The sequence below is a fragment of the Exiguobacterium sp. KRL4 genome (assembly GCF_001870785.1).
Classification (GTDB): Bacteria; Bacillota; Bacilli; order Exiguobacteriales; family Exiguobacteriaceae; genus Exiguobacterium_A.
Map to the genome: position 1 here is coordinate 171,685 of NZ_MOLV01000005.1, position 57,671 is coordinate 229,355.

At 46.7% G+C, this 57,671-nt stretch carries 52 protein-coding genes and 2 riboswitches (1 of these 54 running past the window's edge); of the genes, 22 read left to right on the forward strand and 30 right to left on the reverse strand.

The genetic code is table 11. From position 1 onward, the window contains the following. Positions 1–1,081: the 3' portion of an NAD(P)/FAD-dependent oxidoreductase gene (locus tag BLD48_RS05240; protein WP_071499249.1), read on the forward strand. The gene continues 230 nt to the left of window position 1, outside the view; the window shows 1,081 of its 1,311 coding nt (coding positions 231–1,311); the start codon falls outside the window, past its left edge; it ends in the stop codon at positions 1,079–1,081. Positions 1,082–1,113: 32 nt separating this feature from the next. Here BLD48_RS05240 and BLD48_RS05245 read toward each other — a convergent pair whose 3' ends face one another. The 5 genes from BLD48_RS05245 to BLD48_RS05265 all read right to left on the reverse strand — a co-directional run bounded on the left by BLD48_RS05245 (position 1,114) and on the right by BLD48_RS05265 (position 6,275). Beyond that, positions 1,114–2,559, reverse strand: a complete 1,446-nt coding sequence (locus BLD48_RS05245; protein WP_014971679.1) for a DEAD/DEAH box helicase — start codon at positions 2,557–2,559, stop codon at positions 1,114–1,116. A 140-nt stretch (positions 2,560–2,699) separates the two neighbouring features. Next, positions 2,700–3,773, reverse strand: coding sequence for a dual-specificity RNA methyltransferase RlmN (rlmN, locus tag BLD48_RS05250; RefSeq protein ID WP_014971680.1), 1,074 nt, complete (start codon positions 3,771–3,773; stop codon positions 2,700–2,702). Between the two features lie 144 nt (positions 3,774–3,917). Beyond that, entirely contained in the window at positions 3,918–4,724 is an 807-nt protein-coding gene (locus BLD48_RS05255; protein WP_071499250.1) for an ABC transporter permease subunit, read from the reverse strand. After that, positions 4,721–5,602, reverse strand: coding sequence for an ABC transporter ATP-binding protein (locus tag BLD48_RS05260; protein WP_071499251.1), 882 nt, complete (start codon positions 5,600–5,602; stop codon positions 4,721–4,723). Before BLD48_RS05260 ends, BLD48_RS05255 begins: the two co-directional genes overlap by 4 nt. A gap of 40 nt (positions 5,603–5,642) precedes the next feature. After that, a complete protein-coding gene (locus tag BLD48_RS05265) occupies positions 5,643–6,275 on the reverse strand; it encodes a methyltransferase (protein ID WP_071499252.1) in 633 nt (210 codons plus the stop codon). Positions 6,276–6,360: 85 nt separating this feature from the next. On the opposite strand from BLD48_RS05265, the gene BLD48_RS05270 reads away from it, so the two are divergent. Together BLD48_RS05270 and BLD48_RS05275 are read left to right on the forward strand one after the other, a co-directional pair. Beyond that, a complete protein-coding gene (locus BLD48_RS05270) occupies positions 6,361–6,690 on the forward strand; it encodes a heme oxygenase (protein ID WP_071499253.1) in 330 nt (109 codons plus the stop codon). A gap of 151 nt (positions 6,691–6,841) precedes the next feature. Beyond that, positions 6,842–7,582 carry a uracil-DNA glycosylase family protein gene (locus tag BLD48_RS05275; RefSeq protein WP_071499254.1) on the forward strand — a complete coding sequence of 247 codons (741 nt, stop codon included), beginning with the start codon at positions 6,842–6,844 and terminating at the stop codon, positions 7,580–7,582. Between the two features lie 52 nt (positions 7,583–7,634). Here BLD48_RS05275 and htpG read toward each other — a convergent pair whose 3' ends face one another. The 7 genes from htpG to BLD48_RS05310 all read right to left on the reverse strand — a co-directional run bounded on the left by htpG (position 7,635) and on the right by BLD48_RS05310 (position 19,072). Beyond that, positions 7,635–9,500 (reverse strand): molecular chaperone HtpG, encoded by a 1,866-nt coding sequence (gene htpG / locus BLD48_RS05280; protein WP_071499255.1) that lies wholly within the window; start codon positions 9,498–9,500, stop codon positions 7,635–7,637. 83 nt (positions 9,501–9,583) lie between these two features. Next, entirely contained in the window at positions 9,584–10,456 is an 873-nt protein-coding gene (locus tag BLD48_RS05285; RefSeq protein ID WP_071499315.1) for a hypothetical protein, read from the reverse strand. 213 nt (positions 10,457–10,669) lie between these two features. Next, positions 10,670–11,956 (reverse strand): TIGR02679 family protein, encoded by a 1,287-nt coding sequence (locus BLD48_RS05290; RefSeq protein WP_071499256.1) that lies wholly within the window; start codon positions 11,954–11,956, stop codon positions 10,670–10,672. Beyond that, a complete protein-coding gene (locus BLD48_RS05295) occupies positions 11,953–16,017 on the reverse strand; it encodes a TIGR02680 family protein (RefSeq protein WP_071499257.1) in 4,065 nt (1,354 codons plus the stop codon). The genes BLD48_RS05290 and BLD48_RS05295 overlap by 4 nt, the downstream gene beginning before the upstream one ends. Then, positions 16,010–17,158 carry a TIGR02678 family protein gene (locus tag BLD48_RS05300; RefSeq protein ID WP_071499258.1) on the reverse strand — a complete coding sequence of 383 codons (1,149 nt, stop codon included), beginning with the start codon at positions 17,156–17,158 and terminating at the stop codon, positions 16,010–16,012. The genes BLD48_RS05295 and BLD48_RS05300 overlap by 8 nt, the downstream gene beginning before the upstream one ends. A 4-nt stretch (positions 17,159–17,162) precedes the next feature. After that, a complete protein-coding gene (locus BLD48_RS05305; protein WP_071499259.1) occupies positions 17,163–18,623 on the reverse strand; it encodes a TIGR02677 family protein in 1,461 nt (486 codons plus the stop codon). Between the two features lie 101 nt (positions 18,624–18,724). After that, positions 18,725–19,072 (reverse strand): hypothetical protein, encoded by a 348-nt coding sequence (locus tag BLD48_RS05310; RefSeq protein WP_236629947.1) that lies wholly within the window; start codon positions 19,070–19,072, stop codon positions 18,725–18,727. 110 nt (positions 19,073–19,182) lie between these two features. Here BLD48_RS05310 and BLD48_RS05315 point away from each other — a divergent pair, with 110 nt between their 5' ends. Beyond that, complete coding sequence (locus tag BLD48_RS05315; RefSeq protein ID WP_071499261.1) at positions 19,183–19,605, forward strand: DUF1801 domain-containing protein; 423 nt, start codon at positions 19,183–19,185, stop codon at positions 19,603–19,605. A 61-nt stretch (positions 19,606–19,666) separates the two neighbouring features. Here the strand turns inward: BLD48_RS05315 and BLD48_RS05320 are convergent, their stop codons facing one another. Beyond that, positions 19,667–20,905: an MFS transporter gene (locus tag BLD48_RS05320; RefSeq protein WP_071499262.1), complete on the reverse strand. Its 1,239-nt coding sequence runs from the start codon at positions 20,903–20,905 to the stop codon at positions 19,667–19,669. A 15-nt stretch (positions 20,906–20,920) separates the two neighbouring features. Further along, on the reverse strand, positions 20,921–21,376 hold the full coding sequence (locus BLD48_RS05325; protein WP_071499263.1) for a CBS domain-containing protein: 456 nt from the start codon (positions 21,374–21,376) through the stop codon (positions 20,921–20,923). A gap of 185 nt (positions 21,377–21,561) precedes the next feature. On the opposite strand from BLD48_RS05325, the gene BLD48_RS05330 reads away from it, so the two are divergent. Beyond that, positions 21,562–21,984: a MarR family winged helix-turn-helix transcriptional regulator gene (locus BLD48_RS05330; RefSeq protein ID WP_071499264.1), complete on the forward strand. Its 423-nt coding sequence runs from the start codon at positions 21,562–21,564 to the stop codon at positions 21,982–21,984. 117 nt (positions 21,985–22,101) lie between these two features. Here BLD48_RS05330 and mmuM read toward each other — a convergent pair whose 3' ends face one another. From mmuM to BLD48_RS05350, 4 genes are all read right to left on the reverse strand, one after another. Beyond that, complete coding sequence (gene mmuM / locus BLD48_RS05335) at positions 22,102–23,034, reverse strand: homocysteine S-methyltransferase (protein WP_071499265.1); 933 nt, start codon at positions 23,032–23,034, stop codon at positions 22,102–22,104. After that, entirely contained in the window at positions 23,009–24,409 is a 1,401-nt protein-coding gene (locus BLD48_RS05340) for an amino acid permease (RefSeq protein WP_071499266.1), read from the reverse strand. The genes mmuM and BLD48_RS05340 overlap by 26 nt, the downstream gene beginning before the upstream one ends. A gap of 77 nt (positions 24,410–24,486) precedes the next feature. After that, positions 24,487–24,588, reverse strand: a riboswitch (SAM riboswitch). Positions 24,589–24,695: 107 nt separating this feature from the next. After that, positions 24,696–26,114 (reverse strand): polysaccharide pyruvyl transferase family protein, encoded by a 1,419-nt coding sequence (locus tag BLD48_RS05345; RefSeq protein ID WP_071499267.1) that lies wholly within the window; start codon positions 26,112–26,114, stop codon positions 24,696–24,698. 205 nt (positions 26,115–26,319) lie between these two features. Next, positions 26,320–27,234 carry a ketopantoate reductase family protein gene (locus BLD48_RS05350; protein ID WP_071499268.1) on the reverse strand — a complete coding sequence of 305 codons (915 nt, stop codon included), beginning with the start codon at positions 27,232–27,234 and terminating at the stop codon, positions 26,320–26,322. 150 nt (positions 27,235–27,384) lie between these two features. Here BLD48_RS05350 and BLD48_RS05355 point away from each other — a divergent pair, with 150 nt between their 5' ends. From BLD48_RS05355 to BLD48_RS05385, 7 genes are all read left to right on the forward strand, one after another. Further along, positions 27,385–28,101, forward strand: a complete 717-nt coding sequence (locus BLD48_RS05355; RefSeq protein ID WP_071499269.1) for a GntR family transcriptional regulator — start codon at positions 27,385–27,387, stop codon at positions 28,099–28,101. Next, entirely contained in the window at positions 28,094–29,635 is a 1,542-nt protein-coding gene (gene gntK, locus BLD48_RS05360) for a gluconokinase (protein WP_071499270.1), read from the forward strand. Before BLD48_RS05355 ends, gntK begins: the two co-directional genes overlap by 8 nt. Positions 29,636–29,659: 24 nt before the next feature. After that, positions 29,660–31,006 (forward strand): GntP family permease, encoded by a 1,347-nt coding sequence (locus BLD48_RS05365; protein WP_071499271.1) that lies wholly within the window; start codon positions 29,660–29,662, stop codon positions 31,004–31,006. 18 nt (positions 31,007–31,024) lie between these two features. Further along, on the forward strand, positions 31,025–32,425 hold the full coding sequence (gene gnd / locus BLD48_RS05370) for a decarboxylating NADP(+)-dependent phosphogluconate dehydrogenase (protein ID WP_071499272.1): 1,401 nt from the start codon (positions 31,025–31,027) through the stop codon (positions 32,423–32,425). A gap of 220 nt (positions 32,426–32,645) precedes the next feature. Next, positions 32,646–33,209, forward strand: coding sequence for an alkyl hydroperoxide reductase subunit C (gene ahpC / locus BLD48_RS05375; RefSeq protein WP_014971704.1), 564 nt, complete (start codon positions 32,646–32,648; stop codon positions 33,207–33,209). 14 nt (positions 33,210–33,223) lie between these two features. Beyond that, positions 33,224–34,753 carry an alkyl hydroperoxide reductase subunit F gene (gene ahpF / locus BLD48_RS05380; RefSeq protein ID WP_071499273.1) on the forward strand — a complete coding sequence of 510 codons (1,530 nt, stop codon included), beginning with the start codon at positions 33,224–33,226 and terminating at the stop codon, positions 34,751–34,753. Positions 34,754–35,100: 347 nt separating this feature from the next. Further along, positions 35,101–35,643, forward strand: coding sequence for an ECF transporter S component (locus BLD48_RS05385; RefSeq protein WP_071499274.1), 543 nt, complete (start codon positions 35,101–35,103; stop codon positions 35,641–35,643). Between the two features lie 63 nt (positions 35,644–35,706). Here BLD48_RS05385 and BLD48_RS05390 read toward each other — a convergent pair whose 3' ends face one another. Further along, positions 35,707–37,200 (reverse strand): malate:quinone oxidoreductase, encoded by a 1,494-nt coding sequence (locus tag BLD48_RS05390; RefSeq protein ID WP_071499275.1) that lies wholly within the window; start codon positions 37,198–37,200, stop codon positions 35,707–35,709. A gap of 237 nt (positions 37,201–37,437) precedes the next feature. Here BLD48_RS05390 and BLD48_RS05395 point away from each other — a divergent pair, with 237 nt between their 5' ends. Next, positions 37,438–38,964 carry a cryptochrome/photolyase family protein gene (locus BLD48_RS05395; protein WP_071499276.1) on the forward strand — a complete coding sequence of 509 codons (1,527 nt, stop codon included), beginning with the start codon at positions 37,438–37,440 and terminating at the stop codon, positions 38,962–38,964. A gap of 88 nt (positions 38,965–39,052) precedes the next feature. Here the strand turns inward: BLD48_RS05395 and BLD48_RS05400 are convergent, their stop codons facing one another. Beyond that, positions 39,053–40,420 carry an amino acid permease gene (locus BLD48_RS05400; protein WP_071499277.1) on the reverse strand — a complete coding sequence of 456 codons (1,368 nt, stop codon included), beginning with the start codon at positions 40,418–40,420 and terminating at the stop codon, positions 39,053–39,055. 160 nt (positions 40,421–40,580) lie between these two features. Next, positions 40,581–40,656, reverse strand: a riboswitch (glycine riboswitch). 210 nt (positions 40,657–40,866) lie between these two features. On the opposite strand from BLD48_RS05400, the gene BLD48_RS05405 reads away from it, so the two are divergent. Both BLD48_RS05405 and BLD48_RS05410 read left to right on the forward strand, forming a co-directional pair. Next, positions 40,867–41,421, forward strand: a complete 555-nt coding sequence (locus tag BLD48_RS05405) for a histidine phosphatase family protein (RefSeq protein ID WP_071499278.1) — start codon at positions 40,867–40,869, stop codon at positions 41,419–41,421. A gap of 202 nt (positions 41,422–41,623) precedes the next feature. After that, positions 41,624–42,868, forward strand: coding sequence for an MFS transporter (locus tag BLD48_RS05410; RefSeq protein WP_071499279.1), 1,245 nt, complete (start codon positions 41,624–41,626; stop codon positions 42,866–42,868). Positions 42,869–42,909: 41 nt separating this feature from the next. On the opposite strand, the gene BLD48_RS05415 is transcribed toward BLD48_RS05410, so the two are convergent. The 3 genes from BLD48_RS05415 to BLD48_RS05425 are packed head-to-tail and all read right to left on the reverse strand — an operon-like array spanning position 42,910 to position 44,441. Continuing rightward, on the reverse strand, positions 42,910–43,428 hold the full coding sequence (locus tag BLD48_RS05415; protein ID WP_071499280.1) for an NUDIX hydrolase: 519 nt from the start codon (positions 43,426–43,428) through the stop codon (positions 42,910–42,912). Then, on the reverse strand, positions 43,429–43,938 hold the full coding sequence (locus BLD48_RS05420; protein ID WP_071499281.1) for an LURP-one-related/scramblase family protein: 510 nt from the start codon (positions 43,936–43,938) through the stop codon (positions 43,429–43,431). It abuts the gene before it with no gap. A 17-nt stretch (positions 43,939–43,955) separates the two neighbouring features. Then, positions 43,956–44,441 carry an LURP-one-related/scramblase family protein gene (locus tag BLD48_RS05425; protein WP_071499282.1) on the reverse strand — a complete coding sequence of 162 codons (486 nt, stop codon included), beginning with the start codon at positions 44,439–44,441 and terminating at the stop codon, positions 43,956–43,958. Positions 44,442–44,665: 224 nt separating this feature from the next. On the opposite strand from BLD48_RS05425, the gene BLD48_RS05430 reads away from it, so the two are divergent. Then, on the forward strand, positions 44,666–45,661 hold the full coding sequence (locus BLD48_RS05430; RefSeq protein WP_071499283.1) for a tRNA dihydrouridine synthase: 996 nt from the start codon (positions 44,666–44,668) through the stop codon (positions 45,659–45,661). An 89-nt stretch (positions 45,662–45,750) separates the two neighbouring features. Here the strand turns inward: BLD48_RS05430 and BLD48_RS05435 are convergent, their stop codons facing one another. From BLD48_RS05435 to BLD48_RS05445, 3 genes are all read right to left on the reverse strand, one after another. Then, on the reverse strand, positions 45,751–48,525 hold the full coding sequence (locus BLD48_RS05435; protein WP_071499284.1) for a glycoside hydrolase family 3 protein: 2,775 nt from the start codon (positions 48,523–48,525) through the stop codon (positions 45,751–45,753). Positions 48,526–48,529: 4 nt separating this feature from the next. Continuing rightward, positions 48,530–49,624, reverse strand: a complete 1,095-nt coding sequence (locus tag BLD48_RS05440; protein ID WP_071499285.1) for an alpha/beta hydrolase — start codon at positions 49,622–49,624, stop codon at positions 48,530–48,532. Positions 49,625–49,877: 253 nt separating this feature from the next. Further along, positions 49,878–51,074 carry a DUF4317 domain-containing protein gene (locus tag BLD48_RS05445; RefSeq protein WP_071499286.1) on the reverse strand — a complete coding sequence of 399 codons (1,197 nt, stop codon included), beginning with the start codon at positions 51,072–51,074 and terminating at the stop codon, positions 49,878–49,880. A gap of 344 nt (positions 51,075–51,418) precedes the next feature. Between BLD48_RS05445 and BLD48_RS05450 the strand changes: the two genes are divergently transcribed. The 4 genes from BLD48_RS05450 (at position 51,419) to BLD48_RS05460 (ending at position 53,008) form a co-directional block, all read left to right on the forward strand. Beyond that, on the forward strand, positions 51,419–52,051 hold the full coding sequence (locus tag BLD48_RS05450) for an HNH endonuclease family protein (RefSeq protein WP_071499287.1): 633 nt from the start codon (positions 51,419–51,421) through the stop codon (positions 52,049–52,051). Between the two features lie 15 nt (positions 52,052–52,066). Beyond that, positions 52,067–52,309 carry a hypothetical protein gene (locus tag BLD48_RS05455; RefSeq protein WP_071499288.1) on the forward strand — a complete coding sequence of 81 codons (243 nt, stop codon included), beginning with the start codon at positions 52,067–52,069 and terminating at the stop codon, positions 52,307–52,309. Positions 52,310–52,464: 155 nt separating this feature from the next. After that, on the forward strand, positions 52,465–52,617 hold the full coding sequence (locus tag BLD48_RS16250; protein ID WP_161487693.1) for a hypothetical protein: 153 nt from the start codon (positions 52,465–52,467) through the stop codon (positions 52,615–52,617). 28 nt (positions 52,618–52,645) lie between these two features. Continuing rightward, positions 52,646–53,008 (forward strand): hypothetical protein, encoded by a 363-nt coding sequence (locus BLD48_RS05460; RefSeq protein WP_071499289.1) that lies wholly within the window; start codon positions 52,646–52,648, stop codon positions 53,006–53,008. 5 nt (positions 53,009–53,013) lie between these two features. Here the strand turns inward: BLD48_RS05460 and BLD48_RS05465 are convergent, their stop codons facing one another. Beyond that, complete coding sequence (locus BLD48_RS05465) at positions 53,014–53,613, reverse strand: DUF4230 domain-containing protein (protein WP_071499290.1); 600 nt, start codon at positions 53,611–53,613, stop codon at positions 53,014–53,016. 558 nt (positions 53,614–54,171) lie between these two features. Here BLD48_RS05465 and BLD48_RS16365 point away from each other — a divergent pair. After that, positions 54,172–54,411: a hypothetical protein gene (locus tag BLD48_RS16365; protein ID WP_201723137.1), complete on the forward strand. Its 240-nt coding sequence runs from the start codon at positions 54,172–54,174 to the stop codon at positions 54,409–54,411. Further along, on the forward strand, positions 54,315–54,860 hold the full coding sequence (locus tag BLD48_RS05470; RefSeq protein ID WP_083412247.1) for a class I SAM-dependent methyltransferase: 546 nt from the start codon (positions 54,315–54,317) through the stop codon (positions 54,858–54,860). Before BLD48_RS16365 ends, BLD48_RS05470 begins: the two co-directional genes overlap by 97 nt. A 364-nt stretch (positions 54,861–55,224) precedes the next feature. Here the strand turns inward: BLD48_RS05470 and rlmH are convergent, their stop codons facing one another. The 3 genes from rlmH to BLD48_RS05485 form a co-directional block, all read right to left on the reverse strand. Beyond that, positions 55,225–55,704 carry a 23S rRNA (pseudouridine(1915)-N(3))-methyltransferase RlmH gene (rlmH, locus tag BLD48_RS05475; RefSeq protein WP_071499316.1) on the reverse strand — a complete coding sequence of 160 codons (480 nt, stop codon included), beginning with the start codon at positions 55,702–55,704 and terminating at the stop codon, positions 55,225–55,227. 72 nt (positions 55,705–55,776) lie between these two features. Continuing rightward, a complete protein-coding gene (locus BLD48_RS05480) occupies positions 55,777–55,938 on the reverse strand; it encodes a CxxH/CxxC protein (RefSeq protein ID WP_071499291.1) in 162 nt (53 codons plus the stop codon). A gap of 355 nt (positions 55,939–56,293) precedes the next feature. Further along, positions 56,294–57,583, reverse strand: coding sequence for a trypsin-like peptidase domain-containing protein (locus BLD48_RS05485; protein ID WP_083412248.1), 1,290 nt, complete (start codon positions 57,581–57,583; stop codon positions 56,294–56,296). Between the last annotated feature and the right edge of the window lie 88 nt (positions 57,584–57,671).

Below are 57,671 nucleotides of genomic sequence, written 5' to 3' on the forward strand. Positions count from 1 at the left end.
GCTTCGTCTGATGCAACAGGTCGATGCGCTCCTTTGTCGCTACGGAGCAGATGAAGTCGAGTCCTACTCCACGTCCAATGCCGTTCTAGCTGATCGGGCAAAAGCAGTCGGTCTTGAGACAATCGAAACGACGGTCCGGCACTTAGGGACTGCATTATCGGAACGTATACTGAGACAACTTGAAACTGTGTTGTGGGAATCTGTTACATTCCGCTTTGAGACGTCTGTCGATACGATCAAAAAGCGACCAAACGGGTTTATGCTCACGACTGGAATCGAGACGTTTTCGAGTCAGCGCGTTGTCTTCGCGACCGGACGTTCCGGTACCGAGTGGATGCAGGCGCAACTTCAGACGCTTGGATTGGTTCAAAATAAAACCCGTCTCGACCTCGGCATCCGGATCGAGATGGAAGAAACAGCATTCCGGACATTGTTACAAGACACGTTCGAAACGAAACTGGCCTATGCGTCAGCAGCAGGAACTGCCGTTACATACTGCATGAATCCGAAAGGACGGATCATCCGCAAACATCAGGAAGGTCTTGTCATGCCGGACGGGCAAAACTTCCGGGAACAGGATACCGGGACGACCAACTTGAACTTCACGCTGTTTTTACCCCGTTACTTTGCGACACTCGAAGAAGCCAATCACTATGCCGCTTCCGTCATCGGACAGATCAATCAAGGGACGGACCGGATCGTCGTCCAACGGCTCGGGGATTTACGGGCTGGTCGTTCTACGCTGTCAGATGCTCTCGCTGAAAACAAAGTGCGCCCGACACTTGAAGCGACACCAGGTAATCTGATAAAGGAAGTCCCGGGCACTGACATCTCGGTCTTGCTAGAATTTCTGAAACGACTTGAGTACTTGCTCGAAACACCGCTCTCAAGCGACACACTGCTGTACGGGATGGACGGGAAATTTTATGCTCCGATGCTGTCGACTTCCATTACGTTTGAGACGGACATTCCGGGACTGTATGCAATCGGGGATTGCTCCGGTGTGACCCACTCGCTGTCGCAAGCAGCTGCGAGCGGACTGTATCTCGGACAACACCTGACACAAAAAAACAGCCGTTAAGAGATCAGTTCTCTTTAGACGGCTGCTGCCATTTATTTTTTGAACGCTTCATACACCTTCAGCTGTTTGCCTTTGACTTTTGTCGTCTTCATCGCCCGCAAGACGAGTGGACCTTTGCCATTCAGGATTTCCACGTACGTGACGGTATCCTGGATTGTGATGATCCCGATGTCTTGAGCGGTCATCCCTTCGATTTTGGCAATCGTGCCAACAAAATCAACGGCACGCAGTTTCTTTTTCTTCCCGCCGTTAAAATACAACTTCATGATATCAGCGTTAAGTTGCTCCGTTTTCGAAGCCCGGACGTCTGCTGTCGTGATCTTCTCTTCAAAGGCATCTGCTGTCCGAATCAATTCCCGTTCAGTCGGTGCCTGGCGTTTTTCAATCGCCTCACCGCGGTACTGTTCGACTTCACGCAGACGACGCATATCCGACTCGGTCACTAAACTGATCGCTTTTCCGAGTGCACCGGCACGTCCTGTCCGCCCTGTCCGGTGAACATAACTTTCTTTTTCAACCGGCATATCGTACTGGATGACATGGGTGATGTTTTCGATATCAATCCCGCGTGCTGCGACATCCGTCGCGACGAGATAACGGAATTCACCTGCTCGGAACGCTTTCATGACGGCAAGACGCTCATCCTGTTCCATGCCACCATGAATTTTTTCGACCGGATACTCCATCGCGGTTAATCCTTGTGCCACAAAATCGACATGTTCTTTTGTCCGGCAGAAAATCATGCAACGGTCTGGATTTTCGACGACCGTGACATCTTTCAGGATGGCGAACTTCGTTTTGTCGGTCACAGAAATATAACTGTGTTCGATTTCTGCGATTTCAGTTGCCTTTGTCATAATCTCGACTTCCTTTGGTGCCTGCATGTAGCGATCACTCAACTGATGAATATCTTGCGGGAACGTCGCTGAGAACAACATCGTCGTCCGTTGCTTCGGTAATTGCTTCAAAATCGTATCGACTTGATCGAGGAAGCCCATATTGAGCATCTCGTCTGCTTCATCGAGGACAAGGTATTTGACCTTCTCGAGCGATAATGTCCCCCGCTCTAAATGATCGAGGACACGACCCGGTGTCCCGACGACGATGTGCGTCTTTTGTTTCAGTTCCGCGACTTGACCTCGGAATGGCTGTTTGCCGAATACGGCGGTCGCCTTGATACGTTTGTAACGCCCGATGTTCATGACGTCTTCCGTGACTTGTAACGCAAGTTCACGGGTTGGTGTCAAAATCAACGCCTGTGGTTTGTTTTCTTCCCACTCGATCAGTTCGCAAAGCGGAATCCCGAATGATGCCGTCTTTCCGCTGCCGGTCCGTGATTTGACGATGATATCTTTTTCGGACAAGGCGACCGGAATGACCGCTTGCTGGACATCGGTCGGCGTATGGTAACCGAGTTGTTCAATGGCTTCTAGAATCGGTGCACTGAGTTGAAAATCAGTAAATGGTTTTTTAGACATGTGAGTACCTCATTTATTTTATAGTTTAATTTTGAAATAGGGATTAGCGCGTCATATATTAGACGTGACTTCTCATTATGCGCTACTTTCGACAGGACGTCAAAAGAGCTTCCCATCAACTGACGGGAAGCTCGACTTGCTTATTTTGCTGCGACTGTATCTTTTTTGATCTGTTTACTACGTAATTGACCACAAGCAGCATCAATATCCGTACCGTGCTCAAGACGGACACCACAGTTCAAACCGTTCTTTTTCAACGTATCATAAAACGCTGAGATGTCTTCCGACGTACTCCGTTGGTATTGACCATGCTCATCGACCGGATTGTATGGAATCAAGTTGACGTACGTCAAATGACGTTTGTCTTCGAACAATTTCGCAAGCTCGATCGCTTGGGCTTTTTGGTCGTTGACACCACGTAAAAGAATGTACTCAATCGTGATTTTCCGGTTCGTCGTCTTGACGTAATAATCGATGGCAGGCATCAATTTCTCGAGCGGAATCGCACGGTTGATTTTCATGATTTGTGTCCGGAGTTCGTTGTTTGGCGCGTGAAGTGAAATCGCCAAGTTGACTTGAAGTTTTAAATCTGCGAATTTGTAGATCTTGTCTGCAAGTCCACTTGTCGAGACCGTGATGTGACGCGCACCAATCGCAAGACCGTTATGGTCTTTGATGACGTTCAAGAAATCGACCATATTGTCGAAGTTATCAAACGGCTCACCGATACCCATGACGACGACGTGGCTGACACGTTCTTCTTTACCGACGGCATCGAGGTGATGCTGGACGTTCATGATCTGCTCGACGATTTCTCCAGCCGAAAGATCGCGGCTTTTCTTGATCAGGCCACTGGCACAGAAACTACAGCCGATGTTGCAACCAACTTGTGTCGTGACACAGACAGACAAGCCGTACTTGTGACGCATCAAGACCGTTTCAATCAAACTACCATCGTACAATTTGAAGAGGAACTTGATCGTTCCATCTGCTGATTCTTGTTTGACGGATTCTGTCATCGAATTAATCGCAAAACTCTGATCTAACAACTCAAGGCAATCCTTGTTGACATTCGTCATTTCTGCGAAAGTAGTGACACGTTTACGATACAACCAATCCCATACTTGTTTCGCACGGAACGGTTTGTGACCTTGATGCGATAACCATTCTGTCATCTGCTCAATTGTTAATCCATAAATGGACGGTTTATTCATTAGTGAGACCTCATTTCTTTTTCCAGAACTATAACATTCCTTTATCTTAGTAAAAATCGAGCACTTACGCAACGTTCAAATCCTAAATGTTCACTTTCTGTAAATTTCCGCGTCTTCTTTGGCCTGTTTTCTGATTCGATTGTGTCAGATCGACAAACTTCGTTTCCGAAAACCCCAAAACGCACTTGCGTTAAAAAACAGACTGATTCCCGCAAGAATCGATAGGTGAAGAAATAAATCACTCGTCCCTTCTAATAACTGTTGTGTATTAAAAAGACTGAAAATCGAACCATAACGCATCCAATCCATTTTTTCACTCAACCCCGCCCCAATCGTCAAGACGATCGATAGTACAAGCACACCACCCGCAATCGAAAAGGCACGCCGCTCATCGTCAAACAAGGTCGCGACGAACAGGGTGAAGCCGCCAATCGCATAGAGTACGAACAACGCATTCACTTGAAAGCGGACCAAGGTCATCCCATCAATCGAAACACCGGAAACGAACCAGTCCGCTAGCAACAAGACAAACGTATTGAATAATACAAGGCATGTACTGGCAATCATCATCACGATCATCGCAGACGCGGTGTATTGATGGCGTGTAATCGGCGCCGCGAGGTATAAAATCAGTTCCCCGTTGTCGATCGGTCGGGCCAGCAGTCGTGCTGCAAGCGATAATAAGAACAGGGAGGCGATGATTTGAAAGATCAATCCGTAATAATTACCGCCCAGTAAATCCAGGACGTTATCAAATCCGGTCACCTTGTCGTACTGAAAGGCTTTTAAGACTTCCGGTGGCAACGCTTGAAGCTTCGCTTCGAGCAGACCACTCTTCATCATCGAGGGATACAGCGCCGCAAGCATCAACAAATACAGACTCGTTCCAACGGCATACGCTGTGATCGGTTTTCCGTTGTGCTTCAATAACGACCAAATGATGGTCATCATGGTGATTCCTCCTCACTATAATAATGTAAGAAGACATGTTCCAAGTCATCCGCGGAAGAGTGAATCGTCCGCACATCATACTCCGTCAAGAAACGGATGACTTGATTTAAAGTCAATTGCTTCGTCGTCACAAAAGACACCTGATTCTGCATCCGTTCACTTCCGATTTGTCTAGCGAATTGTTCCGCATGTGCCGCTAACCCAAATTCAATCGTGTATTGTTTTCGACTCGAACGAACCAGCTCATGAATGTCTGCTTCGATGATGATTCGTCCTTCTTTGATGAGGGCGGCCCGGTCACATGATTTTTCCATCTCCGGAAAATGATGTGAACTCATCAAAATCGCTTTCCCCCGTTGTCGTTCTTCATCAATCAAGGCTAAGAAACGCTCCTGCATCAACGGATCGAGCCCACTCGTCGGTTCATCCAACAGATAAACCGGTGCATCTTTCATGAAACAGCCGACTAATGCCAGTTTCTGTTTCATTCCTTTCGACATCTTTCGAATTTTCGTTTTCGTCTCAAACGGAAAACGTTCCAACAATTCCAATTGACGTTCCGGTTTACTATGATGTAGTTTCTGCATCAAGTGTAAAATTTGCTCGCCTGTAAAATCACCAGGTAAATTGATCTCGCCTGGTAAGTAACCGACGATTCGTTTTACCTCTTCTGTTTGGTTCCAACAGTCATAACCACCGATTGTCGCATGACCGGAGTCCGCTCGAATCAAGCCCATTAGTTGCCGGATCGCCGTTGACTTCCCCGCTCCGTTCGGTCCGATGAAACCAAATACCATTCCCGGTTCCACCGAAAAACTGACATCAAACAAACCTCGTTTCGGTGCAAATTCTTTTGTCACATGTTCCAAATGAATCATCCGAATCGCCTCACTTTTTTGGGAGATCGCCGTTAGTACCTTATACCCGTTTTGCTACTTTCCGGGACAGATCCATTCGATAAATGACAAATCGTTCGTCGTGATTTTTTTCAAACAATTCCTTTAAACGAACTTCTTCGACTTGTTCAAATACCGTTTGATGCTCTAAATAATACCGGTACTCATCTGCCGGATAATAAAGGATAAGGTCGACCGCACGTGGATGCCGCTCGACAGACATCAGAATCTGGTCGACGACCTTCATGAAGATTTGAATCGAAAATGGATTAAAAAAATAACATGTCGTGACGTCATCCGGAATCGAATACGCTTCCGCATACGTATGTTCAAAACGAATGCTCCCTCGCCGCTTTTTCATCTTTTTCGTGTACGCTATCTGATTCGCAAGCGCATCCTCGTAAAACTGACCATTCATCTCAATTCCGATGACGGAACAATCAAACCGATCATGCAAGTAAAAATTCAAGCGTCCTTTTCCGCACCCAAAATCAATCACCGTATCGGTCGGGTCAAACGGATAGACGGCACATAATTCCTCGAGTGCCGCGTAAGGAGTCGGCTCGTAACGGTTGTAATGGCTGAAGGCGTTATAGAGATGTTGGACTTCGATCGTCTTGATGTGTAGACGTGCTTCATAATCTTGTTCATTCATAATGATGGATTCCTTCTTTCAAGCATTGTTGTTTCCATCGTACTATACTTAAAAGGTACACAATTCGATAAAAGGGGATGTTTGTATGATCGTCGTGACGAACCGGATCAAAGTCAAAAAAGGAATGGCTCCTGCACTCGCACCACGCTTTACCCGCCCGAGTGGTCTTGACTCGATGAAGGGATTTGTTCGTGTCGAAGTTTTACTGACACAAGGTCTCGAAGAACACGATGAAATGAACGTCAACATGTACTGGGAAGACATGAAGGATTTTGAAGCATGGCGGAACAGTGATGATTTTAAAGAGTCACATAAACGTCCTGCACCGTCAGACGGCAAACAAGAAGAATCTCCAATGCTTGGAAGTGAAATCATCACCTACGACGTCGCTTCCGTCAAAGAACGGACTTCTTGATCATCCACTTGCATAACTGCCTTGCTTCCACTTTGGTCGCAAGGTTTTTTAATCCTTAAGACACCCCTTACTATATTGATATGGGTGTAAATTGTATGTAATGCCATTATTTGTTATCATAAGTCCAATACAGAAAGAGAGAGGACTTATCATGCTGAATTCATTATCGATTTTTGAACAGGCCATCCGTGCCTTACCAATTGATCGGTCCTTGACGCGCCAGGACTTGTTCGTAGACGGTTTCTTATTACAACAGGAGCAGGAATTATCCGTTTACTACTCGCCGATCGGAGAATATATCAATCGCTCTGCCAAAGTGGTCTTCATTGGCATCACGCCAGGATTTGAACAGATGCGGATTGCTTACGAGGAAGCGGTCGATGCCTTTCATCACGGGTCGACGATTGAGGAAACCTCGAAAATCGTCAAGTACAGTGCCAGTTTCGCGGGACCCATGCGTCGTAATTTGACGACGATGTTGGATGAACTCGAATTACATCGTATGCTGGAGATTCCTTCGACGACGACGCTGTTTCATACCCATCAAGAACTGTTGCATACGACTTCGATTTTAAGACATCCTGTCTTTTACCGCGATAAAAATTATACGGGACATCAACCAAAAATCGAACGGACACCCCTGCTGCAACACTATGCGTATGAACATTTCGCAGCAGAATTAAATCAGTTGCCCCATCCCGTCATCCTCGTCCCGTTCGGACGGGTCGTCGAGTCGACTGTCCGGACATTGCTTCATCAAGGACGGATCAAAAAACATACTGTGTTATTTGGTTTCCCACATCCTTCCGGTGCAAATGGACATCGGAAGCGGCAGTTTGAAGAAAATAAAGATTATTTGATGAAGCAGTTGTCCTCCTATTTCAGCAGCTAAAAAAATCCCAGTGCACAATTGATGCACTGGGATTTCTTCATCTCATGAAAGATCAGACCATCAATGCGCAGACTTCGTTCGCAAACGCGACCGGATCTTCAATCGGCAATCCTTCCATCAATAACGCTTGTTGATACATCAACTTCGTGTACCGTTCGAATTTCGGACGGTCTTCGGCATAGGCCGTCTCAATCGCTTTGAAGACGTCATGTGACGTGTTCAGTTCAAGGATTTTCACGGCTGTAACATCTTGGTTATTCGGCATCGCTTTCAGGATTTTCTCCATTTCGATCGAAACCGCACCATCCGTCGCGAAGCAGACCGGATGTGACTTCAAACGTGTTGAAGCTTTGACCTCTTTCACCTGTCCCGCAAGTACGTCCTGCATCGCTGTAAACATCTCGACTTGTGTCTCCGTCGTTTCGGCTTGATCCGTCTGCTCGATGCCAAGATCGCTGCTTGTGACGGACTTAAATTCTTTTCCGTCGTAGTTGAGAAGCATCTGAATCGCAAACTCATCAATTTCTTCCGTGAAGTAAAGGATATCGAATCCTTTGTCCTTGACGAGCTCTGATTGCGGCAACTTATCCAACCGATCCGTGCTCTCACCTGACGCATAATAAATGTACTTCTGCTCTTCCGGCATCGCAGCGACATATTCTGCGAGCGTTACCAGTTTTTTCTCTTTTGCCGAATGGAACAAGACGAGTTCTTTTACGCTGTCCTTGTGCATGCCGTAATCGTTATAGATACCGAACTTCAGCTGACGGCCAAAGGCTTGATAATACGTCTCGTATTTCTCCCGGTCGTCACGAAGTAATGCCTCGAGTTGTGTTTTGATTTTGCTTTGGATGTTCTTCGCAATTAATTTTAACTGACGGTCGTGCTGCAACATTTCGCGCGAGATGTTGAGCGACAAGTCTTCTGAATCGACCATTCCTTTGACGAAACTGAAATGATCCGGCAACAGATCACTGCATTTTTCCATGATCAAGACACCGTTCGCATACAGTTCGAGTCCCTTTTCAAACTCTTTCGAATAGTAATCAAACGACGGCTGCTCGGGAATGAACAAAATTGATTGATACCGGACGGCGCCATCCGCACTAATATGGATATGTTTGACTGGTGTATCGAATCCATACCGTTTTTCTTGATAGAAGTTGACATAGTCCTCATCCGTCAGTTCCCGTTTGTTTTTTCGCCAGATTGGGATCATGCTGTTGACTGTCTTCATGACCGTCACGTCTTCTGTTTCGTCCGATCCTTCGACCGGGCGCTGTTCCGTTTCTTCCATCTCGATCGGATAGCGGATGAAATCCGAGTACTTTTTGATGATACTTCGAAGACGGTACGGCTCTAAGTATTCATCATAGTTCTCTTCTTCTTCGTTTGCTTTGATATGAAGTGTGATGTCCGTTCCGACTGTTTCTTTGTCGACCTCTTCGATCGTGTACCCGTCGATTCCGTGCGACTCCCACTTATAGGCGACGTCACTGCCAAACGGTTTCGTCACGACGGTCACGGTGTCAGCGACCATGAAGGCGGAATAAAAACCGACGCCGAACTGTCCAATGATATCATGGCCATCTTTCGATTCGTTTTCCGCTTTAAAGGCGAGCGAGCCACTTTTGGCAATCGTTCCGAGGTTTTCTTCGAGCTCTTCTTTTGTCATTCCGATTCCTGTATCACGTAAAATCAATTGACGTGTTTCTTTGTTCGGCTCGATCGTAATCTTGTAGGCGTCCTTGTCGAACGTAATCGTCTCGTCCGTCAACGCTTTGTAGTAAATCTTATCCATTGCGTCACTGGCGTTCGAAATCAACTCACGTAAAAAGATTTCCTTGTGTGTGTAGATGGAATGAATCATCATTTCGAGCAATCGCTTGGATTCTGCTTTAAATTGTTTCGTTTCCATTTTCGATACCCCCATATATTTTTTAGCACTCTATAAGATAGAGTGCTAATTCATTTCCATTATTACGGATACCAAAACGGCTGTCAATCCTCTGCCGGATAGAATTCATCGAGTTTTTTCCGGACATGCCGTCCAATCTCCCGTAGTCCATTCGCCGAGCCATACGTGCCATGACTCACTTCATTTTCATCGTTCCGGCTTCCAAGACCGAGGAACTGTTCGCTCGGTTTAAAATGGAGTCCGATAATCGGCAGACCCAGTTCAGCCGAATAACCGAATTCAACGACGGCATCCGGATAATCGGTTAAGGTAATAGGCGCTTTCCACGTAACACTCGAATCAAGTTTCCGAAAACGGTCCGTATGTTCCCGTCCGAGTAAAATAATGCCGTGTAATGAAAACAGCGGCAGTAATCTCAGGAAAAAGGTTTGTCCAAAAACGGTCTCTTCCAGCTCGTGCCGCATCGAAATCGTTCCCATATACCGTTTCGTCGGGAGAGGAAAGAAATCCGTATGGATGACAGACTGCAGAGATGGATCGTACAGGGACGCACCAAATCCGTTTAAAAATCCTTCCAGTTTACCCCCCTGCTCTTTTCCGAACCATGTCTTGTAGACGTCCTTTTGCTGAAAATAACAGTTGTATTTTCTGATACTTTGTTCATAATGTCTGTCGTTTTGGTAAGCACTTAAGGACATTCCCGACTCGCGTAAAAAGAAGGGACCGGTTGCATCGTAACGCATCGTCCCGTCTTTTTTTAAGAACTGTCCCGCCGAGGGATTGGTCGCCACCGTCAACCAGCTTGTTTTCGTCGCATCGCCAAACCATAAGACAGGAGTCGTTCCCTCAATCAATTCGTTTTGCATCGGTCCATTTTCTAACTCCATTTGGTGCTGAACGGCTTCTGCTAAGAGTTTTTTTGCAAATCTCCATTGTTCTGATGTCAGCGTTCTCATCCCTTTCACTTTGCGCTTTTCTGTTTTATCTGTTCCCGTTCCAGAAAAACGTTAGACACTTCGGTGGAGAACAGATGCAGAATATATCTTTAGTTCAAAAAGGATTGACTCAAAAAAATCACTCACTTTACACGTTTTCCTGTAGGAGTCGCGTGAAGCGAGTGATTTCAATTTAGACAAGAATATGGTGGGATTTTTAAAACATGTTTAGAATCACTTATTCTGCATAGTACACATCTTACAATCCTCTATCAAATAGGTAAGTAGTCCTTCTTGATAACCAGCTAACCCCGTATCCGTTATTTGTTTTGCCAAATCAACCAATTGAGTCTGTTGAATACTATTCAACTTGTTTAGACGTTCTTGGTTTAGTTCAACAGAAGGAGCAGACAGAGGGTAGTCTTCAAGTGACATTCTCCATAAAACGGCTTGCTTCGGATAACGATTCAGTACACGTTGCGCCATTTGAAGTCCTTCTGGATCAAAATCTCCACTATAATGAATTCTACATCCTGAAGCAGCAAGCATATCAAGCATTTTCCAACCAGCAATTCGAATTTGACCATGTGTACAAACTAAGCTGATTGTTGGAATATCATCTAAAATAGCTGAAAACACACCTGAGTTCTCGACGACATAAACATCTTTCCCTTGGCTCAAATGACATTCATCAAGTCGTAATATCTCCCGCAGGGGAACATTCAATACACTTTGTTGCTGACTGGCCGCTGCGAATACCGGATGTATGCCCCCCTGATAAGTCGCTTGGATATTCGCGATCGAAATGAAGTTCGAAATATCATCCCGTAAGATGCCGAATGTGAGCAACAACGTATTGATGGCTTCACTTGAAGTCGGATAACTTTCTCGTTGATCAGACATCTGATACAAATAATGAATTAGACATCTGCCTAAAACGGTCGATATATCAAATGCATGAGGATTACCTGCTACTCGTTGTGCATAAATTGAAATACGTTCCAAATCGATTGGTTTTTCGACTACTACACGATTCAGTATCTTTAAAATCGTTTCTTCGTGATCTTCTTCTAAATGTCTAGTGATCCAACGATGTTTTTCACTTTTTTCTTCAAGTAATGACAACCAATCTGATAAATAGCCATATCGTGCCTTCCAATCCTTAAACTTCTGTTGCTTGCGTTCTTGTTTTCCCATTTGAAGTTGATGCTTCGATAAAATCGATTCTTCAAAATACAGTTCTAGTAACTCGTGCAAGTCTGGAAGTTGAAAGCGAGTATCGCGGAGTCGACGTTCAAACAACAGTAACGAAATGTTTGGTTTCTCTTGTAGCAGATGGACTGGAAGTTTTAAAAAACCACTTAGAACATCTAAGTCCTCACTCGTGAAATGTTCAATCTTAACGCTTCCGCCTACCTTTCCGAGTGATTCATACTTTTTTCGAAAGAGTTGAAACAGTTTTTCGTAGACAGAGTGTTGCTTAAAATAAGTAATCGCTTCTTCAGAACGTTCACTCCTCATTGTTCGACCCTCGATATTCCATCCCATTCATAACGCATGACTGTGACGAAGTTAGCATTTTTCGGGCGGAGTAATTCAGCTATCGCAAGTGACGAGACCGTCGCGTAATCTCCCCATAGTACTTGAGAATTCATGATGTAATTGAATCCCAATGCTTCCACCACTTCAAACATCTCACTAATGTTATTCTCATCGACACCGGCAAATGCTTCGTCTAGAGAAATGATATAAGGTGCGTCTTGTTTCGCCTTCTGATACCGCGAGTAACAGGCCGTAAATAATGGAACATACATCGCCATCGCCTTCTCACCACCACTAAACTTGAAAAATGCATCATTTTTCAATTCACGTTTCGGTTCATTTGGTCGAACATACCATAATTCAAATGAAAACCATTTTCGATAATCCAACACATTTTGTAACACTTGAAGTAATGTCTGTCCTTCTCCGGACTCTATCATCATTTGTTTCGCAAACTGTATTCGTGAACGAAAATGTGACGTGATTCGATCAAAGTCCTCATCTTTTAATAACTTCGCATCCTGTTCTAAGAGGCTCACTAAATCTTTTGTATCCATTTCTTGTTCAGAATCTGCTGTTTTCGGAATCCATTTGATTGAAAACTTCAAACCTGATGATGTATCTTGATTTTCCATCAGCTCTTTCATATTTTTGGTCCATTGCTTGGCGTTATGAATTTTCGCTCGTAACATCTTCCCGACGGAGTCCAACAAAATGTCTTCATACAATTGACGATCTAATGCACTTAGACGATCTTGTTGTAACGTATACTCCAGAAAAATTTCTTGGAATAATTCATCTGGTAAGACTTGATTCCCATGGAGTTCAAACTGAAAAAGAATACGACTGAAGGCACGTTGCCACTCATTCAACAGACTCCGGTTTCCGACTTCAATCACTGCTTCTTCCCACTCTGGCAAGCTACGGCGAGGATTAGATTGACGCATCCGGTATTCGATTAGGTCCGATTGAGTTTCATTAAATAATTTTGTCAAACGTTCTTCTAAACGTGAACGTTCCCTCAAAGTAAATGTCTTTACGTGCTCTTTCCATGATGTCAGGTTGCCCTTGTCTGTGGACTGAACATTTTTCCATTCATTTTTCATATTTTCTTGCCAAAGCTGTTCTAACTTCCGAAGAAATTCCAGCTGTTGTTGACGAGTTTTTCTTTGTTCGATGAGGTTTTTTTCTCGTTCTGTATACGTTCCGATTTCCTTCGACAATAGAGCCATCCGTTCTTCCGATTGAGTAATCTCCAAGACAAGTTCTTTAATTTTTTGTTCAATTTCCTCCGCGCCCAGTAATTTTAATTGCTCTTCGAGTGCTTGAATCTCGTATTCAACCTTTGTTCGTTCCTGTGTGACATCCACCCATTCCTCGTGCACAAGCTGGATGACTTGTTCTTGCTCTTCGATTTGTTCTGTCCGCTCAACGATTCGTTCTTCGAGTTGACGAATTTCAGTATGACGTCTCGTGCACGTTTCAACCGCATCAATGTAATCACGTATTAGCTTTTGTGCATGTTGATACGCTTCCATCGTCCTGTCAATCGACATCTCATTTGTTTCTTCTATAATCTTTGCATTTTTTTGACGTAACGATTGATTCAATGCAGTCCGTTCCTTTTCAAGACGTTCCAAAATGTCTTCGTGCCCCGTCAAAAATCGTTTCGTCTCACCTAGTTGATGCGTCGCTTCTAGTAAATCGTCCTCTTTCGGAAACTCGTTCCACCACTGATCGTTTTGAGCGAGTTTCATCTGTAAGTCTTTTAAAGTTTTTTCTTGTTCTTCAAGTTGTTTGGTAAAGGACAGAATATCTGTATTCAAATCATGAACGAGTTGTGCCCGATGTCGTTGTCTAGCTTCTTTTCCGATGTAGCAGACTCGTTCATGGTCATGTGCATGACCATGAAGGGCACCGAATCGATATGTCACTTGATCAAAATCTAATGTGACCTCCGTATTCGTATGGATGGCGATACTTTTTAAAATCTGTTCAATTCTTTCTCGAGGTAATTTGATCTGTTCTGCATCTACTTCTAAGTAGTCAAACAAGGTTTCACCCGTTTGAATGGATTGAGGATACAAGACATCGTCGTGCTCTACAGGTCGATCCGTTTCTAAAATCAATGCATCTAACAAACCACTCGCCATCAAGACTCGCTCAATCCGAAGCGCAGTCTCCGGTGGAACCTGACTCCGAAACGACGTTACTTCATACAAGGGAGCATGTACATGACCTTTTTTCTGTAACGCTGCGCGTGCTGCTTGACGTTGTAAATCCCGAACAGGTTCTGGGTCTTCCTCTTCATTAACTAGACGATCACGTTTTTCCTCAAGGAGTTGTTTTTCTGCAAATAAACTTTCAGACACTTGTACTGCTTGATGATGCTCCGTTTTGAGTTCGAAGTTTTCTTGTTGAATCTGAGTCCAAAAAGGTGCTTTCACTTTCTCATAAGACGTCAGGTGCGGCACGTCTTCCAATACACGAATGAACTGTCGTGTCGAATCCGCTGAGACAGAGAATGCGACTTGATCCGACCAGTTGTACAAGTGTTCGACGATTCGTTGTCGTTCCGTGTGTTGCACCCCACTCCATTTATCCGCATCATTCCTTAATTGATCGACGGTTTCTTCGACTTCAGAGGCCTGTCTTGTCTTTTCTACGTAACGCGACTGAAGTTCAGTCACTTCTCGTAAATGTTCGAACAATGTTCCTAATCGTTCTTCATGTTGACGAGCCATTCCTTTCCATGTTCCAAAAGAGAACCCGTCCTCTTGTCTGAGATAGGCTTTAGCATACGTTTCATGTAATGAAAAAGCACTCTCTTGTGCTTCATAATCAATTTCATCTATTTGATCGTGCTGCTTTTCGATTAATTGTTGCACTAAAAACGATTTTTCATTTTTGTCCTTCATCAATTGACGTCGCTTGTCTTCTTCGCGTTCTTTGTCCCGCTCTCGCCCCGTCTGCTTTTCAATCAGTCGATTGCGCAATGTCGTCTTCGTTAACTTGTCGTTTTGCCAACGGAAAACTTCGTGACGAGATAACTCCATCCGACTGTCTTGTGCCACCTTATACTTGATTGTTAACTCCTCTTGTTCATGTGTATGCGCAATCAACAAGTCAGATAGTTCCTTGATTTCGCGTGACTCGTGCTCCAGTTGTGTTTCTTCTTTTTTACGTTCTTTAACGATTTTTTCCCACTGTTCTACTTGATCCAGCATCAACCGTTCTTCATACTCCTGATAAGCTGTTTTAATCTTTTGAATGGCATTGACTTCTCGTTCCAATTGTTCCATTTGTTGTTCTGTCTGATCCATTTGTTCAAGCGACTCTGAAAGTGAGATGAGATCGTCTTCCGACAACGCGGGCAACGCGGCTTCTAGAATATCGTAAATGACAGTTGGCTTAAAATCCTTTGACAGTTTTGGACTCCTTAATTCGATTAATAATTTGATCAAATCATCATAGGCGACGATGTCGTCAAAACCAAAAACATATCGATTCACAAGCTCCTTATATTCTTTTTGTGTCGTGACGACCACACCACCGTCTCCGATCCGATTTTTCAATTCGATTCTTGATAGTGGTCTCTTCTCGCTTCCATTCGTACTCCGAACCGTTTCGTATAGTTGAAAATCTTCACGAATCCGTCGTCCATCCGTGATGACGAATCCTGTAAAATGAATGTCTTTTCCTCGTTTCGCTTGTAGACGAATACCGGTCGTGATGTACTGTTCCGTATTTTTACGTTTATACTCTAAAAAGAGATAACCCGTTCGCTCTTCAATCTTAGAAACTTCCTTTTCACCTAACAAATAATCAACCATTTTACGTGAATGTGACCCGAACGGATCAAGACGTTTCGCTGTATACCGACCATCTAGAAGAACGGGTAACAAACTTTGCATCGTGACCGACTTTCCCGAACCGTTTGTTCCACGCAATAATAATTTTCCATCTTTAAAATCTAAAATTTCATCGTCGTAATACCAAAAATTGAATAGACCTGCTCGATTCAGTTCCCATTTATTCATCCCGACTCTCCCTTTTTTCTTCATATTCCTTCGGATAACGCGCGATGACACGAGAGATTCCTGGTAATACATCAATCATCTCTTCTATATCGTCGACTAATGCCAACTCCCAGTTCTCCCATAATTTCAATACTTCTTTCATGATATGTGTGATAGATCCTTCTCTGTAGTCTTTAGACCAACCATGTCCATATCTCTCTTTCGTTTGATGTAAGAGACGCTTAAATCGACTGAATGGTAGATAAATATGACCGAGAACTAGTTCTTTTTTTTCCAGCGTTTCGAGCAACATCGACGTGACGTGAAGAGACACATCGTAAATCGATCCTCTTCCTGGATAATAGGTGTACATCGTCTTTGGTTCTGGCAAATTCAAAAAGGCGACGTCACGATACACCTCTAATCGAAAAGGACTTGTTTCGATAAAATCATCCTGTAATCGATCACGATAACGTCTAATGTATTGAAAATCCAAATCGTCTTCACCTTGCCGACGAACAAATGGCGTCATCCGAAGTGCTCGATACACACGTCGACGCGTCATATCTTCAGGACGACGTCTCCACTCTTGTTCTAACAACTCGTGTTCATCACGAAAACGTGTTAAGTCATCTGGATAGGCACGCATAAAGTATTTGGCGTAAACCGTCACTTCGTACAAGACATCTTCAGTCGTATCCGATTGATACCCTTCTAAATGGCCATCGATCGTTCGTATGAGACTGAAGCCAATCACTTCACGCATCGCCCGAATCAATGATTGTCGAATCGTGTAAACGGACCATTCGATTTTTTCAAATCCAGGATATACTTCCGCCACATACTCGGTTAAATCGGATAATAAAAATTGCTCATCGACTCGCTTCCGTTCAAGAAAAGCTAAGATACAGCAAAATAAAACATAATCCGTTGTTTTATCAAATGTTTGAATACCCATCCAAGATTGAGGTTCGACAGGAATTTTTTCTAACTTTGCGAAATGCCGATGAACGATTAGTTCCAACCCATATTTATCTTGTAAGTGTCGCTTTAACACCATTTCACGGTCTCGAATCGTTCGGTACATATCGGGTTCTTGATCTCGAATGATCCAAAACTTCTCGAATAGTACATTCAATGCGTTCGTCGCTATTTCATCCATCCGTTTAGATACGCTCCTTTCTCTCTACAAAATGAATTCTCATGTCCGGCATCCGTAAAGTTCCATCTGTCGAAGTCAAATCAATTTGTTTATTTTCATCAATCTCAACACGAATCACATCACCATATGCTGTTTTGATCGTTCGATTTTCCTGCATCATCGCCTTAGCAATCCAAGTCAAGAATATTTTACGGACAAACGGTTCCACTTCATCTAATTCCGACAGGTGAATCGTATCTTGATCGAGATGACGATGAATGACTTCTTGTTGATGGATTTGTCTTGCGAGATGTTCAGCACGAACTCGCTCTTTTTCTTGTGTATAGTCAATTGCCGTATTTGCTCTTGTCCGTTCCCGGTAATCTCGAACGAGTGGTACACGTTCATGGACGGCTGGTGGTTCATTCCAAAGGTCGGCGTACAGTTGATCGGTCGCGATGGAGTCAGCGTGCAGATGACGCGTTTCGCGAATTCCGAATAAGACGGCCGATAATTGATGTGCTTCGGCTAACGTATCTTTTGATAAAAACCAATTGGCTACATACATATAGTCCGCTTGACGGCTCCGGCGTGATTGATGTCGTTCACCAAAACGTTGAACGATTCTCGTCATGCGACGAATCGCTTCATTGGTCTGTTGCTGAATGAGATCATATTGGCTAATCTCTCCGTCTTTACCAATGAACCAACGTTTGACATTCATGAACGTCATCAATAATTCAGCACTTCCGTCCTCAACGGATTCACCAATCATTTTCTTCGATTGATGTGCTTCGACACGCTGAAGGTACTTTATCAAATAATCTTCTGAGATTTCTTCAAATAAAAATTGAATACTTGCTGATGTCCGTTGCAACGTAATGATAAAGTCACTTAAATACTGAGTGAACCGATCCTTGTAGATCAAGAAGGCTTCTGACTGCATCTGTTCAACGGTCTGTTCACTTCGTAAGTATCCGAAATAATCTGATGTATTTTGTTTGATTGCTTTAAAGTACATAATTAAGTCATCCCACAACTGGGAACAGTCTTCATTTGATAAATTCTCCAATTTTTGAATCTGTTCCAATACATGACGAAATCGCTGAAACTGTGTTTTTTCGAGTGATCCACTAAAATAATCACCCTTTTCTTCGAATTGAATGAGCATTCTTTCGAACTCAACCGTAAACGGAGTAATTTGATAACGAAAACGACGTTTCTTAAATTCTTCAATCGTCCGGACTCGACCTGTCTCTTGTTGGGCCGTTAAGTTTCCCCATTTAACGAGCTGCGATAAATCTGTATGTAAGCGTTCTAGATCATATTCAAAAAAAAGTTCGTCCATTCGTAAGGATTCTAGTATCATTTCTGGTACGAGAAATTCCAGTAAATGTTCGTGTTGCACATAAAAAAAGCGGAGTATCTTCCGGTAATGTGGACTCTTATCTACAGTCAGATACGTTGCTTCTGAAATACGTTCCATTTCCTAATCACTTCCTTTTTACATAATGATATTGGTACATCGTTTTACACATTATCCTTAATAGTTTCTCATAATCTAAAAGCATCTGCTCGATAAAATCGTTAACCGTACACCCCAATCAAAGCGAGTGCTTGTCCGAGATAACTTTGATCGGATGGTAATGTGTGCTTCGCCTCTCCTGCAAGACGCCATTCGATTTGGACATGCCCGATCCTGTCGTATACGAGTTCAAACAAAAAGCCGTTATCTTGAAACGACACGACACCCGGTAACTGTTCATGCACCAGCCGAAATCGGCTTGCAAATTGATCATACTCGGAGAAGGACAGCATCATTTCATGGATAAGCATATCCTGATACAAGACTTCGATCTGCAGTGTCTCTATGATTAGATTGACCTCGACGATTTGCCAGACAAGCGTCTCATCGTATCCTACAAATGAAATCACGTGTTTCAACTCATTCACCTCTTTTCTTTGGAGTGAACATCCCAGAAATCGGGAATCTTCTTACTATAGACATCAGGGTACCGTTATCGACTCACGAAAGGAGTTTTCTTATGACCAATCAGCAAAAGACCTTACCGACGGATCAAAACGTCGATGCCTTTTTGAGTACGATCACGCCACCGATGAAACGGACGGATTGTGAGCAATTACGGCAGATTTTTGAAGAAATGACGGGTTATCCGGCTGTCATATGGGGGGACACGATGATCGGATTTGGTCACTATCATTATCGTTATTCCTCCGGACACGAAGGAGATTCATTTCTTGTAGGATTCTCGCCCCGCAAAGCGAACATCAGTCTGTACTTCGCAACAGGTCCGGAGCGGGAGCAATTCCTGGTACGTCTCGGCAAACACAAGAGTGGAAAGAGTTGTGTCTATATCAATAAACTAGCAGATATCGATCTGCTTGTCTTAAGAGAACTGATTGTCCATTCCGTCGCTTTCCTCGAAAAGACGTATCCAAAATCCTGAGGCCACTAAAAAACGTCCCTTCTTCCGCTGACTGCGAAAGAAGGGACGTTTGCTACTTAAATCAATGTCCACTGTCTGCTGTGTCGATATGACGAATATGTTTGAGATTGACCCCGATGATGACGACAGACAATAGAACGAATGCACTCCCGACATAAAACGGGAGGTTGGCGTTATAGATCTCAGCCAATTTACCGGCCATGAATGGCGCGATGGCTGCCCCGAGAAAACGTAAGAAACTGTATGCAGCGGATGCCGTAGAACGTTCGACCGGTGCTGCATCCATGACAGCCGTCGTAATCAAGGTGTTGTTGTTCCCGAGCACGGCTCCTGCAAGAATGACACAGACGATGACGACAGCCGGTGTTTCTGTAAAGATTCCCATTAACAGTAACAGGACGGCGAATAAGAGAAGCATCAGTACCATCGCTTTGATCGTGCCGAGCCATTGTTTTAATTTTGGTGCTGTCAGGACAGACGTCAAGGCGAGCAACATTCCCCAACCGAGGAAGACAAAACCAAGCCCTTGCGCCGGCAACTTCATGACGAATGGTGCATACGCCATGATGGTGAAGAATCCGACATTATACAAAGCAGCAACGATTCCAAGTGTCAACAGCGAGCGGTGTTTCATCGCCTGGAACGGCGCAATCAGCGAAATCTTTTTCACTGGTGTCGCCGTTGCGACTGGTTTTGGCATCAAGAATAACAAAACGAGGAACGCGATGACCATGATCGTCGCAACACCCACGAACGGGGCACGCCAGGTGATCGAACCAAGTGTTCCACCAAGCAAGGGGCCGATTGAAATACCAAGACCGACTGCCGCTTCATATAAGATGATGGCTTTCGCCGTTCCGCCGGATGACAGTGAGACGATGGCAGCAAGTGCCGTCGCGACGAACAAGGCGTTTCCGAGCCCCCAACCGCCACGCAAGGCGACAAGTGTCCAGATACTGTCTGCTTGTGATGCGAAACCGGCGACGACCGCAATGACCGCAATCCCGAGCATCAGTGTTCCTTTTTGACCGATCCGGGACGAAATCGCACCGGTAATCAGCATCGCAAACGCCATGACGGCATTATAGCTCGTAAATAAGAGTGTTACTTCACTTTTAGAGGCTTCTAGATTGTCGGCAATCGTTGGTAAGACCGGGTTTACAAGCCCCATCCCCATGAATGCCGTGATACTGGCAAAAAACACTGCCCATACAGCAATCGGTTGATGCAGTAAACCATGTTTGCTTTCCTCTAAGACTGTCTCAGGCGCAAGTGTCGTTGTTTTTTCAGCAAAAGCCATATAAATCCTTCTTTCTTAAATAAACTGTTTAAAGGAGTGACGGATGACGTCACCGCGACTGATGATTCCAACTAACTTTCCGTCTTTTAGAATCGGTAATTTTTTGATTCGTTTTGCGCCAAGTGTCGCCGCAATGTCTTCCATCTCGGTCTCAACGTTGGCTGTGACGACTTTCCGGCGCGCCATATCCATGACTTGACGCGTCAAGATGTGACGGACTCGTTCTTCGTAGTTTTTGTCATCGCCTTTGATGACGTCGACGTACAAAAACGTATCGACGATGATATCTTTATGTTTGCCGATTGCTCGCATGATATCCCCATCGCTGATATAGCCGACAACTTCCTGCTGGTCGTTGACGACCGGGACCCCACTGATTCCAAACGTGATAAAACGTTCAACGACCGTCCGGACCGTATCTTGTTCGTTGACAGTAATGACCGTCTCTTTCATCGATTGATAAGCTTTCATCGGAATTCTCCTTCATCAGACGCTGTAATAAAATAAGTTCATAACAACAAGTTTCACGATACAATTAAATAACATTTATGATTGTATAATACAACTATAAACCTGTCAAGAAGCCTGCCTTCGATTGACAGAGGACAGTGTGTGCGTAATGATGAGGGCAATGAATGCAAATAAGAGGTGACAACATGTCGAATCAATCCTTGGAAACGATCGAGCTCGAACTGGCGATTTTAATTCGTCGTTTGACGACGGCGACGGCGGATAACCGGAACTTGGATCGCGCTTCCTACTTACTCTTGCGCCAATTGTCGGATTCCGGTCAAGTCGGTGTCAAGACGCTGGCACGCGAATTGCAACTGGACGTGTCGACCGTCAGCCGGCAAGCTGCTGCGCTCGATCAGAAAAAATTAGTCGAAAAAATAAAAGACCCGACAGATGGCCGGGCTTTCTTCTACAACATCACGCCCTATGGTCAACAGGAACTCGAGATTTACCGGACGGCCCGTCTGACGAGTATCGAACGGTTGCTGACAGACTGGCCGGATGAGGATGCCGAATCATTTGGCCGATTGCTGAAACAGTTTAATCAGGCGTTACGGGAACGGTGAGTTTTTTTTACGACTGTTCCTGAATCATTAGATCGTCACATGAAATGGAGAGGTGGATTTTGACGTCCCCCTCTCTATTTGCGTTTGAAGAAATCATTTGATTCACGGGACTCTTGCCTAGATAAACGTCACCTTCTGTTGAATCCTTTCGATCTGCTCCGGCGTCGTGCGGCAACAACCACCGATCAATCGGGCACCTGCCGCGTACCACTCCGGTGCAATGTCTTCAAACGCGGTACATGCAGTATCACCGGACCATGTTTTACTGACCGGATCATAGTGTTCACCGGAATTTGGATAGACGATGATTGGCACATCCGTCAATCGCTTCAGTCCCGTAATGAATGCTGTTGCAATCGATGCCGGAAAACAATTGGCGCCGATTGCTGCGAGTTGTGGGTGATCGCCTAAGGCGTCGATGCACTCGGCTAACGTTGTTCCTTCACTGATGTGCGTCGCGTCACGCAAAGAAAAGGCCAACCAAGCCGATTGTTCCGGAAATGCTTCGAGCAGTCGGAACAGCACTTCAGCTTCCTGCAAGGACGGAATCGTCTCAAACGCTAAAACGTCTGCCCCTGCCGCAATCAAAGCTTTCAGGCGCGGGCGGTGAAATGCTTCGAGTTGCGCGTCGTCGACTCCGTAATGACCGATATACTCCGATCCGTCCGATAAATAGGCACCATAAGGACCAATTGATCCCGCAATCAAGGCGTGACCTGCTGCCTGTTCGGTTTCCGTACGCGCCTGCTGCGCCAGGTAGACCGTTTGTTTCATCAGTTCAATCGCGTCTTCCTCTTTAATCCCCCGGCTGCTGAATCCGGCGACACTCGCTTGATAACTGGAAGTGATGGCGCAATCTGCTCCAATTTTAAAATAATCCGCATGGACGCGGTGAATCTGCTCCGGTTCTTCGACCAATACCCGCGCCGACCACAGTGGATCGTCGAGATGGCTCCCGTGGCGCTCGAGTTCCGTTGCCAGTGCGCCGTCCAATAAGATATAAGGTTTTTCTTTTAATAATTGTTCAACTGGATTGTTGTTCTTTGACATCTTCCACACTCCGTTTCCATGATGTTTTAGTCAGATAATGGACGACGTAACATAAGGCAATGAAGGGAACACCAAAGTACAGCGCCACCCGTTGTGTTGGATCAAAAGCGATCCCAATCAAAGAGGCAAGACACATTAAAAAGGAGACGATTGGGACAAACGGATACCAGGGCGTTCGGTAGACCAAATCGGTTACATCATTTCCCTCTTGCAGATACCGCTTGCGGAACATGAACTGTGACGCACTGATACTCATCCAGACGACGACAACGGCAAGACCAGAAATCGAGACCAAGGCAATGTAGACGGAACCCGGCGCGTAAACACTTGAAAACAAAGCGAGTAGACCGCCGAGCATACTGAGGAACACTGCACGTGTCGGCACACCACTCGCATTCAACTTGGAAAAGAACGGAGTGATCATCCGTTGATCGGATAAGGACCAGAGCATCCGAGATGAGGCGTACAATCCGGAATTCGCCGCAGACAGAATCGCTGTCAAGATGACGAAGTTCATGATGTCCGCGGCAAACGGCAGACCGATTCGCTCAAACACGGCGACGAATGGACTTTCAAGCACTCCTTTTGAGTCGTTTGGCAAAAGAATCGCGAGAACAACAATCGTCCCGACAAAAAATAAGACAAGCCGGAAGACAGTTGTTCGAATCGCTAGCGGCACCGTCCGTTTCGGATCGACTGCCTCACCTGCCGCAATTCCGATCAATTCCGTCCCGGAGTAAGCAAAGTTGACGGCAAGCATCGTCATCAAAATGGCGAATGCCCCATTCGGGAACAATCCACCTTCTGTCAAAGGAGCAAGCAGCGGCGCCTGTGATCCGTCCGCGAGCGGCAAAAATCCGAAGATTGCTGCTGTTCCTAAGACGATGAAGACTAAAATCGTCAATACTTTGACGGCGGAAAACCAAAACTCGACCTCCGCGAACAAGCGGACCGTCAGGACGTTGATTCCTAAAATCATGACAACAAATATGCCGCTGAACATCCAGACCGGAACGTCCGGAAACCAGCGTTGCATCAATAAACCGGCTGCCGTAAATTCTGAACCGAGCGCAACCGTCCAAGTCAGCCAGTAGAGCCAGGCGACGGTATAGCCCGTTCCGGATCCAATATATTTCGTCGCGTAGCTGTGAAAGGCACCCGTCTCCGGCATATGTACCGCTAGCTCCCCCAAACAGAGCATGACCAGATACACCGCAAGCGCTCCGACCAAGTAAGATAAAATCGTTCCGACCCGCCCTGCTTGCTGGAGCGTATAACCTGTACTTAAAAATAATCCGGTCCCGATGACACCGCCGAGTGACAACATGACGATGTGCCGGAATTCCATCTTCCGTCGAAACGTTTTTTCCTCCATCTGTCCTCCACACTCCTCTTTCTTAAACTAAAAAAACGCACCCACATGCATGGGTGCGTCGGTCGACAATCAAAAGAAGCTTATCGATCGGGTACAACACCCGCAGGAATTAGCACAGTATCTCTCGACCTGTTGCTGAGGCTTCAAAGGGCCAGTCCCTCCACCTCTCTGGATAAGAATGTAATTTTTCATAACAGTACCAACCCTGTTTTAAATTGTCAACACAATTCAGAATTTATCACACAAAAAAACGCCTTACACCAAAGTGGTATAAGACGTCTCTGGCTTATTTTTTCGCAAACAAATCAGCTGTTTTCAATGCCATCCGAACCGCTTTGCGGTTCAATGTGCCTTGTTGATGCTTGATTTCTTTTGTTTGATTGTTCAACTTGCTTTGAAGTGATTTGATTTTTGTATCTTTTTCAGCCATTTTTGCTTTATCACGTTTTTGAGCTGCCACGATTTTTTGTTCTTCTTCCGGGAAGTACGATTCAAAGCGTGACACTGCTTCTTCGATACTGATTCCTGTAATCGGTTTGACGACTGGAAGCAACTCTGCTTTTGCCATTTCACGGTCAAACGGAACGTTCTCCGGATAGTTTGTTTCTTGGTAGATGTGCTCTAAATCATTTGTGTTCAAGAATTCAACGAAGTTATCAAAGTTACGTGCTTGTACACGTACCGGGCTTTGGAAGTCAGCCGACTCAATTACATCTGACAAGCGTGTGCTGTCTGTGATGTCGTTTGCCCAGATGTGTGTCAATTGGTGATAATCCGTTAATTCGCGCATCCGTGCATCTTTCGGAATCAGGATACTTGGTGTTCCGGCAAGTGTTGCCGTGATGTTACCGTGAAGACGGGCTCCAAAGCTGAAGTCTGCTTCTTTCAAGAAGTCGATCCATGTCTGTGCGTTCAAGAAGAAGCGGACACGGTCGTTCATGTAAGTCGGATCCGACATTTTAACCGGATAGTTCGTTACAGATAAGTCAGCAATCGGATGTGTCCCTGTGTACGTCAAACGTAACTCTTTCATCCATTGTGGGATGAAGTAGTGGTTCGGGTACTCTTCCATTCCACGTGTAATGAAGTTGAGGACGTTTTGTGGTGCAAGACGTGACGAGTTAACACCGATCATCGAGTCTTTCGTGATGTTCGTCTCACGGATTTTTAAGTCACGACCAAATGCATACATCGATGGGCAACCGATGACTTTGTGGTCGATTCCTTCGCGGAAACCAAGACGCGTCAAGTATTTTGATGTGATTTCGCCACGAAGTCCAAGCATGCTTGAACGTTCAAGGACTGCGCTGACAAAAGCTTTCACATCTTCATCGAATGAGAAACCTTCTTTTAAATCCGGCTCAAACGGTGCGCGTAAACCAACGCCGACGACGACGACTGGAATCTTGAGTTTTTTGATTAATTTCGTATACTTACGAAGTGTCGGAACGAATTCTTTACGGAATGCGTCCGCGAGCGGAATGACATATAAATCGAAGTTCGCATTGATCTCATCTGCACGCTCTTCTTCGTAGTAGTAGTAATCCGGTGTAATCGTCGTACCTTCTGTCATCAATGTACGGAAGATGCTGTATTGATAAATCAGGTTTCCGACGTTTCCTCCGATTGAATTGTGTTTCATTAGATACTCTGCGTCAAACTGTTCAAACGGTGTCATACCCGCGCGAATAATAATACGTTTCATGTAAAGTAAATCCCCTCTCACATCTGTGTTGTGGCTTTATCGTGAAATTAATACCAAAAAATATATTACGGTTTTTATCAATCTCATTAAGAATAGATGAGTTTGATTCAGAAAGTCAATGTATAGTCCGAACCCGTTCCCTGTTGAAAAGAGGTTCAGATCATGTATCTTCCCCATAATTTTTCCAATATAACAAAAAATAGGCTCAGCCTTTACTTCGACGATTTTGGTAAATCTGAAGGTTGGCATGAATCATACGCAACAGTGGTTGTGACAACGTGTCCTGTTCAGCCAGAAGATGACCAAATAAGTGATCGGCTTCCACCTCTTGTCCCTTTTCCATATCACGTTGTAAAGAAGACTTCATCGTGTCTGCCATCTGCATGATCTGCTTCTCCTGCGTCTTTTCGATACCTGGACTGAAAACAGCGCCTTTAAGTTCCATCGTTTCCTTCGCCTCGACCGTCAGCTGGCGGATGATTTCCATCCCGTCTGTTTGTGCTCGAATCGGACCGATCGGTGCACGGAATAAAGACGTCACACCGGAAAACGTCGTGATGAAGAGATACTTGTTCCACATATCACGAATGATCGTCTCTGAATAGTTGATCGGTGCGTTCGTCCCGGTCAGATGCCGTTCGAGTTCTTCCAAACGTTGTGTCCGTTCTCCTGTCAACGGACCGAACAGCAGATGATGGGAAGGACTCGTCTGAACGATTCGTCCCTGTTCATCAAGAGTCGATTCGATGAAACATAATCCGCCCAGTACACGATTTTCTCCAAACCAGTCCACTAACTTTTTGAGATGGGCCATACCATTTAAAAGTGGCAAGATGTATGTATGTTCCGAGACAAAAGGTTCGATATCTTGCAGTACTTGTTCCAGATGATACGCTTTTGTCGACAGAATAATCACGTCAAAGGTTTCATCCGCCCCTGCTTCAATTAAACGTGGCGTCAGGTGGATATCACCATGTAGACTGCTTATTTTGAGCCCGGATGTTTCCAACGCCTGAAATCGTCGTTCCCGTACTAAAAATGTGACGTCCTCCCCTTTTTCTGCTAGACGTCCTCCGAAATAACCGCCTACTGCACCGGCTCCTACCACTAAAATCTTCATCTTACCGCCTCCATTCTGTACTTATCCTATCACGTACCTGACAGCTTATTCATCACATATGACAATTTAATTAAAGCGCTTGCATTTTGTTTTCCGTCGTTTATACTACTTGTATACAAGTATACTCATTAAACAAAGTAGGTGTTTGGTATGTCGGATCTTTTGTACCCGATTAAGTGGTTGTCCAAAGCTTCCGCTGGCGAACGTGTAGCCCACGAGCTGCGGATGCGCATCATTTCCGGAAAAATCGAAAGCGGAACGATTTTATCGGAAAATAAGTTGGCCGCTGACTTCTCAGTCAGTCGATCGCCAGTCCGCGACGCCTTAAAAGTGTTGGCAAGTGAGCGGATCATTCGTTTGGAACGAATGGGGGCCGTCGTCGTCGGGCTGTCAAAACAAGACATCCAGGAAATTTATGATGTCCGGCTGTTAATCGAAACGTTCGTTTTTGAGCGAATCGTTAAGATGGATCGTCAGGATCTTGTTCGTGAACTGAGCAAGATCCTCGAAATGATGAAAATCGCCATCAAATATAAAGATGCGGATGAATTTTCCTATCAGGACGTTCTGTTCCACGAAACGATCATCCGGTCAATTGATCACGGATATGTCAGCATGATGTGGCAGAATCTCAAACCGGTCATGGAAAGCTTCATCCTATTGTCGATGCACCAACGACTCGAAGAGGATGTCGAGGACTTTGAACGGATCTTAGCGAACCATGCCCTCTACATCGAAGCCATCGAGACCGGTGACCGGAAACGAATGATCGCCTCCTTGCATCAGAACTTTGATGATGTGCAAGAGGTCGAGGATTTATGGAAGTCACAACAACTGATGACGAAGGGAGTCGAGCCACATGACTGAATATATGTTAGGGATTGATATCGGCACGACCAGTACAAAAGCGGTGCTCTTCACGACAAAAGGCGAAGTCGTCGGACAAACGAATGTCGGTTATCCGCTCCATACACCCAATCGTTCAACAGCGGAGCAGGATCCGGAAGAGATTTTTCATGCCGTTTTGGAAAGCATCCGCTTGATGACGAAACAACATCCGACGGAGCAACCGAAGTTCGTCGCCTTCAGCAGCGCGATGCACAGTCTGATTGCGATGGATGAACACGATCAACCGTTGACCGCCTGCATCACGTGGGCAGACAGCAGAAGTGAGGCCTGGTCGAACCGGATCAAGGAACAATATGGTTATTCGATCTATCACCGGACCGGAACACCGGTTCATCCGATGTCTCCGCTCAGCAAGATTTGTTGGCTCGTCGAAGAACACCCGGACATTGCCGCACAGACAAAAAAATACGTCGGCATCAAAGAATTTGTTTTCCAACGCCTGTTCGGAAAATACGTCATCGACCACTCGCTCGCGTCCGCAACCGGCTTGTTTAACATTCATGAACTCGACTGGGACACAGAAGCTTTACAAGTCGCAGGCATTGATCCATCGAAACTCTCGAAGCCTGTTTCAACGACGACTTCGTTTACGAATTTCGCACCGGAATACGCTAAACAAATTGGCCTAGATCCCTCTACACCGTTCCTGATCGGAGCAAGCGACGGCGTCCTGTCGAATCTCGGCGTCAATGCGATCCGTAAAGGCGAAATCGCGATTACGATCGGAACGAGCGGTGCGATCCGGACGATCATCGACCGGCCGCAAACCGACGAAAAAGGCCGGATTTTCTGTTATGCCTTAACCGAAAACCATTGGGTCATCGGTGGTCCGGTCAATAACGGAGGGATGGTCTTACGCTGGATCCGGGATGAGCTCGCATCGTCTGAAGTCGAAACAGCGAAACGACTCGGGATTGATCCGTATGCTGTCTTGACGAAGATTGCCGAACGTGTCCGTCCGGGATCAGACGGTTTACTGTTCCATCCGTATCTGTCCGGCGAACGGGCTCCGCTTTGGAATCCGGACGTCAGCGGTTCGTTCTTCGGATTGACGCTGTCGCACAAAAAGGAACATATGATTCGGGCAGCCCTGGAAGGTGTCATCTATAACTTGTACACCGTTTTCCTTGCGTTAATCGAATGTATGGACGGTCCGGTCACACGGATTCAGGCAACCGGGGGGTTTGCCCGTTCTGAAGTCTGGCGTCAAATGATGGCGGATATTTTCGAGTCGGAAGTCGTCATTCCGGAAAGTTTTGAAAGTTCGTGTCTCGGGGCCTGTATTCTCGGATTGTATGCGACAGGGGAAGTCGATTCATTTGAGGTGGCAGCAGATATGATTGGCGATACACATCGCCATGTGCCGAATGAGGAAGCAATGCACGAATACCGTCAGTTATTACCGATCTTCATCAGTTTGGCGCGCGTTCTCGAAACCGATTACCGGCGCATCGCTACGTATCAACGGGGTTTGATTCAAAAAGAAATTTAATTTAACGTTTTTGGGGGAAGTCACATGCCATTAGTCATTGTTGCCATCGGGATTGTTCTGTTACTCGTTTTAATTATGGGGTTAAAATTAAACACGTTCGTTGCATTAATTATCGTCTCGTTCGTCGTCGCTTTACTTCTCGGAATGCCGCTTGATCAAATCGTTACGACGATTGAAGCCGGTCTCGGCGGAACGCTTGGTCATCTCGCTCTGATTTTCGGGCTCGGTGCGATGCTCGGAAAATTAATTGCCGACGCAGGTGGTGCGCAACGGATCGCGATGACGCTTGTCGCGAAATTTGGGGAAAAGAACATCCAGTGGGCCGTCGTTGTCGCTTCATTCATCATAGGGATTGCCTTATTCTTTGAAGTTGGATTGGTTTTATTGATTCCAATCGTCTTCGCCATCTCACGTCAGTTGCGCGTTTCGATTCTTTATCTCGGGATTCCGATGGTCGCTGCTTTATCGGTCACTCACGGTTTCCTGCCGCCTCATCCGGGCCCAACTGTCATTGCCGGCGAGTACGGGGCCGATCTTGGTCAAGTTCTCTTATACGGCTTTATCGTGGCCGTGCCGACCGTCATCATCGCCGGTCCAATCTTCACGAAAATCGCGAAGCGTATCGTACCGGAATCATTCAAGAAAACAGGCAGCATCGCGTCACTCGGGGAACAGAAGGAATTTGATTTAAATGATACACCAGGGTTCGGCATCAGTGTTTTCACGGCGATGTTACCGGTCCTCCTGATGTCGATTGCAACCGTATTAACGTTATTACAAAAAACACTCGGCTGGGACAGCAATCCCGCTTTAGCTGCCGTTCAGTTTATCGGAAACGCGTCGACGGCGATGCTGATTTCCTTGCTCGTCGCTGTCTATACGATGGGACTGGCCCGCCAGATTCCGATCAAAACGGTCATGGATTCATGTACGACCGCGATCACGCAAATCGGGATGATGCTGCTGATCATCGGTGGTGGTGGTGCCTTCAAACAGGTCTTGATTGATGGAGGTGTCGGTGATTATGTCGCTGAAATCTTTGACGGAACAACCTTATCACCGATCTTACTCGCCTGGATCATCGCCGCCATCTTACGGATTTCACTTGGTTCGGCAACCGTCGCTTCACTGACGACAGCCGGTCTCGTCATTCCGTTGCTCGGTCAATCGGACGTCAACCTGGCACTCGTCGTCTTGGCAACAGGAGCCGGTAGTTTAATCGCTTCACACGTTAACGATGCCGGGTTCTGGATGTTTAAAGAATATTTTGGATTAACAATGAAAGAAACGTTCGCGACGTGGACTTTGCTTGAAACAATCATTTCCGTCTTCGGACTTGGATTCGTCCTCTTACTCAGTCTCGTCGTCTAAAAAAAGGAGTCGATCTATATGCTACATTCAATCGGAGTCATCGGGCTCGGTGTCATGGGGCGCAACATCGCCCTCAACATGGCGAGCCATCAAGAAGACGTCGCCGTCTACAACTACACACGCGATTTAACGGATGACTTAATGGCACATAACGAAGGATTGTCGCTGCATCCCTATTATGAAGTGGTAGATTTCGTTCAATCCCTTGCACGTCCACGGAAAATTTTCGTCATGGTCACGGCAGGAAGTGCGATTGATTCGGTCATCGAATCACTCGTACCGCATCTCGAGACCGGCGACATCATCATGGACGGTGGGAATTCTCACTTCCTCGATACAGAACGTCGTTTTGATCAATTGCAGCAACACAAGATCGAATACATCGGTGTCGGTGTCTCCGGCGGTGAAGTCGGCGCGCGGACCGGTCCTGCCATCATGCCGGGCGGAACAAAAGAAGCGTACGCGCAAGTCGCACCGATTTTGACGAAGATTGCCGCCAAAGTGAACGGCGAGCCATGCTGTGTCTACATCGGACCAAAAGGTGCCGGTCATTTCGTTAAGATGGTCCATAACGGCATTGAATATGCCGACATGCAATTAATTGCGGAAGCGTATAGTTTCCTCCGGGTCCGTCTTGGACTCGATGTCGAAGAAATCGCTGATGTCTTCTCGTCTTGGAATGAAGGCGAGCTGAAAAGTTACCTGATTGAAATCACAGCGGATATTCTCCGGAAAAAAGATGACGAAACCGGTCTTCCGTTGATCGATGTCATCTTGGACCAAGCCGGTCAAAAAGGCACAGGCAAATGGACGAGCATGCAATCGATTGATAACGGAATTGCCTCTTCGATCATTACGGAAGCGCTCTTTGCCCGCTATCTCTCGGCTGTCAAAGAAGAACGTGTCGCGGCGTCAGCCGTCTTGACCGGACCAGACGAGCGTGAAACCCTTGATAAAGACATCTGGATCGAACGAATCCGCCAAGCGCTTTATATGGGGAAAATTGCGGCCTATGCACAAGGCTTCACGCAATACCGGACGTCTTCTGAACTGTATGACTGGAACTTACGCCTCGAAGAAATCGCTTTGATTTTCCGCGGCGGTTGTATCATCCGAGCGGAGTTCCTGAACGTCATCAGTGAGGCTTTCGCGAAGGACGAGTCGCTTGCGAACTTGATGCTCGCGCCGTACTTTGCCGAGAAGGTTCAGGACTATCAAACGTCACTGCGCCAAGTCGTCGCAGAAGATTCCTTATCCGGGCTCGCTGCTCCGTGTCTCAGCACATCGTTGACGTATTACGACAGCTACCGGACGGCTAATTCCAACGCCAACATTCTGCAAGCCCAACGTGATTATTTCGGAGCACATACGTATGCCCGGACCGATCGCAAAGGCACGTTCCACACCGAGTGGCAATAACTCATACAGCTCCTGTTTCCTGTTTCATTTAAGGAAATAGGAGTTCTTTTTCTGTTCACACTTTGTTTATCAGAATAGGAAATTGCAGGTTATCCCTTGACAAAACAAAGCGGTTATATGAAATTAGTATTAGATTAGAATTATTCTAGTGTGATAGATACAGCTTTTTCTTTTCACTAGAACAGATTCTTAAATAGAACCCAACAGGAGGATTTTTATCATGTCTTTAATCGGAAATGAAGTAAAACCATTCAGTGCATCAGCATTCCATAACGGAGAGTTCGTCGATCTTACAGATGCTAACCTTCGTGGAAAATGGAGTGTCGTTTGTTTCTACCCAGCAGACTTTACATTCGTTTGCCCGACTGAGCTCGAAGATCTTCAAAACCAATATGCAACACTCAAAGCGCTTGACGTTGAAGTCTACTCGGTTTCAACAGATACGCACTTTACACATAAAGCATGGCACGAAACTTCAGAAACAATCGGTAAAATCGAGTACGTCATGATTGGTGATCCGTCACACGTCATCTCACGTAACTTTGAAGTATTAAACGAACAAGATGGACTTGCAGACCGCGGAACGTTCATCATCGATCCAGACGGTGTCATCCAGACGGTTGAGATCAACGCAGACGGCATTGGCCGTGACGCAAGCACACTCGTCAACAAAATCAAAGCAGCACAATACGTACGCAACAACCCAGGCGAAGTATGCCCAGCGAAATGGGAAGAAGGTTCTGCAACACTCACACCGAGCCTTGACCTCGTCGGAAAAATTTAAGGAGCGGATTTGAGATGGCTTTAGCAGCAGATATTAAAGCACAACTCGCTCAATACTTGGAGTTATTGGAAGGAGATCTTGTCCTCGCGGTCAGCGCCGGGGCGGACTCCGTTTCTCTTGAGATGAGCGAGCTCGTCGAAGAAATCGCGAGCATGTCACCACGAATCAGTATCGAACAGGCGTCACTGGCCCGGACACCAAGCTTCAGCGTCAATCGTGTCGGTGAAGAAAGTGGCATCACGTTTGCCGGGATTCCACTCGGTCACGAGTTCACGTCCCTCGTCTTGGCGTTACTCCAAGTCAGCGGTCGTGCACCAAAAGTCGATGCCTCACTGATCGATCAGATCAAAGGTATCAAAGAAACGTATCATTTCGAGTCTTACATCAGTCTCAGTTGCCACAACTGTCCGGATGTCGTCCAAGCCTTAAACGTCATGAGTGTCCTGAATCCAAACATCAGCCACACGATGATTGACGGCGGTGCGTTCAAAGAAGAAGTTGAAGCGAAAGAAATCATGGCTGTCCCAACCGTCTTCGTCAACGGCGAAGCGTTCGGAAACGGTCGGATGTCTCTTGAAGAAATTCTTGCGAAACTCGGCACAGGTGTCGACGCATCAGACTTCGCCGATAAAGACCCGTACGACGTTCTTGTCGTCGGTGGAGGTCCTGCTGGTGCCAGTGCTGCGATTTATGCCGCACGTAAAGGGATCCGGATCGGGATCGTCGCCGAACGGTTTGGCGGTCAAGTCATGGATACGATGAGCATCGAGAACTTCATCAGCATGAAGTATACGGAAGGTCCGAAACTCGTGGCGAGTCTTGAAGAACACGTCAAAGAGTACGGCATCGATGTCATGAATCTCCAACGGGCAACGTGTCTTGAGAAAAAAGACCTCGTTGAACTGGAGCTTGAGAACGGTGCGGTCTTGAAAACAAAGAGTTTGATTCTCTCAACAGGCGCACGCTGGCGCAACATCGGTGTGCCGGGCGAACTTGAATTCAAGAACAAAGGGGTCGCTTACTGTACCCACTGTGACGGTCCACTCTTCGAAGGAAAACGCGTTGCTGTCATCGGCGGCGGGAATTCCGGTGTCGAAGCGGCCATCGATCTTGCCGGTCTCGTCAAACATGTGACGGTGCTTGAATTTGCACCGGAACTGAAAGCAGACGCGGTCTTACAAGACCGTCTCGCAAGTCTTCCGAACGTCACGGTCGTTGCCAATGCGCAGACGAAGGAAATCACAGGAACAGACAAAGTGAACGGCATCACGTATGTCGAACGCGAAACAGGTGTTGAGCACCATGTCGAGCTTGAAGGCGTTTTCGTCCAAATCGGTCTTGTGCCAAACACAGACTGGCTCGGCGAAACAATCGAACGAAACAAGTTCGGTGAAATCCTTGTTGATCGTCATGGCGCAACGAACATCCCGGGTGTCTTCGCAGCCGGTGACTGTACGGACAGTGCTTATAAACAGATCATCATCTCGATGGGATCAGGTGCTACAGCTGCACTCGGTGCCTTCGATTACATGATTCGTAACTGATCATCGAAACGTCTTGCTTCGGCAAGGCGTTTTTTGATTGCAAAATCTAGTGTAAACAGAATCTCCATCAACTAAAGAGGATTTTCCCCGTGCTTTTCTCGAGGCGCAAGCCGCGGCTTTTGCGACCAAACGGTCTTGAAGCCGGGTCTCACTTGCCTCTGACAGCGCGCAAACGCGCTTTTTCTCGTAGAAGTCACGGGACATCCTCTTTCGGGCGCATACTTTCATCATTAGAGGTCAAAGTTCAAACTGACCCCTATAAATTGTTTGAAATTGATACTTTCAGCTAGTCCAGATATCTGATAGATTAAGAGTATTCAAAATCTATCATAAAGAAGGTCTGACACATGCAAAAAGCAGCACCGTATTCAAGCACTCGTACCCGGCAACTCGTCATCACTTCGATGTCGATTGCACTTGTTTTTGTCGCTACACTCTTCATCAATATCAAATTACCAATCGCAGCGAACGGTGGACTGGTCCATATGGGAACAGCCATGTTGTTCTTGATTGCGGTTTTATTCGGACCCCGGACGGCGATGATTGCCGGTGCTGTAGGAATGGGTTTGTTCGATATCGTTTCGGGTTGGACACTTTGGGCGCCGTTCTCTTTTGTTGGACGCGGATTACAAGGATTCATCGTCGGTTGGATCGCCTGGACATATGGTCATAATGGAACAAAAGTCAGTGTCAACGTGCTCGCAATGATCGTATCCGTTCCTGTCATGCTTGGTGTTTACTACATCTGTGAAGGGATTCTCTACAGCAACTGGGTAGCTCCAGCGTTATCCATTCCAGGAAACATCACACAAAACGTCGTCGGGATTCTCGTCGCGATTCCAGTCGGGATTGCCTTGAAGAAAACACGTTTCTTCCGTCAACGCGGCTGATGCACGACAAGCAACCCCGTCCTCTTGAAGAGGACGGGGCTTTTTTGTTGCCGATGAATACTCTTAACGAATCGGTTGGGCTTCCGTCAATTCGAGCGTTTTTGTGGTTTCAGCATGAATTTGATCAAAGAGATCCGGATTCGCGACGAGCGATGTCCCGTACGACGGAATCATTTCTTTGATTTTCGCTTCCCAGCCGGGCATTTGATCCGGGAAACATTTTCCGAGGACTTCCAGCATGACCGGTACGGCAGTTGAAGCGCCTGGTGACGCGCCGAGCAACGCTGCGACCGATCCGTCAGCCGCACTGACGACTTCCGTTCCGAATTGAAGTGTCCCTTTGCCTTGCGGCGTATCTTTGATGACCTGGACCCGTTGTCCGGCAACGACGACATCCCAGTCTTCCGTTTTCGCATTCGGGATGAACTCACGCAGTTCGTTCATCCGTTGTTCCGTCGACAGTAAGACCTGTTCAATCAAGTACTTCGTCAGTCCCATCTCTTTTGCGCCTGCCGCGAGCATCGTCAAGACGTTGTTCGGTTTGACCGATGTGATCAAATCAAGATTCGATCCCGTTTTGAGGAACTTCGGCGAGAAGCCGGCGAACGGTCCGAATAACAATGACTTTTGACCGTCGATGTAACGTGTATCCAAGTGCGGGACAGACATCGGCGGTGCGCCGACTTTCGCTTTCCCGTAGACTTTCGCATGATGACGCTCGGCGATTTCAGGGTTTTTACAGACAAGGAACAAGCCGCTGACCGGGAATCCGCCGATCTGTTTTGATTCCGGAATCCCTGTTTTTTGAAGTAACGGCAAGCTTCCACCGCCGCCGCCGATAAAGACGAACTTCGCTGTATGATGTTCGATCCGGTTGTCACGTTCATTTTTGACTTTGATTTCCCAACCGCCGTCGACCCGTTTCAAGTCTTCGACACCGTGACCATAATTGATCTCGACATCGAGTTGTTTTAAGTGATCAAACAGGATGCGTGTCAACGCACCGAAATTAACGTCTGTACCCGAATCGATTTTTGTTGCTGCGATTGGCTCCGGTGACGTCCGGCCTTCCATGATCAATGGAATCCATTGTTTCAGTTGTTCCGGATCTTCCGAAAACTCCATTCCTTTGAACAACGGATTAGCTGAGAGCGCTTCCAATCGTTTTTTTAGGAATTCGACGTTTTCCGCCCCTTCGACCATACTCATATGCGGAATCGGCATGATGAATTCTTTCGGATTCGGCAACACTTGTTCTTTGACGAGGTGCGACCAGAATTGGCGAGACAGTTGGAACTGTTCGTTGACCTTGACCGCCTTGCTGATATCGATCGTTCCGTCGGCATTTTCCGTCGTATAGTTCAATTCGCAAAGTGCAGCGTGACCTGTCCCCGCGTTGTTCCATTCATTTGAGCTTTCTTCCCCAGCACTCGCTAACTTCTCGAATACTTTAATGTTCATATCCGGCGCAAGCTCTTTTAACAAGACCCCTAACGTTGCGCTCATGACTCCGGCACCAATCAAAATAACATCTGTTTGTTTAGGCATACTGCTCATGATATCCTTCCTATCCCCGTTTGATATTATGGACCTGTCATACCAGTTGAAAGCGCTCGTATGACGACAACTTACCTTTCCAGTATAACCCTATCACAGGTCATTCATAAATTAAAATATCCGGTGTTTCCCGTTAAAAATAAATCTACTTTCCCTGAATCGAACGCGCACATCCTGAGACATACTTTCAGGGAAAGCGGATATATACTCTTATAGAAGAAAAAGGGGGAACGATTCATGGCGACACGCTGGATTTTCGGCAATCAACTCAGTCACAGCTTACCGCTTCTGACGGAAGCGGATCCGAAAGAGGACATCATCCTGATGGTCGAAGCAACGTCACGCTCGACCTGGAAAACGTATCATAAACAAAAATTAGTCTTGATTTTTTCAGCGATGCGTCATTTCGCAGACGAACTTCGGGAGAAAGGGTTTACGGTCGATTACCGAGAAGCAGACTCGTTTGACGAAGCGTGGAAGCAGCACCAGCAACAATATAAACCAACGCACCTGCTGTATACGGCCATCACCGATCACCCGATGCGTCGCGTCATGGAACGGTTTCAAAACAACCTTCCAAAAACGATCACCGTCGACGTCTGTTCCGATGTTCCGCTCTTTTTGTTAACGCAGGACGAAGCCATCGCCATGCTCGGGGACAAACCGTGGAAGATGGACCGCTTTTACCGGCAACTTCGAAAGGACCGCCGCCTGTTGATGAACGGAAACAAACCGCTCGGCGGAAAATGGTCGTTTGACGCCGACAATCGAAAACCGGCGAAGGACGGTTTTGATTTTAAGGCACCGATTCAGTTTCGACCGGATCAAGTCACGCGTGATGTCATCCAAAAAGTCGAGACGACGTTTGCGGACCATCCGGGTCAGCTTAATGCGTTCCACTGGCCGGTCGCGCGAGCAGAAGCACAGCGGGCGCTCGCGCATTTCATCGAGGAACGGCTCGAGACATTCGGCACCTATCAGGATGCGATGTTGACAGGAGAGGATACGTTATCGCATTCGTTGCTCTCGTCGTCCATCAACATCGGATTATTGTCGCTGGACGAAGTCATTCAAGCTGCAGCGGCTGCACTTGAAGATCAGGAAGCGCCACTTAATGCCGTCGAAGGTTTCATCCGCCAAATCCTCGGCTGGCGCGAGTACATGCGGGCGGTCTATCTAAGTGAGATGCCTGGTTACGAACAGGTTAATGTCCTGCAACACAACCGTGACTTGCCGGACTTCTTCTGGGACGGTCAGACGACGATGACCTGCGTCGCTGAGTCACTGCGACCTGTCATCGAAACGGCGCACAATCATCATATCCAGCGGCTGATGGTGCTCGGAAACTTTGCCAACCTGTTTGAGATTTCGCCGCAACAGACAGCAGACTGGTTCAATGAGATGTACATCGATGCCTATGACTGGGTCGTCCTTCCGAATGTGCTCGGGATGGCCTTGCATGCCGACGGTGGTATCCTGTCGACGAAACCGTATATCGCATCAGCGAACTACATCCATAAGATGAGCGACTACTGCGGGAACTGTCCCTTTAATCAGAAAGATGCTCTTGGGGACAATGCCTGTCCGTTCAATGCCTTGTATTGGGACTTCATCGCCCGGCACGAGGAACGTTTCTCCGGCAACCAACGGATGTCGATGATGTACCGGCAGTGGGCGAAGCGGGACCAAGCGGATCAGCAGGCAATCCGTAAAAAAGCGATAGCCTTGAAACAGCAGTTGGCGGACGGACAGTTCCATCGCTGAGTCTTTTACCAAAACAGATCGACAAATAAGACCCGACTCCCTGTCTTGTTCGGCAGGGAATCGGGTCTTTGTTTATTTCCTTGATGCATCACGCACTGTGCCGTTCTGCTTTTTGATGTTTTTTCGTCCGCAGCTGGTACAGGACAAACAATCCGATGAACCAGACTGGTGTCAGGAGCAAGGCCGGACGTGTTTCGTCCGCGACGAGCATGACGATCAAAATCAGTGTGAACAGACCGAGTACGAGGTAGTTGACGAACGGTGTCCACGGCGCTTTGAATGTTGAAACGGCATGCAATTCCGGCTGCGTCTTCTTGTATTTCAAGTGACAGACGAGAATGACACCCCAGACCCAGATGAAACAGATCGCACTGATTGTCGTGACGATACTGAACGCCTGTCCTGGAATCAATTTGCTTAACAAGGCACCACCCGAGACGACCAATGTCGAGATGAACAAGGCATTTGCCGGCACGTGATTCTTATTCAGCTTCGAAAAAGATTTAGGTGCTTGCTTTTGATTCCCGAGATTGTACAAAATCCGGCTCGTCGAGAACATTCCGCTGTTACAAGCGGAAGCAGCCGACGTCAGGACAACGAAGTTGATGATTCCGGCAGCAAGCGGAATCCCGATCAGACTAAACGTCTTGACGAACGGACTTTCCGTTGCGTTCAGTCCGGTCCATGGATTGATCATCAGAAGGACCAGTAAGGCACCGACGTAGAAGAATAAAATCCGTAACGGAATCTTATTGATCGCTGATGGAATGTTCTTTTTCGGATCAGCCGTTTCTGCTGCCGAGACACCCACGAGTTCAACCCCGACATACGCGAAGACGACCATCTGGAACGACAATAGGAACCCGGTGATGCCGTTCGGGAACATTCCGCCGTGCTGCCACAGATTCTTGACCGTGACCGGTCCGGCATCTGTTTTGAAGCCGATGACGAGCAAGACGATTCCGACCCCAATCAACGCTAAAATCGTGATGACTTTGATCAAGGCGAACCAAAACTCGAGTTCCCCGAACAGTTTGACCGTCAGAAGATTAAAGCCAAGCAAGATCAACAGGGCGATGACGGCCGGAATCCATTGCGGAATATCAAACCAATATTTGACGTAAACACCGACGGCGATGACATCTGCCATGGCCGTCATGATCCAACAGAACCAATAGGTCCAGCCGGTTACGAAAGCGGCGCGCGGTCCGAGGTAATCTTCCGCGATATCCGTCAGTGACTGATAACCGGCTTTTGACAACAATAACTCGCCCAGTGCCCGCATGACGAAGAAAATCGCAATCCCGACAAGCAGGTAGGCAAACACAATCGATGGACCGGCCAGTTGAATCGCTTTCCCCGACCCTAAAAATAACCCTGTTCCAATCGTTCCACCAATCGCAATCAATTGGACGTGACGATTCGATAAATCTCGTTTTAATCCTTGCTGTTCCAAACCTGAACTCCTCCTTTGATGATCTCTCTACTTCCCCCGGTCAGACTGTTCTGTCAGTCCAACAAAAAAAGAGACTGGACGGGTGTCCAATCTCAAAAAATCATCAGAATAGCAAATAATCATCCTTTGCTTGGCAAAGCCAACACAAAAAATAAAAATTCAGTACTCTTCTGTCCTTTTGCCTGAGATTGTGAACCCTTCGGCGCCGTATATACGGTCTCTCCAGAAGCTGCTCCTGCCATAGTGTGACCCATGACAATCATAGCTTTCTTTTTTTATTCGGTTGCTGAGGTGACATAATCACCTGAATTGTTTCTAATACTAGTAATCTTATGATCGTTTGTCAACCGTTTTATTTCATTTCTTCTTTCACAACGTGAAACAGGACTTCCCCATCCACTTCCAGAAGTCTCCTAACAAGACTACAGCAGGAGGAGGAATTTATAGTGAAGACATATTATGTCATCCGCCATTGTGAAGCAACTGGGCAAGCTCCTGATGCTCCTTTGACGAAACAAGGTCAAAAACAAGCAGACGCACTCGCCGTTTTTTTCAAAACCATCCCCGTCGACCGGATTTTATGCAGTCCGTTTCGCCGGGCACGGGAAACGATTTTACCTCTCGCCGCTCTTCATGATTGTTCGGTTGAAATCGAGGATCAGCTCCAAGAACGAACCCTCAGCACCTCACCTTTAAGTGATTGGCGTACCGCTTTACAAGAAACATTCGTCGATTTAGATCTCCGCTTTCCCGACGGTGAATCCAGTCGTGAAGTGATGGAGCGGATGACGTCTATCCTAAAAGAAGCATCGCTTCACCCTGCCCGTCATACGATTCTTGTCACACACGGAAATGCGATGGCTTTATTGTTGCACACCATCGATTCGACCTTTGGCTACGAAGACTGGCAGCAATTGCAGAACCCTGATGTGTACCGTCTCGTTCAGACCGCCGAGGGGATGACCTGTGAATGGATGCCGCTTCATCAAACCAAAACGTAAACAGGTGAAAGACATTTTTTCAAGTATTCGACAAACGCATACGATTACTTTTGATCTATTCTTTTAACTTATGGAAAACATAAGAATTATCTATTTTACTTCCCCTTCGAACTCCGCTACATTTAACGAATTGATAACAAAGTGAAGTAGTTCGAATCGCCGTCTACAGGGAGATTCGGCTTAGGAAAAGAAGGGGTATGTTATGTCTACACAAGCAAGTCACGCACGAAAAGGGTATTTGATGATGGCTGTTCTCTGGTTCGCCTATGCGACCTTCGCCATGAACTGGGTCGCCGGATCTTCGCTGACACCACAAATCACGGCTCATTTTTTCGGAGACCGGACCGTCGATCCGTTGATTTCGCAACTCGTCAACTACTCGATTACGACAGCACGCGTCTTCGCGAACATCTTAGCAGCACTCATTCTGATGAAGCTTGGACCGAAAAAAGCACCGATGCTCGCACTGTTATTCCTGATGATGTCGATTGTCGCCATCTATCTGCCGAACTACTGGGCGTATACGGCAGCCCGGATGGTCATGGGCCTGGGCGGTTCGATGGTCATCGTCTACATGAATCCGGTCGTCACCCGCTACATCAGTGATCCGACGGAAAAACTGCGGATCAATGCACTCAATACGGTGTCTTACAATGTCGGAGCGTTCGTCGTTTCCTTGCTGTTCACGTTTTTCGCGACACAATTCACGAACAATTGGCAACTGACATTGACGATTTTTGCTGCTTTGATAGCCGTCCTGTTCCTCGCCTGGTTGATCTTCAGTGAAGAATTCGACTTAAATACGGCAAGTGATCAAAACGAAGTCGTCACCGCTTACGGTTACAAAGATGCAATCAAAGACAGCTTCTTATGGAAATATGCGTTGGCGTTCGGCGGTTTCTTGACGCTCTACATTCTGTCGCTCGTCGGACTCAAACCGGTGTTTGACACGTATACTGAGTTAAACGGATCGCTGGTTAATCTGCTCGTCTCCGGTGCCGGTATTATCGGAACCTTCGTCGGTTTGAAAATCGGCAGCCGCGGGACACCGCGAAAACCGATTCTTCTGATCAGCGGATTCGTGATGATCGGCAGTTTCATCGTTACGGTCGCGTTCGGCAACATTTCACCACTCGTTTCGTATGCCTTTGCCTTCATTTCCGGATTTACCATGTACATTCAGTATCCGATTTTCATGAATCTGGCCCACGAGATGAAAGGGATGACTCCGCAAAAGATCACCGTCTTATTTGGTCTATTTTGGGCAATTGCGTATGCGACCCAGACCATCTTTACGATTCTTTGGAGTTACACGCTCGGTCAAATGGGTTATACAGCTTCAATGGTCGTCTTTTTCCTCAGCTGTTCGACGTATCTAATTTTCAGTATCTTTTTACCGGAAACCAAACCGAAACAACCGGTCACGGCTTCGAAAAAAACAGCCTGATTGCAAACAATCCCCAGTGTCGCTCGCGACCTGGGGATTATTTATTTTCGATGGGCACCGTATTGATGCCGTAAGATGAACAGCAACCGGATCAACGGTTCATGGTAGGAAATGAATGTTCCTTCCCGAATCCCGGCAATGATGTCCTCTTCCGTCGCCCACTTGACGGCTTGGACTTCTTCTTCCTGTAACGTCAGTGTCGTCAAATCGACGTCCGTTTCGATTAAGTAATAGTCGTCAAACCCGACCTCAAACGGAACCGTCAGCTGCGGACGCCGTCCGGCGAACGACAGAGACAATCCGAGTTCCTCAAACAATTCACGCTCTGCCGCCGTTTGACTCGTATCGCCCGTTGTCGCACTGCCGCCGACGCTGACATCCCACATGTTTGGCCAGCTCTCTTTGAACGGTTGACGTTGCTGAATCAACATCTGTCCTTGTTGATTAAAGAGACAGACATGGACGACAAGATGGTAGTCCCCGTCCTGCAACTCTTTCCCACGCGGCCATGTCCGTCCGGTCTTTTGACGGTCAGCCGTATAGATATCCCATCGTTCCATTTACTTCTTCCCTCCTGCCCAATTGTCCGAAAACAGCGTCGAGACGGTTTTGTCTGCTTTCGCCCGGTCGAGTCCGAGCACGACACTTAAAAACAGTACTTCTGCCGCGTCATCGAAAAGCGTCAATTCATACTGTTTTCCAAAACGGACCCATCGTCTTTTCCCTTGCCCGATTTTTTGACCCTGGTACATGACAGCAAACGCCATCGTCGACCAATTGATATCGACTTGCAGCTCGCGGCTGTCAATCCGATAATCTGAAAAGATAAAAGCTCCTGTTTTTTGAATGGTTGCGATGACACGTCCGTCCACTTCAATCAGCACGTGTGGTAACATGCTAAACGTTTGTCTCGTCACACGACCGACCTCTGTTTTTTCATGAAGGAGTTGCCAGTTTTTCTGCATTTGGAATAATTGTCCCGTGACTTCATGCGTGACGTGTCCGGCTTCATCTTGAATCGTAAATCGCCGGTTCAACTCAAACGTCTGGTTCATCAAAAGTTGTTTCATGCTTCTCTCCTGTTCTATTAAGACGACGCGTTTGCCGCATCGTCTGCCTTCACACAATCAATCGCAACGACGAGCGCAATCAGAATCGTCTCCATCGCGGCATCAATCACCTGAATTTCGTAGCTGTCGCCAAACGACAACCACTTTTTCTCAACCTGTCCGACGACTTCCCCTTGCCGCTTGACCTGGAAATCCATGTCCCACCAGTTTCCGTCAATCTCGATTCCGGCTGCGTCAATCGTATAACGGGCTTTGAACAATGAAAATTCCTTTTCGATCGTCATCGTTTGTCCCGCGACCTCAACAAAAAACTTCGGTCTTAAACTGAATGTTTTTTTCGTGATCGTCGCAATTTCTTCTCCGTCCGTCGTCGTAATCAAAAACGACTTCGGAATTTTCATGAAGCTGCCTTCGACGAGATACCGATCCTGCTCCTGTTCATTCTTGATCGAAAAACGCCCTCGTAAACTGAGTGCTTTTTGTTTCATATACAGTGTATGCATGGAGAACTCATCCTTTCCTGGCGACTGTGTTACACCTATTACGATATGAACGGACTAAAAGATTCATCCCTGACTTCCTTTATCTGGTTTCGACAAATGGCTTCAATATTCCCGCCTGCAAAGCTTGTCTCCTTGCACTTTTTGTTCAATACGCTTAAAGTATATAGTTGATGAAATTTTAATTGAGCAAAACGAATTACCTTAAGGAAAGGGTTTTATATACGATGAAAAACAACTTTTGGCAGGACCTGCCACGACCATTTTTTGTACTTGCACCAATGGAAGATGTCACGGACGTCGTTTTCCGTCACGTCGTCGCGAAAGCGGCGCGACCGGATGTGTTCTTTACTGAATTTACGAATACAGAAAGTTACTGTCATCCAAAAGGCAAACAGAGTGTCCGCGGACGCCTTGAGTTCACGGAAGATGAACAGCCGATGGTCGCCCATATTTGGGGCGACAAACCGGAATATTTCCGTGAAATGAGTATCGGGATGGCGGAAATGGGCTTTAAGGGCATCGATATCAACATGGGTTGCCCGGTGCAGAACGTCGCCGTCAACGGAAAAGGATCGGGACTGATCAACCGTCCCGATGTCGCCGCCGAACTGATTCAAGCAGCAAAAGCCGGCGGTCTGCCGGTCAGCGTCAAGACACGTCTCGGTTACTCGAAAGTCGAAGAGTGGCATGACTGGTTACGCCACATTCTCGAGCAGGACATCGCCAACCTCTCGATTCATTTGCGGACACGTAAAGAAATGAGTGCTGTCCCGGCTCACTTCGAACTAATTCCGGAAATCAAGAAACTCCGGGATGAAATCGCGCCACAGACACTCTTGACAATCAACGGAGATATCAACGACCGGCAACACGGTCTTGAACTCGTCGAGCAGTACGGTGTTGACGGCGTCATGATCGGACGCGGCATTTTCCATAACCCGTTCGCGTTCGAAGTCGAAAAGAAAGACCATTCGAGTGAAGAATTACTTGATCTGTTGCGTCTGCAACTCGACCTGCACGATCAATATTCAGCGGAATTCGAACCCCGTCTCTTCAAGCCGCTCCGCCGGTTCTTCAAGATTTATGTCCGCGGTTTCCGCGGGGCGAGCGAACTGCGCGCCCGTTTGATGGACACGAATTCAACGGACGATGTCCGGGCGCTTCTTGACGAATTCGTCGAACAAGAAGGCATTCACGCTGTTAATTCGTTTTCGATTTAAGAAACATGAGATACAGCAAAAGAGAGAAGCGGCTTAGACATCGCTTCTCTCTTTTTGTCGTGTACGTTTTTTAATTCTCTATGATGTGATTATCCGTTCTTCATATGGAACGACTCGGTTAACGTGAAGGTGATGTTTTTGAGCTCAAGCCCACCAAGCGCAAAGTACAACTTGAAGTAGTTGTGCGGATTAAAGACAAAGACGTCTTTCGTCTGCGTCACCCATTTCCCGTCTGTTCCGTTAAATGTAAATGTCGCGACCGGCATATTGTTCGCAAACAACGTCACCGGCATCTGTGCCAGTTCACCGGCATACGACCGTGCTTCAAACGTGACGTGGTACATCCCCGTTTCTTCCGCCGTCACGGCAAAGACATGACTGCTTCCGGTCGACGTGTCGAGTTCATCAAACACAATCGGGACACCGCTTTGAAGTTGCTGATGCGTGACGGCCTGTTCGTTAAGCTCATCTGCCTCTTCCGGTAATCCGGTGACGTCGACTGTCGCTTCCTGACCAAGCGTCCGCTCCATGACCGGTGACCGCAGGATGAACTGACAGATGTTCGCCGCACTCCGTAACAATTCCGCCCGTGTCAACGTGCCGTCTGCAAGCGACGACAGCGTATCATCCTCAAACGGATTCGCCCCCGGTTCTCCGACGACCATGTAAAGATCATTTTGCGAACGGACCATCGTCGCCGTCTGTTGCCGGTTGGCTTCTGTTTCTTCGGTATTGATCTTCGCCCACCAGTCGGTCATGACGACACCGTTGAAGCCCCACTCGTCACGGAGAATCCGGGTATTCTGATCATACAATCCGGCGGTCCACAGTCCGTTGACGGCACCATAGGTCGTCATAATCGCATATGCCTGTCCCCGTTTGACGGCATGCTCAAATCCTTTCAGATAAATCTCTCGTAAAGCTCGTTCCGAGACAATCGAATCGAGATCATGACGATGGAATTCCTGATTGTTGGCACTTAAATGCTTGAGCGTTCCCGTCACGCCGACCCGGTGCATCCCGTCGAGCTGGGCGACAGCCATCATCCCCGTTAAATGTGGATCTTCCGAGAAGTATTCGAAGTTCCGGCCGTTGAGTGGATGACGGTGAATGTTCATCCCCGGTCCAAGCAACGTATCGATGCCGTTTTTCCGGAGTTCAAGCCCTGTCATCTCAAATAAATCCGCGACTAAATCGACGTTGAACGTTGAGGCGACGAGCGTTCCGTTCGGCAGTGAGAAAGCTTTTGTTCCGATATCCATCCGGATGCCGGACGGACCGTCGGCACAGCAGGCTGCCGGAATCCCGAACGCTGTCAGCCGGTCGGTCACGCCACCAAACGCCGCTGCCGTTCCTGGTGTGACACGCGGTGAGTTCATCCCTTCACCGCGGACGATCGCCGCAAGATCCTCATCCGTCAACTGATCGAGGAACACGGCGAGCGACGTCTTCTCTTCGTAGACATCCTTCAGGGTCAGTCCCTGGTTGTCCGAATACGTGCGTGCTGCCGGTCGTTCGGCTAAACGGCGGGCTTCCGGATCAATCGTCCGAAGTGGTGTCGCTTCATACGTCACGTCATATCCGGTCTCTGTCTGTTGCGGATTCAGGCGGTCGAATGCCGTGACCGGTGCCATGTTTTCGCTTAACGTCTCGATGACACGTAACGTCTCAATCGTTTGTGTTGCCACATGCGCTGCTCTCCGGACGTCCGTGCCGACGTACAGGTGATACGCTCCTGCTTCAATGACGTAAGACGATTTATGCCCCGTCACACCGGCGTCATCGTAACTTGCATATTCCGTCAGCGGTACCGTTAAGGTCAGCGTTTCCCTTTGATCCGCCTCAAGGAGTCGCGTCTTCGCAAAGGTCACGAGTCCCCGCGCCGGATTCCCGAGTTGTCCCTGTGGTTTCTCGAGATACACCTGGACGACTTCTTTCCCGCTGCGTGTCCCCGTGTTCGTGACGGTGACCGTTAACGTGACCTGTTGCTCCGTCATGTCGACCGTATCTGTTACGACATCAAACGTCGTATAGGATAAACCAAACCCGAACGGATACAGGACGTCATCCTTCGCAAACGTCTCGAAGTAGCGGTATCCGACATAGATGTCTTCTTTGTAAATCGCCCGGTCTTCGTGACCGAAGTACGGCGTCGACGGGTACGCATCGAGGGAACGGACAATCGTATCCGGTAATTTCCCGGATGGTGTAACTGCTCCCGTCAAGAGATCGACTAAGGCGTTGCCGCCTTCCATCCCGCCTTGCCATCCGTACAAAATCGCACTCGGATCAAAATCAAGTGCCCACTGCATGTCAATGACATTGCCGACGTTTAATAAGACAACGGTCTTCGAAAACGCTCCCGAGACTTTTTCAAGCAGTGTCAATTCGACGTCCGTCAGCAGGTAACTGCCGGGATCCGCTGTATTATCGCGGTCTTCACCGGCCGTCCGGCCGATCATGATGATCGCGACATCTGATTGCGACGCTGCGTCTGCGACGACTTCATCCGTGACCGGCATTTCTTCCTGCGACCACGGTTCCGCCGCCCAGCCTTCGCCTTTATCAAACGGATGATCTTTCAGCCAGGCTTCGTAGACGTCGAGTAACGACTGGTTCACGGTCAGATCCGGATGTTGTTGCAGAGCTTCGAGTGGACTTGTCACGTGCGACACGTTGACCATCCCACCCGATCCCGTTCCGCTTTTATAGTAATTAAACTGATTGCGTCCAAAAACCGAGATCGTCGTCCCTGCTAAAAGCGGCAACGTCTGCTTATCATTTTTCAACAGGACTGCCCCTTCTGCGACCGTTTGCCGTGCCAGTGCTATATAGGCGTTCCAATCTAATGTATATGTCGTCATCGATTCATCCTCCTGTTGGTTGTGTAGTAGTAAAGCGTTTCTTCAGACCGTTCGCGATTTCCGTGATGCAGTCTTCCGCTTGCGGATACTGACCGAGCTTTTCGATAAAGGCGTGGTCCATGCCGTTATATTGAATCCGTTTTGTTTTAACGCCGGCACGTGCGAGTTTCCGTCCATACGCTTCGCCTTCGAGACGGAGATAATCGTATTCCGCCGTGATGATCAGCGCCTCCGGCAGTCCTGCCACCTTGTCGCTGAAGAGTGGTGAGACATGTGGATCCTGGACGTCCGTCGTTCCTTGCAGGTACAACCGGTTCAACAAGCCATCCGTGTCTGCAAGAGCTGTGACGATCCCTTCAAGCAACTCCCGATTCTCGTTCATTTCATAGTCATCAAGACGCCACTCGAAATCATCCGTCGGCAAGGCGGCGAGATTGACGACCGGATAGAGCAGGACTTGGTACTGGATCATCTGTGTCTGTTGTTCGCGGTCAAGCAGGGCACAGACGGTCGCTAGGTTGCCGCCGGCACTGTCGCCGGCGACAGCCAGTTGTGTCCGGTTGATTCCGAGCTCTTCCGCTTGTTCATAGATCCATGTGACGGCCCTGAAACAATCGTTCAGACCGGCTGGAAATGGATGTTCCGGTGCAAGCCGGTAATCGATCGAAATCACGACGACATTTGCCCGCTCTGCTAACAATCGGCAAGGATGTTCAACCGGTTCAAGCGTTCCCCCGAAAAAGCCGCCGCCATGGAAGTAAATCACCGCCGGTAACGGTTCCGTCGAATGGGGACGATAAATCCGTGCCGGAATCGGTTGTTCCGCACTTGGAATAATTATTTCTTCCGTCGTGATTTCTGTCGTCGTCAGGTCGGTATTGATCCACCCCATCCCGGCCCGCGCTGCTTCGAGTGAAAAAGGACCTGCCGGCGAACTGTCTTGTTGTTGCTGCAACATGACTTCCAAAACCCGTGGATCAAGTACGCCGCTTTCCGTCCGATCAGGTACCGGTTTGATGACGACTTCAACGCTATCCTGCAGCGCACCGGTCGTTTTTTCCGCTAAACATTCGACCAACTGCTGATAATCCCGTCCCATGTCTCTTCCTCCTTTTATCGAATTCTTCATTTGCTTATAAGAGTTCATTCATTTGTAAAAATAAGTATCGAAACCGCTTTCGTAAATGATTAAAAAAATGTCCGATATCTCTTTTCCTTAAAAGATACCGCTTACAAAACCAATCATACGCATCTTCATCCGATTAATCAATCATTCTAGATAATTCAAAAAAAGGCACCCGTCTTTCGTGTGCTTTCCTTCTCGGAATGACGCGAAACGAGTGCCTTTTGAATTAACTTAAAATATTTTCTTCCGAGACGAGCGTGAAGCCGTCGATGACTGTGTCTTCCTCGACTTCAATCAACAGACATTGTTTGCCGTTATAATTGACTTGCTTAATGTACTTCAAGTCTTGGGCACTGACGGAAATGTTTGCGACTTTCGTATTGATTTTAATCGATTTCGCTTCATAGTTCGGGACGATGTTACTCGCCTTCATTTCGTACGTCGTATCATCGATGACTGTTTTGAAAGCCCGTTCGACCTGTTCCGTGCTGACGTCTTCGATCCCGCTCGCTTTTAAGACCCGTTCGACTTCTTTGACGTTAAGCATCGGAATATCTTCCGGCTCGTCTTCCTTTTCGTCTTCTACGACGAGCAGGTGATTGACTTCCTCATAGACACCCGCGAGAGTTTTTGAATCGACCGATTCGCCGATGACCAGTTTGACGATCTCTTCAAATACCGCTTTGTCTTCTTCCGCCGTCACGATCTGTTCGCCGTTTAAGACGTTTTCGATAAACAAAAGGTCCGGTTTATTCGGCTTGCTGGCCGTGTACAAAACACGGTTGACGTCTGCCGCATTATCCGTGAAGCAGGGGAATAGAAAGCCGCCGATGGGTGAAGCGAGTTTGATGACCGGATTGATCAGCAGGTTTGACTTAAACTCGAGATCGACATAATCAAAGACAAGCGACTGTTTCGGCAGTTCCGTCTGATTGAGGCTGCTCAGAATAAACGGTGTCGTATAGACTTCATCGTTCTTATCAACTTCCGTCTCGTCTGCCTGCCGTTTCGTCGTTTTGTAATACTGTCCCCGGATGAACGTGACGACGATATCGTTGTCATACTGGACGTCCTGCACCATCTTCAGCGCGATCTGTTGCATCTGCTCCGTCCAGTCTTCCGTCTCTTCCGTGTATAGCCCTTCGTACAACAGTTGTTGCGTATGTCCGGTCGCTCCTTCTTCCGGCTGTTGGAACTTGACCTCAAACAGCTTGATGTCGAGTTTCCCGGTCAGGACTTTCTTGAAGTTCGCGAGGAACAATTCCTGTTGCTCGAGCTCAAGAAAGGCGAACGGACGGCTTTCTTCGTAGAAGATTTCACTCGTTTCCTTGCGGATATATATATTATAAATTTCGTTGATTTTAAGTAGTTCCGAGTCGACCTTAAAATGGCGACGGATATCACTGATGTCTTGTTTGTTCATGGTACTTGCTCAGCTCCTTGGCGTTTGAATTCCTGATAACTTCTCAACTCATGTCCGAATCGAACAGAGGTACCCCTTTACTATACAAGAGTTGCATTTTTTTATGTTAAAAGTCCCCGCAATTTTAAATCATTCATTTCGTTTTTTATCTAATATCGATTTTAATTTTTTTTAAGTAATTCATTTCTCTATTACTTTGGGCCTAATTCCAAAAAAATATTTTTGATGAAAAATATTCAACTTTTGTAATGTTTACATTATTTTAACCCTATCCAAAATATTCGATGTGATACTGGGAGATGTGAGAGATTTCTTTCACACCAATACATAAGAGGAGGCAGTTTATGTTCCAGAAAATCAAGCTACTCGCCGTATCGTTTGTTTTGTTTCTCACTGCGTTTCAGTTCGACCTCTCACCCGTTGCAGCACTCCCGTCCGGCATCCCGTCAAAAGCGACGGCTCAATCTGAGCTCAACGCACTGACAGTCAAGACCGAAAGTACAATGACCGGTTACTCCCGTGATCTCTTCCCGCATTGGAGCAGCCAAGGAAGCGGCTGTGATACCCGTCAAGTCGTCTTGAAACGCGATGCGGATTCTTACGTCGGCAGCTGTCCGGTCACGTCCGGCTCATGGTACAGTTATTATGATGGACTGACATTCACGAACCCGTCCGATCTCGACATCGATCATGTCGTCCCGCTCGCGGAAGCATGGCGTTCGGGTGCAAGTAGCTGGACGACAACGACACGTCAGGCATTCGCAAACGATCTCAACGGTCCGCAATTGATTGCCGTCTCCGCAAGCTCGAACCGTTCAAAGGGTGACCAGGATCCATCGACATGGAAACCCACCCGTGCCGGCGCAAGCTGTGCGTACTCGAAGATGTGGATCAACACGAAAAGCCGTTGGGGCTTGAGTCTCCAATCCTCTGAAAAAACAGCACTGCAAACGATGCTGAACACCTGTACATACTAAGAAGGAGTCGATTCGATGGAAACGAAAACCTCTACTTTTACCGCTACGCATGGTGTGATGACGAATGAAGTCGGCGTCATCAGCGGCGAACTGGAATTACGGACGACCTGCCAGGAAGACGGTACACTCGAACTCGCCATCTCATACGTCGGCTCAATCGACGTTTACACATTACCCGGCAAGGATTATAAACTGCATGATATCCGCGACCACGAAGTCGTGCACCGGGTGCTTGTAAACGTACTCGAACGAACATAATAAAAATAGACGCTGTCCAATCAATGGGCGGCGTCTATTTCATTCTCAATTACTGAAAATCGTATTGTCATTATTTGTGAAATCGTGCGTTCTCATCCTACTCTACATTCGTTATAGTGAGAACAAAGTCGTTATACTTCAGGGAGGAATATCTCATGCGAAACATCCTGATTCCATCTGGCGTCATCTTAAGTAGTGCGGGTTTGTTCATGGCACTTGATAGTCATGTACCTGCTTTGCTTGTCACCGGAATCATCCTGCTATTTGGTTGTGGTATCGGAATCATCACGAAAGAAAAATCGGAGTAATCGTTCATATCCAGTCAGGAGGACACCCATGATTCAACAATTCATAAATGAACAACAGTCGCTATCGGCCATCGGTGGATTTGTTGCCAAGTATGCCTACCCGATCCTCGCTCACGTCAATCCATCACGTTTACAAGAAAAAGATCTAGTGATATTGATTCAAGCTGATCAATCGATTGTCGTATCTTTAGCTAATCATCAAGATCAAACAATCTGGACGACAGTATCACGGGAGCAGATTCATCAATCGAAAAGTTTACTGGCACCCAAGACATGCTATTTTAAGATTCCGCATGGCGAATATGTCGGAACCTATTTGATTTCACCAGATCTGATTGTGAATGAACAATTCAAGAATGAAATGGACTATATGAAATTCATAACAGTATAAACAACTCAATAAAATTCAATCGAAATATTTTTATATTCGTTCGATTTCAAAAAAGATATTAACAACTTCTGAGTAGATTGATCCGCTTTTTCTAAAAGTCCTTCACTTACCTTTTTCTTCTCTACCTTTTCTTTATTCTTACTTATAACATCAAACACTGTTTGCGTCGGGTAGTCCGATAAAATGTTTCCTTTTACGTCTTCTACCTCTGCTTTTTCGATTTCAGCAACATTATCAAGAATACTAGCTTTCGGCACTCGTACAAGCATCAAGTCTTTTTCTTTGTTATATGAAACACTTACTTTAGAAAGATCGGTTCCTGCTTTCAAGTATCCGGAGTATTTAATAAGTTTAATCGCCTCAGCAAACTTTAAATCTGTGATTCCAAAAGGAAGTTTTCTATTTGTACGACTAACAATTACATCGCTATACTCGTACTTCAAAGTAGCCAGTTCCGATAAGTCTACTATTTTTTCTTGAATTAAATATGTACTTGATTGCTTTTCAGTTTTAAGTTCAATAGGTTTAAATATGAACAAAGCAATAAGACCCAGAATTGCAACAGCCACAATTGAGATTACGCTAGTAATAATCGTTTTTTTCAAAGTTTGCGCTCCTTAAAAAATGTATTTTTTTCCTTTTCTAATTATACATTTTTACTAATTAAATAATTAATATAAATTTTAAATTATGATATTTAAATTAAAAAACTCTAACATCCTCTAGAACATATTTTTAAGTATATTCTAGAGAATTTTAGAGTTTTTGAAGTTCACTTATGATACGGCTCTCCGTATTGTATCTAAATGAGATTTTTTTCTCGCTTAACAAGTGCAACTTCATTTACTGTTTAGTTTTTATGGTTACGGGAAATATTTTAAGTACTAATTCAGCTAATCCATTTGTTCTTCTATTACACAAGATATTTTACCTACTCTGCTGTATTCAGCGACTGCAGAACAAACATTAAAGCCGGATAAGTCAGTGTAAAGAATCAACATCCCATCCTAAAAAATATTTTTTGAAGAACCGATGATTTTATAGAAAAAATATAATTCAAACTTCTTGTGTTGAACAAGAGAATGATTTGCTTATTTCTAAAGGCGGATAGATAAAATTTCCTTGGTATCATGAACGACATCTGAAATCTTAGGAGGTTAATCATGAATAATGGCCAGCCCGATTTTAACTCTGACTTTGCTTTACAATATGATTCTTTTATTCGCTTAGCAGTTCCTGCCTATGAGCAATTATTCCCGATGTCTGATTCTTTTTTTATCAAACGAAAAAAACGTCTCCAACTCTTTTGGTTGTTGGAGCCGGAGGAGGAGCTGAGTTACTTTACTTTAGTCAAATCTACCCTAGCTGGTTTCTTACAGGAGTGGACCCTTCCGACCAAATGATGAAGATTGCCTCGCATAAAATACGACAGGCAGGTACAGAGAACCGTGTCAAACTGCATCAAGGGTTTGTTCATGAATTGCCAACTGATAGTAAATTTGACATGGCTACCTGCATCCTGGTTCTCCAATTCCTGCCGGATGATAATGCTAAACTCAACTTGTTAAAGAGCGTGGCTGAACGGCTGGAACATGGGGCTCCCTTTATTCTTGTGAGTATATTTGGAGACAAAGAATCTGCTGAATTCCACAAAAATTTTGCTGCCTGGAAAGAGCGTTTTCGAAGTAATGGGGTGGACCCCGAGAAGAGTGAGGACGTACAAAGAATTCTTAAAATGCCTCTCATTACAGAAGACAAAATACTAGAATTACTGGATGAGGCGGGATTCCAGAACATTGTAAAATTCTACTCAGCATACCAAGTTGGCGGCTGGGCAGCTGAGTTAAAATAATGCCTCTCTTAAAGTATGTGCTATGTCTAGAATTAAAAGGCAATGATCCTAACCTAAAGAATTATCTCCTTTACTCTTGGGGATTTAGCATGGAATAACGAAAGAGATAATCGCGTCCATTTTCTGCCGCAGATCATTGTCCATTGCATATCTATATTCTTCTTTATCTCTGATTCCAACTCACAGGTTAGTAAAATCGGTGTTAGACACAAAAAAAGAGCATCAAAAGCTATCGTATAGCTTTTGATGCTTCTTCGTTATAACTATATTCAAGTTGGAGAAAGGGCTATCCTCAAAAGCCGCCTTTTTTGACTTTTGGAACTCACTATTTATTGTCATGGGAACTTTTTCTGACAAACCTCATTTACTTATGATACGGCTCATTCCGATTAATCCGATATGCCCGATAAATCTGTTCACACAAAATCATCTTCATCAATTGGTGGGGAAATGTCATCTTCGAGAAGGAAATCGTATCGTTCGCCCGTTGCATGACTTCCGGTGCGAGACCAAGCGATCCGCCGATGACAAATGCGATTTTACTTTTGCCGTATGTCGCCAGTCGGTCGAGTTCTGTCGCAAACTGTTCGCTCGTCCGTTGCTTTCCTTCGATAGCAAGTGCATAGACATGAACGTCCGGTCCGATTTTCGCTAAAATCCGTTCGCCTTCTTTTTTCTTCACTTGCTGCATCTCGGCATCACTTAATTGTTCCGGTGCTTTTTCGTCCGACACCTCGATTTCTTGAATCGAACAATAGACGCCGAGCCGTTTCGTATATTCGGCAATTCCTTGCTTCAAGTACTTCTCTTTTAGCTTTCCGACCGTAATAATGGTAATTTGCATCATTTTTCTCGCTTTCTGACAGAAAATTCAGGAGTTATCCACAGAGTTATCCACATGTCCACATGTTGATAATTATTTTTTGCTTGACACAAGATATGTCGCAGGCTGATCACAGTACTCACACGTGACGTTTTTCTCTGCTGACACCTCTTCCAAAATCGGGTACTCTTCCGTTTCATCGACTACTTCGTCGAGCGCTAACTCGACGTGTTCTAAACAGACATATTTATCCACAGGTCTTTTCCTCCTTTTAAGTTATCCACATTTATCCGCTACCAGTATAACAAAAATTGACTTCTCCGGCCGAAAAAAGTTATCCACAGCTCGAGTCCTCACTCCGTTTACTGCTCGACGACCTCCTCCATTCATCGTGTCCGCTGCACGCGACTCCTACAGGAAAAAGCGCGGCTCGCCCGCGCTGTCAGAGGAAAACGAGACCCGGGTATCAACGCCGACAGGCAAGAAGCCCGCGGCTTGTTCCTCACCTGAGGAAAGTGCGCGACAGCGAATCACGATGAGAATCAGAGACACCATTTTTTCTGTGCACAAAAAAGCTATCCGTACAAACACGGATAGCTCTTCCATTTGTTTATTGCACCGTCGCCGGTTGCGCCGACAGTTTGACATCAAGTGTCTGCTTCTCGCCGCCCCGGTAGAACGTCACCTTGACGTTATCGCCGACTTTCGCATCCCGGTACAGGACACTCTTTAAATCGGCAAACGAGTTGATGTCCTTACCGTTGATCTCAACGATGACATCATTTTCTTTCATCCCTGCTTTTTCCGCTCCACTGTTGCCGGTCAAACCGACGACGACAATCCCGCGTGTGACATCATTTGGTAACTTCAGACGATCTTCCCGGAAACCGCTCGGGAACTCCTGGACGTCCCGGATCTGAATCCCGAGTTGCGGGCGAATCACTTCACCGTTTTGTTCAAGATCACGCATGATCGGCAAGGCTTCGTTGATCGGAATCGCAAAACCGACACCTTCCACACTCGCTTCGGCAATCTTCATCGAGTTGATCCCAATCAATTGACCGGACGTATTGATGAGCGCCCCGCCTGAGTTCCCCGGGTTGATTGCCGCATCGGTCTGGATGACTTCCGTATTGAAGTCCTGCTGACCATCCTTGTTCGTATCGACCGGAACCGTCCGTTCCTGAGCACTGATGACACCACGTGTCACTGAGTTCGCAAAGATGCCGAGCGGGTTCCCGATCGCAAGGACCGTCTCTCCGGCGCGTAACGTATCGGAATCACCGAGTTTGACGACTTGTGTCACTTTCGACGCATCAATCGAGAGGACCGCTAAATCGTACGTCGGATCTTCTCCGAGTACTTTTGCTTCAAGTGCCGTTCCGTCGGATAACGTGACCGACAAACGGCTTGCCCCTTCAACGACGTGGTAGTTCGTGACGACATAGGCTTTATTGCCGTCTTTTTTATAGATGACCCCGGACCCGGCACCTGTCTCTTGATCGGCACCTTGGAATGAACTTTGTAAATTCGTCACGCTGACGACCGCTTCCTTCGTTTGACTGACGGCACTGACGATATCATTTTCCGATTCCGTCGCCTTCGTCGCCGCTTGTTCCGGTGCCGTCGTCGAGACCGGAGCACTTGTCATTTCGTCGCGGACGAACGGCCAGGCGATCAAGGCAATCAACAGCGCCCCGATGATACCGCCGATCAAGCCGACAAAAAAGGCTTTTCCGCCGCCGCGGCGTTTTGGTGCAGGTGGTTCTTCTTCATATGATTCACGATAAGGACTGACCGGCTCGCCTTCACTTGGTCGTCTTGGCGGAAAGCCGTTTGTCTCATCGGTCGATGCGTAAGGCTGATCTGATTCGTTCCGTGGTTCTTCTGGTCGATCCATCGACACACGCCTCCTTCTTAAACTCTCTTTACACAAGTATACCCCCATCACGTGGCGAGTTAGCCAAATGTGGGGGTCTTTTGAGCAT

Bases quoted from the DNA above. Each gene is read 5' to 3' on its own strand.
- BLD48_RS05245 (WP_014971679.1), bottom strand. From the start codon at position 2,559: ATGTCTAAAAAACCATTTACTGATTTTCAACTCAGTGCACCGATTCTA.
- rlmN (WP_014971680.1), bottom strand. From the start codon at position 3,773: ATGAATAAACCGTCCATTTATGGATTAACAATTGAGCAGATGACAGAA.
- BLD48_RS05255 (WP_071499250.1), bottom strand. From the start codon at position 4,724: ATGATGACCATCATTTGGTCGTTATTGAAGCACAACGGAAAACCGATC.
- BLD48_RS05260 (WP_071499251.1), bottom strand. From the start codon at position 5,602: ATGATTCATTTGGAACATGTGACAAAAGAATTTGCACCGAAACGAGGT.
- BLD48_RS05265 (WP_071499252.1), bottom strand. From the start codon at position 6,275: ATGAATGAACAAGATTATGAAGCACGTCTACACATCAAGACGATCGAA.
- BLD48_RS05270 (WP_071499253.1), top strand. From the start codon at position 6,361: ATGATCGTCGTGACGAACCGGATCAAAGTCAAAAAAGGAATGGCTCCT.
- BLD48_RS05275 (WP_071499254.1), top strand. From the start codon at position 6,842: ATGCTGAATTCATTATCGATTTTTGAACAGGCCATCCGTGCCTTACCA.
- htpG (WP_071499255.1), bottom strand. From the start codon at position 9,500: ATGGAAACGAAACAATTTAAAGCAGAATCCAAGCGATTGCTCGAAATG.
- BLD48_RS05285 (WP_071499315.1), bottom strand. From the start codon at position 10,456: ATGAGAACGCTGACATCAGAACAATGGAGATTTGCAAAAAAACTCTTA.
- BLD48_RS05290 (WP_071499256.1), bottom strand. From the start codon at position 11,956: ATGAGGAGTGAACGTTCTGAAGAAGCGATTACTTATTTTAAGCAACAC.
- BLD48_RS05295 (WP_071499257.1), bottom strand. From the start codon at position 16,017: ATGAATAAATGGGAACTGAATCGAGCAGGTCTATTCAATTTTTGGTAT.
- BLD48_RS05300 (WP_071499258.1), bottom strand. From the start codon at position 17,158: ATGGATGAAATAGCGACGAACGCATTGAATGTACTATTCGAGAAGTTT.
- BLD48_RS05305 (WP_071499259.1), bottom strand. From the start codon at position 18,623: ATGGAACGTATTTCAGAAGCAACGTATCTGACTGTAGATAAGAGTCCA.
- BLD48_RS05315 (WP_071499261.1), top strand. From the start codon at position 19,183: ATGACCAATCAGCAAAAGACCTTACCGACGGATCAAAACGTCGATGCC.
- BLD48_RS05320 (WP_071499262.1), bottom strand. From the start codon at position 20,905: ATGGCTTTTGCTGAAAAAACAACGACACTTGCGCCTGAGACAGTCTTA.
- BLD48_RS05325 (WP_071499263.1), bottom strand. From the start codon at position 21,376: ATGAAAGCTTATCAATCGATGAAAGAGACGGTCATTACTGTCAACGAA.
- BLD48_RS05330 (WP_071499264.1), top strand. From the start codon at position 21,562: ATGTCGAATCAATCCTTGGAAACGATCGAGCTCGAACTGGCGATTTTA.
- mmuM (WP_071499265.1), bottom strand. From the start codon at position 23,034: ATGTCAAAGAACAACAATCCAGTTGAACAATTATTAAAAGAAAAACCT.
- BLD48_RS05340 (WP_071499266.1), bottom strand. From the start codon at position 24,409: ATGGAGGAAAAAACGTTTCGACGGAAGATGGAATTCCGGCACATCGTC.
- BLD48_RS05345 (WP_071499267.1), bottom strand. From the start codon at position 26,114: ATGAAACGTATTATTATTCGCGCGGGTATGACACCGTTTGAACAGTTT.
- BLD48_RS05350 (WP_071499268.1), bottom strand. From the start codon at position 27,234: ATGAAGATTTTAGTGGTAGGAGCCGGTGCAGTAGGCGGTTATTTCGGA.
- BLD48_RS05355 (WP_071499269.1), top strand. From the start codon at position 27,385: ATGTCGGATCTTTTGTACCCGATTAAGTGGTTGTCCAAAGCTTCCGCT.
- gntK (WP_071499270.1), top strand. From the start codon at position 28,094: ATGACTGAATATATGTTAGGGATTGATATCGGCACGACCAGTACAAAA.
- BLD48_RS05365 (WP_071499271.1), top strand. From the start codon at position 29,660: ATGCCATTAGTCATTGTTGCCATCGGGATTGTTCTGTTACTCGTTTTA.
- gnd (WP_071499272.1), top strand. From the start codon at position 31,025: ATGCTACATTCAATCGGAGTCATCGGGCTCGGTGTCATGGGGCGCAAC.
- ahpC (WP_014971704.1), top strand. From the start codon at position 32,646: ATGTCTTTAATCGGAAATGAAGTAAAACCATTCAGTGCATCAGCATTC.
- ahpF (WP_071499273.1), top strand. From the start codon at position 33,224: ATGGCTTTAGCAGCAGATATTAAAGCACAACTCGCTCAATACTTGGAG.
- BLD48_RS05385 (WP_071499274.1), top strand. From the start codon at position 35,101: ATGCAAAAAGCAGCACCGTATTCAAGCACTCGTACCCGGCAACTCGTC.
- BLD48_RS05390 (WP_071499275.1), bottom strand. From the start codon at position 37,200: ATGAGCAGTATGCCTAAACAAACAGATGTTATTTTGATTGGTGCCGGA.
- BLD48_RS05395 (WP_071499276.1), top strand. From the start codon at position 37,438: ATGGCGACACGCTGGATTTTCGGCAATCAACTCAGTCACAGCTTACCG.
- BLD48_RS05410 (WP_071499279.1), top strand. From the start codon at position 41,624: ATGTCTACACAAGCAAGTCACGCACGAAAAGGGTATTTGATGATGGCT.
- BLD48_RS05415 (WP_071499280.1), bottom strand. From the start codon at position 43,428: ATGGAACGATGGGATATCTATACGGCTGACCGTCAAAAGACCGGACGG.
- BLD48_RS05420 (WP_071499281.1), bottom strand. From the start codon at position 43,938: ATGAAACAACTTTTGATGAACCAGACGTTTGAGTTGAACCGGCGATTT.
- BLD48_RS05425 (WP_071499282.1), bottom strand. From the start codon at position 44,441: ATGCATACACTGTATATGAAACAAAAAGCACTCAGTTTACGAGGGCGT.
- BLD48_RS05430 (WP_071499283.1), top strand. From the start codon at position 44,666: ATGAAAAACAACTTTTGGCAGGACCTGCCACGACCATTTTTTGTACTT.
- BLD48_RS05435 (WP_071499284.1), bottom strand. From the start codon at position 48,525: ATGACGACATATACATTAGATTGGAACGCCTATATAGCACTGGCACGG.
- BLD48_RS05440 (WP_071499285.1), bottom strand. From the start codon at position 49,624: ATGGGACGGGATTATCAGCAGTTGGTCGAATGTTTAGCGGAAAAAACG.
- BLD48_RS05445 (WP_071499286.1), bottom strand. From the start codon at position 51,074: ATGAACAAACAAGACATCAGTGATATCCGTCGCCATTTTAAGGTCGAC.
- BLD48_RS05450 (WP_071499287.1), top strand. From the start codon at position 51,419: ATGTTCCAGAAAATCAAGCTACTCGCCGTATCGTTTGTTTTGTTTCTC.
- BLD48_RS05455 (WP_071499288.1), top strand. From the start codon at position 52,067: ATGGAAACGAAAACCTCTACTTTTACCGCTACGCATGGTGTGATGACG.
- BLD48_RS16250 (WP_161487693.1), top strand. From the start codon at position 52,465: ATGCGAAACATCCTGATTCCATCTGGCGTCATCTTAAGTAGTGCGGGT.
- BLD48_RS05460 (WP_071499289.1), top strand. From the start codon at position 52,646: ATGATTCAACAATTCATAAATGAACAACAGTCGCTATCGGCCATCGGT.
- BLD48_RS16365 (WP_201723137.1), top strand. From the start codon at position 54,172: ATGAATAATGGCCAGCCCGATTTTAACTCTGACTTTGCTTTACAATAT.
- rlmH (WP_071499316.1), bottom strand. From the start codon at position 55,704: ATGCAAATTACCATTATTACGGTCGGAAAGCTAAAAGAGAAGTACTTG.
- BLD48_RS05485 (WP_083412248.1), bottom strand. From the start codon at position 57,583: ATGGATCGACCAGAAGAACCACGGAACGAATCAGATCAGCCTTACGCA.